The 45670-nt window shown below is 59.0% G+C and carries 53 protein-coding genes and 13 pseudogenes; 29 read left to right on the top strand and 37 right to left on the bottom strand.

Annotation, left to right across the window (positions count from 1 at the left end; translation table 11 throughout):
• From CPY51_RS23385 to CPY51_RS33565, 11 genes and pseudogenes are all read right to left on the bottom strand, one after another.
• On the bottom strand, positions 1–358 hold a 358-nt coding region (locus CPY51_RS23385; protein WP_195909611.1), incomplete at its 3' end, for a transposase.
• Between the two features lie 73 nt (positions 359–431).
• The gene (locus CPY51_RS23380) at positions 432–701 is read right to left on the bottom strand and encodes a hypothetical protein (RefSeq protein ID WP_111162625.1); all 270 of its coding nucleotides are present in this window, start codon (positions 699–701) and stop codon (positions 432–434) included.
• A gap of 153 nt (positions 702–854) precedes the next feature.
• A pseudogene (locus CPY51_RS23375) lies at positions 855–1486 on the bottom strand (class I SAM-dependent methyltransferase).
• 104 nt (positions 1487–1590) lie between these two features.
• On the bottom strand, positions 1591–2007 hold the full coding sequence (locus CPY51_RS23370) for a nuclear transport factor 2 family protein (RefSeq protein WP_111162623.1): 417 nt from the start codon (positions 2005–2007) through the stop codon (positions 1591–1593).
• A 105-nt stretch (positions 2008–2112) separates the two neighbouring features.
• The gene (locus tag CPY51_RS23365) at positions 2113–2865 is read right to left on the bottom strand and encodes an SDR family NAD(P)-dependent oxidoreductase (protein WP_111162622.1); all 753 of its coding nucleotides are present in this window, start codon (positions 2863–2865) and stop codon (positions 2113–2115) included.
• A 119-nt stretch (positions 2866–2984) separates the two neighbouring features.
• Positions 2985–3401, bottom strand: a complete 417-nt coding sequence (locus CPY51_RS23360; protein ID WP_111162621.1) for a nuclear transport factor 2 family protein — start codon at positions 3399–3401, stop codon at positions 2985–2987.
• A gap of 43 nt (positions 3402–3444) precedes the next feature.
• Complete coding sequence (locus tag CPY51_RS23355; RefSeq protein ID WP_111162620.1) at positions 3445–4038, bottom strand: malonic semialdehyde reductase; 594 nt, start codon at positions 4036–4038, stop codon at positions 3445–3447.
• A 62-nt stretch (positions 4039–4100) separates the two neighbouring features.
• Positions 4101–4703: an NADPH-dependent F420 reductase gene (locus CPY51_RS23350; RefSeq protein WP_111162619.1), complete on the bottom strand. Its 603-nt coding sequence runs from the start codon at positions 4701–4703 to the stop codon at positions 4101–4103.
• A gap of 93 nt (positions 4704–4796) precedes the next feature.
• Positions 4797–5210 (bottom strand): GFA family protein, encoded by a 414-nt coding sequence (locus CPY51_RS23345; protein ID WP_111162618.1) that lies wholly within the window; start codon positions 5208–5210, stop codon positions 4797–4799.
• A 117-nt stretch (positions 5211–5327) separates the two neighbouring features.
• Positions 5328–6062, bottom strand: a complete 735-nt coding sequence (locus tag CPY51_RS23340; protein ID WP_111162617.1) for an SDR family NAD(P)-dependent oxidoreductase — start codon at positions 6060–6062, stop codon at positions 5328–5330.
• Positions 6063–6573: 511 nt separating this feature from the next.
• Positions 6574–6723, bottom strand: a complete 150-nt coding sequence (locus CPY51_RS33565) for a pirin-like C-terminal cupin domain-containing protein (RefSeq protein ID WP_275540500.1) — start codon at positions 6721–6723, stop codon at positions 6574–6576.
• Between the two features lie 418 nt (positions 6724–7141).
• Here CPY51_RS33565 and CPY51_RS23330 point away from each other — a divergent pair, with 418 nt between their 5' ends.
• The gene (locus CPY51_RS23330) at positions 7142–8029 is read left to right on the top strand and encodes a helix-turn-helix transcriptional regulator (protein ID WP_111162615.1); all 888 of its coding nucleotides are present in this window, start codon (positions 7142–7144) and stop codon (positions 8027–8029) included.
• 341 nt (positions 8030–8370) lie between these two features.
• On the opposite strand, the gene CPY51_RS23320 is transcribed toward CPY51_RS23330, so the two are convergent.
• Together CPY51_RS23320 and CPY51_RS23315 are read right to left on the bottom strand one after the other, a co-directional pair.
• Positions 8371–9369: an IS5 family transposase gene (locus CPY51_RS23320; RefSeq protein WP_111162614.1), complete on the bottom strand. Its 999-nt coding sequence runs from the start codon at positions 9367–9369 to the stop codon at positions 8371–8373.
• A gap of 51 nt (positions 9370–9420) precedes the next feature.
• Positions 9421–9624 (bottom strand): annotated as a pseudogene (locus tag CPY51_RS23315) (hypothetical protein); the annotation flags it as partial.
• Between the two features lie 178 nt (positions 9625–9802).
• Here CPY51_RS23315 and CPY51_RS23310 point away from each other — a divergent pair.
• From CPY51_RS23310 to CPY51_RS23295, 3 genes and pseudogenes are all read left to right on the top strand, one after another.
• Complete coding sequence (locus tag CPY51_RS23310) at positions 9803–10096, top strand: type II toxin-antitoxin system Phd/YefM family antitoxin (protein ID WP_111162613.1); 294 nt, start codon at positions 9803–9805, stop codon at positions 10094–10096.
• On the top strand, positions 10093–10470 hold the full coding sequence (locus tag CPY51_RS23305; RefSeq protein ID WP_111162612.1) for a type II toxin-antitoxin system VapC family toxin: 378 nt from the start codon (positions 10093–10095) through the stop codon (positions 10468–10470). Before CPY51_RS23310 ends, CPY51_RS23305 begins: the two co-directional genes overlap by 4 nt.
• 258 nt (positions 10471–10728) lie before the next feature.
• A pseudogene (locus CPY51_RS23295) lies at positions 10729–11825 on the top strand (site-specific integrase).
• A 117-nt stretch (positions 11826–11942) separates the two neighbouring features.
• Here the strand turns inward: CPY51_RS23295 and CPY51_RS23290 are convergent.
• Positions 11943–12145: pseudogene (locus tag CPY51_RS23290) on the bottom strand (IS630 family transposase); the annotation flags it as partial.
• On the opposite strand from CPY51_RS23290, the pseudogene CPY51_RS23285 reads away from it, so the two are divergent.
• Positions 12141–12257: pseudogene (locus CPY51_RS23285) on the top strand (DUF3095 family protein); the annotation flags it as partial. The pseudogenes CPY51_RS23290 and CPY51_RS23285 sit on opposite strands and share 5 nt — an antisense overlap.
• Before the next feature lie 198 nt (positions 12258–12455).
• On the opposite strand, the gene CPY51_RS32580 reads toward CPY51_RS23285, so the two are convergent.
• Positions 12456–12596: a hypothetical protein gene (locus CPY51_RS32580; RefSeq protein ID WP_154677743.1), complete on the bottom strand. Its 141-nt coding sequence runs from the start codon at positions 12594–12596 to the stop codon at positions 12456–12458.
• A 522-nt stretch (positions 12597–13118) separates the two neighbouring features.
• Positions 13119–13316, bottom strand: a pseudogene (locus tag CPY51_RS33560) (hypothetical protein); the annotation flags it as partial.
• Positions 13317–13389: 73 nt separating this feature from the next.
• On the opposite strand from CPY51_RS33560, the gene CPY51_RS32890 reads away from it, so the two are divergent.
• The 4 genes and pseudogenes from CPY51_RS32890 to CPY51_RS23265 all read left to right on the top strand — a co-directional run bounded on the left by CPY51_RS32890 (position 13390) and on the right by CPY51_RS23265 (position 15405).
• Entirely contained in the window at positions 13390–13572 is a 183-nt protein-coding gene (locus CPY51_RS32890) for a hypothetical protein (protein WP_195909610.1), read from the top strand.
• Complete coding sequence (locus CPY51_RS23275) at positions 13560–13808, top strand: FitA-like ribbon-helix-helix domain-containing protein (RefSeq protein WP_111162611.1); 249 nt, start codon at positions 13560–13562, stop codon at positions 13806–13808. The genes CPY51_RS32890 and CPY51_RS23275 overlap by 13 nt, the downstream gene beginning before the upstream one ends.
• Positions 13805–14227 carry a type II toxin-antitoxin system VapC family toxin gene (locus CPY51_RS23270; protein ID WP_111162610.1) on the top strand — a complete coding sequence of 141 codons (423 nt, stop codon included), beginning with the start codon at positions 13805–13807 and terminating at the stop codon, positions 14225–14227. Before CPY51_RS23275 ends, CPY51_RS23270 begins: the two co-directional genes overlap by 4 nt.
• 4 nt (positions 14228–14231) lie before the next feature.
• Positions 14232–15405 (top strand): annotated as a pseudogene (locus tag CPY51_RS23265) (tyrosine-type recombinase/integrase).
• A 94-nt stretch (positions 15406–15499) separates the two neighbouring features.
• On the opposite strand, the gene CPY51_RS34140 reads toward CPY51_RS23265, so the two are convergent.
• The gene (locus CPY51_RS34140) at positions 15500–15871 is read right to left on the bottom strand and encodes a hypothetical protein (protein WP_111162629.1); all 372 of its coding nucleotides are present in this window, start codon (positions 15869–15871) and stop codon (positions 15500–15502) included.
• Between the two features lie 612 nt (positions 15872–16483).
• Between CPY51_RS34140 and CPY51_RS23255 the strand changes: the two are divergent.
• Positions 16484–17276 (top strand): annotated as a pseudogene (locus tag CPY51_RS23255) (recombinase family protein).
• 157 nt (positions 17277–17433) lie between these two features.
• Here CPY51_RS23255 and CPY51_RS23250 read toward each other — a convergent pair.
• A pseudogene (locus CPY51_RS23250) lies at positions 17434–17652 on the bottom strand (D-alanine--D-alanine ligase A); the annotation flags it as partial.
• 156 nt (positions 17653–17808) lie between these two features.
• Between CPY51_RS23250 and CPY51_RS23245 the strand changes: the two are divergent.
• Positions 17809–18048, top strand: a complete 240-nt coding sequence (locus tag CPY51_RS23245; protein ID WP_111162609.1) for a type II toxin-antitoxin system VapB family antitoxin — start codon at positions 17809–17811, stop codon at positions 18046–18048.
• Positions 18048–18443: a type II toxin-antitoxin system VapC family toxin gene (locus CPY51_RS23240; protein WP_111162608.1), complete on the top strand. Its 396-nt coding sequence runs from the start codon at positions 18048–18050 to the stop codon at positions 18441–18443. Before CPY51_RS23245 ends, CPY51_RS23240 begins: the two co-directional genes overlap by 1 nt.
• Here the strand turns inward: CPY51_RS23240 and CPY51_RS34135 are convergent.
• Positions 18380–19036: an ATP-dependent DNA ligase gene (locus tag CPY51_RS34135; RefSeq protein ID WP_420820730.1), complete on the bottom strand. Its 657-nt coding sequence runs from the start codon at positions 19034–19036 to the stop codon at positions 18380–18382. The genes CPY51_RS23240 and CPY51_RS34135 overlap by 64 nt on opposite strands.
• 421 nt (positions 19037–19457) lie before the next feature.
• On the opposite strand from CPY51_RS34135, the gene CPY51_RS23230 reads away from it, so the two are divergent.
• Positions 19458–19655 carry a type II toxin-antitoxin system TacA family antitoxin gene (locus CPY51_RS23230; RefSeq protein WP_420820729.1) on the top strand — a complete coding sequence of 66 codons (198 nt, stop codon included), beginning with the start codon at positions 19458–19460 and terminating at the stop codon, positions 19653–19655.
• Positions 19656–20288: 633 nt separating this feature from the next.
• Here the strand turns inward: CPY51_RS23230 and CPY51_RS23225 are convergent.
• Positions 20289–21230 carry a HEPN domain-containing protein gene (locus CPY51_RS23225; RefSeq protein WP_111162607.1) on the bottom strand — a complete coding sequence of 314 codons (942 nt, stop codon included), beginning with the start codon at positions 21228–21230 and terminating at the stop codon, positions 20289–20291.
• Between the two features lie 355 nt (positions 21231–21585).
• On the bottom strand, positions 21586–22497 hold the full coding sequence (locus CPY51_RS23220; RefSeq protein ID WP_111162606.1) for a LysR family transcriptional regulator: 912 nt from the start codon (positions 22495–22497) through the stop codon (positions 21586–21588).
• Between the two features lie 107 nt (positions 22498–22604).
• On the opposite strand from CPY51_RS23220, the gene CPY51_RS23215 reads away from it, so the two are divergent.
• Positions 22605–23633: a zinc-dependent alcohol dehydrogenase family protein gene (locus CPY51_RS23215; protein WP_111162605.1), complete on the top strand. Its 1029-nt coding sequence runs from the start codon at positions 22605–22607 to the stop codon at positions 23631–23633.
• Positions 23634–23662: 29 nt separating this feature from the next.
• Positions 23663–24268 carry a hypothetical protein gene (locus tag CPY51_RS23210; RefSeq protein WP_146260163.1) on the top strand — a complete coding sequence of 202 codons (606 nt, stop codon included), beginning with the start codon at positions 23663–23665 and terminating at the stop codon, positions 24266–24268.
• Positions 24269–24340: 72 nt separating this feature from the next.
• Here the strand turns inward: CPY51_RS23210 and CPY51_RS23205 are convergent.
• Positions 24341–24442 (bottom strand): annotated as a pseudogene (locus tag CPY51_RS23205) (SDR family oxidoreductase); the annotation flags it as partial.
• 7 nt (positions 24443–24449) lie between these two features.
• On the opposite strand from CPY51_RS23205, the pseudogene CPY51_RS33550 reads away from it, so the two are divergent.
• A pseudogene (locus tag CPY51_RS33550) lies at positions 24450–24782 on the top strand (LysR family transcriptional regulator); the annotation flags it as partial.
• Positions 24783–24880: 98 nt separating this feature from the next.
• Here CPY51_RS33550 and CPY51_RS23195 read toward each other — a convergent pair.
• The 4 genes from CPY51_RS23195 to CPY51_RS23180 all read right to left on the bottom strand — a co-directional run bounded on the left by CPY51_RS23195 (position 24881) and on the right by CPY51_RS23180 (position 27717).
• Positions 24881–25276 (bottom strand): nuclear transport factor 2 family protein, encoded by a 396-nt coding sequence (locus tag CPY51_RS23195; RefSeq protein ID WP_111162602.1) that lies wholly within the window; start codon positions 25274–25276, stop codon positions 24881–24883.
• An 87-nt stretch (positions 25277–25363) separates the two neighbouring features.
• Positions 25364–25984, bottom strand: a complete 621-nt coding sequence (locus tag CPY51_RS23190) for an NADPH-dependent F420 reductase (RefSeq protein WP_111162601.1) — start codon at positions 25982–25984, stop codon at positions 25364–25366.
• Between the two features lie 105 nt (positions 25985–26089).
• Positions 26090–27031: an SDR family oxidoreductase gene (locus CPY51_RS23185; protein WP_111162600.1), complete on the bottom strand. Its 942-nt coding sequence runs from the start codon at positions 27029–27031 to the stop codon at positions 26090–26092.
• A 50-nt stretch (positions 27032–27081) separates the two neighbouring features.
• The gene (locus CPY51_RS23180) at positions 27082–27717 is read right to left on the bottom strand and encodes an NADPH-dependent F420 reductase (protein ID WP_111162599.1); all 636 of its coding nucleotides are present in this window, start codon (positions 27715–27717) and stop codon (positions 27082–27084) included.
• Between the two features lie 139 nt (positions 27718–27856).
• Here CPY51_RS23180 and CPY51_RS23175 point away from each other — a divergent pair, with 139 nt between their 5' ends.
• Both CPY51_RS23175 and CPY51_RS33945 read left to right on the top strand, forming a co-directional pair.
• Positions 27857–28408 carry a TetR/AcrR family transcriptional regulator gene (locus CPY51_RS23175; protein WP_111162598.1) on the top strand — a complete coding sequence of 184 codons (552 nt, stop codon included), beginning with the start codon at positions 27857–27859 and terminating at the stop codon, positions 28406–28408.
• A 233-nt stretch (positions 28409–28641) separates the two neighbouring features.
• Positions 28642–28881, top strand: a complete 240-nt coding sequence (locus CPY51_RS33945; protein ID WP_338049442.1) for a nucleotidyltransferase family protein — start codon at positions 28642–28644, stop codon at positions 28879–28881.
• A gap of 90 nt (positions 28882–28971) precedes the next feature.
• Here the strand turns inward: CPY51_RS33945 and CPY51_RS23165 are convergent, their stop codons facing one another.
• Together CPY51_RS23165 and CPY51_RS23160 are read right to left on the bottom strand one after the other, a co-directional pair.
• The gene (locus tag CPY51_RS23165) at positions 28972–29187 is read right to left on the bottom strand and encodes a hypothetical protein (RefSeq protein WP_338049441.1); all 216 of its coding nucleotides are present in this window, start codon (positions 29185–29187) and stop codon (positions 28972–28974) included.
• A 61-nt stretch (positions 29188–29248) separates the two neighbouring features.
• Positions 29249–30268: a LacI family DNA-binding transcriptional regulator gene (locus tag CPY51_RS23160; protein WP_111162596.1), complete on the bottom strand. Its 1020-nt coding sequence runs from the start codon at positions 30266–30268 to the stop codon at positions 29249–29251.
• Between the two features lie 222 nt (positions 30269–30490).
• On the opposite strand from CPY51_RS23160, the gene CPY51_RS23155 reads away from it, so the two are divergent.
• From CPY51_RS23155 to CPY51_RS23135, 5 genes are read left to right on the top strand one after another with little or no spacing between them, the layout of a single operon-like run.
• A complete protein-coding gene (locus tag CPY51_RS23155; protein WP_244598763.1) occupies positions 30491–31534 on the top strand; it encodes an ABC transporter substrate-binding protein in 1044 nt (347 codons plus the stop codon).
• Between the two features lie 19 nt (positions 31535–31553).
• The gene (locus CPY51_RS23150; protein WP_111162595.1) at positions 31554–32603 is read left to right on the top strand and encodes an ABC transporter ATP-binding protein; all 1050 of its coding nucleotides are present in this window, start codon (positions 31554–31556) and stop codon (positions 32601–32603) included.
• The gene (locus CPY51_RS23145) at positions 32600–33469 is read left to right on the top strand and encodes an ABC transporter permease (RefSeq protein WP_111162594.1); all 870 of its coding nucleotides are present in this window, start codon (positions 32600–32602) and stop codon (positions 33467–33469) included. Before CPY51_RS23150 ends, CPY51_RS23145 begins: the two co-directional genes overlap by 4 nt.
• Positions 33462–34256: an ABC transporter permease gene (locus CPY51_RS23140; RefSeq protein ID WP_111162593.1), complete on the top strand. Its 795-nt coding sequence runs from the start codon at positions 33462–33464 to the stop codon at positions 34254–34256. Before CPY51_RS23145 ends, CPY51_RS23140 begins: the two co-directional genes overlap by 8 nt.
• A 14-nt stretch (positions 34257–34270) precedes the next feature.
• Positions 34271–35167 carry a phosphorylase family protein gene (locus tag CPY51_RS23135; RefSeq protein WP_111162592.1) on the top strand — a complete coding sequence of 299 codons (897 nt, stop codon included), beginning with the start codon at positions 34271–34273 and terminating at the stop codon, positions 35165–35167.
• A 256-nt stretch (positions 35168–35423) separates the two neighbouring features.
• Here CPY51_RS23135 and CPY51_RS23130 read toward each other — a convergent pair.
• Positions 35424–35567: pseudogene (locus CPY51_RS23130) on the bottom strand (SDR family oxidoreductase); the annotation flags it as partial.
• Between the two features lie 37 nt (positions 35568–35604).
• On the opposite strand from CPY51_RS23130, the gene CPY51_RS33860 reads away from it, so the two are divergent.
• On the top strand, positions 35605–35739 hold the full coding sequence (locus CPY51_RS33860; RefSeq protein ID WP_275540499.1) for a hypothetical protein: 135 nt from the start codon (positions 35605–35607) through the stop codon (positions 35737–35739).
• 76 nt (positions 35740–35815) lie between these two features.
• Here the strand turns inward: CPY51_RS33860 and CPY51_RS33855 are convergent, their stop codons facing one another.
• Both CPY51_RS33855 and CPY51_RS32565 read right to left on the bottom strand, forming a co-directional pair.
• On the bottom strand, positions 35816–35944 hold the full coding sequence (locus CPY51_RS33855) for a hypothetical protein (protein ID WP_275540498.1): 129 nt from the start codon (positions 35942–35944) through the stop codon (positions 35816–35818).
• 146 nt (positions 35945–36090) lie between these two features.
• On the bottom strand, positions 36091–36264 hold the full coding sequence (locus CPY51_RS32565; RefSeq protein ID WP_154677740.1) for a hypothetical protein: 174 nt from the start codon (positions 36262–36264) through the stop codon (positions 36091–36093).
• 173 nt (positions 36265–36437) lie between these two features.
• Between CPY51_RS32565 and CPY51_RS23125 the strand changes: the two genes are divergently transcribed.
• From CPY51_RS23125 to CPY51_RS32370, 3 genes are all read left to right on the top strand, one after another.
• The gene (locus CPY51_RS23125) at positions 36438–36644 is read left to right on the top strand and encodes a hypothetical protein (protein ID WP_111162591.1); all 207 of its coding nucleotides are present in this window, start codon (positions 36438–36440) and stop codon (positions 36642–36644) included.
• A 140-nt stretch (positions 36645–36784) separates the two neighbouring features.
• On the top strand, positions 36785–37030 hold the full coding sequence (locus CPY51_RS33850) for a BrnA antitoxin family protein (protein ID WP_111162590.1): 246 nt from the start codon (positions 36785–36787) through the stop codon (positions 37028–37030).
• Positions 37031–38388: 1358 nt separating this feature from the next.
• Positions 38389–38640, top strand: coding sequence for a hypothetical protein (locus CPY51_RS32370; RefSeq protein WP_146260162.1), 252 nt, complete (start codon positions 38389–38391; stop codon positions 38638–38640).
• Between the two features lie 994 nt (positions 38641–39634).
• On the opposite strand, the gene CPY51_RS23100 is transcribed toward CPY51_RS32370, so the two are convergent.
• From CPY51_RS23100 to CPY51_RS23090, 3 genes are all read right to left on the bottom strand, one after another.
• A complete protein-coding gene (locus tag CPY51_RS23100; protein ID WP_111162586.1) occupies positions 39635–40381 on the bottom strand; it encodes a GGDEF domain-containing protein in 747 nt (248 codons plus the stop codon).
• A 455-nt stretch (positions 40382–40836) separates the two neighbouring features.
• Complete coding sequence (locus CPY51_RS23095) at positions 40837–41121, bottom strand: hypothetical protein (protein ID WP_111162585.1); 285 nt, start codon at positions 41119–41121, stop codon at positions 40837–40839.
• Between the two features lie 130 nt (positions 41122–41251).
• Positions 41252–42331 carry an extracellular catalytic domain type 1 short-chain-length polyhydroxyalkanoate depolymerase gene (locus CPY51_RS23090; RefSeq protein WP_111162584.1) on the bottom strand — a complete coding sequence of 360 codons (1080 nt, stop codon included), beginning with the start codon at positions 42329–42331 and terminating at the stop codon, positions 41252–41254.
• A 705-nt stretch (positions 42332–43036) separates the two neighbouring features.
• Here CPY51_RS23090 and CPY51_RS23075 point away from each other — a divergent pair.
• On the top strand, positions 43037–44203 hold the full coding sequence (locus tag CPY51_RS23075; RefSeq protein WP_111162582.1) for an ATP-binding protein: 1167 nt from the start codon (positions 43037–43039) through the stop codon (positions 44201–44203).
• Here the strand turns inward: CPY51_RS23075 and CPY51_RS32365 are convergent.
• The 3 genes from CPY51_RS32365 to CPY51_RS23065 form a co-directional block, all read right to left on the bottom strand.
• Positions 44171–44353 (bottom strand): hypothetical protein, encoded by a 183-nt coding sequence (locus CPY51_RS32365; RefSeq protein ID WP_146260161.1) that lies wholly within the window; start codon positions 44351–44353, stop codon positions 44171–44173. The two genes, CPY51_RS23075 and CPY51_RS32365, sit on opposite strands and share 33 nt — an antisense overlap.
• A gap of 160 nt (positions 44354–44513) precedes the next feature.
• Entirely contained in the window at positions 44514–44726 is a 213-nt protein-coding gene (locus tag CPY51_RS23070) for a hypothetical protein (protein ID WP_111162581.1), read from the bottom strand.
• Between the two features lie 73 nt (positions 44727–44799).
• Positions 44800–45225: a hypothetical protein gene (locus tag CPY51_RS23065; RefSeq protein WP_111162580.1), complete on the bottom strand. Its 426-nt coding sequence runs from the start codon at positions 45223–45225 to the stop codon at positions 44800–44802.
• 245 nt (positions 45226–45470) lie between these two features.
• Between CPY51_RS23065 and CPY51_RS23060 the strand changes: the two are divergent.
• A pseudogene (locus CPY51_RS23060) lies at positions 45471–45670 on the top strand (PepSY domain-containing protein); the annotation flags it as partial.

Below are 45670 nucleotides of genomic sequence, written 5' to 3'. Positions count from 1 at the left end.
GTTTGCTGAGCGATTGCCACGTCCGTGCCCGACGGCTGAGCGTGGTATGATCGGGGACAGGGAGTGCCAACCCCATCAATTGCAGTATCGATTTCAGAAAGCCTTCGGCCTGCCGCAACCGCAGGCCTGACACCATGCCCAGGGACAAGGCTGTCTCGATCGCAAGATCAGAATAGCGAGGCTGGCCACCACGGGTCTTGCGTCTTGGAGCTGACCACATCGCAAGCGCCTCCGGTGTCAGCCACAAGGTCAAGCCTCCACGTCGCCGAAGCCCCGCCTCATATTCCGACCAGTTCGTCACCTTGAACTTCATCTTGCCGATGTGATGACGGCGGGCGGCATTGCGTTTGAAAGGCATGACTGCGACAGACCGGCTATTGAGATCCCCGCTCGAATAAATCACGACAACTGAATGATCCGTGCACCAAAGCCTAGAGGAACCGGAGGGTTCTCAGCGTGTATTCGGCCGCCTCTTCGCGGCTGACAACTGAGCGAGCGACGCCGATCGGCAGGGCGCTGAAACCCATGCCGGTTGCGGCGATCGAAGCCGGCGCACCCACGCGGTTGCGGTCGCGGACAAGGCCGTTCTGTGGATTGACGACCTCGATAAAGTATTTAAACGAGGCATCTTGCAGATCGGCCAACAAGGATTGGCTCGACCAGTCTGCCTGTTCATCCGGCTTGAGGCTATCTCTGGCCATATTCCACTACCTTACGCTTTATCGAGGCGCCGCCTTGGACCGCTGGCCCCCAGATGGACTCATCCAAAGCCGACTTCGTGGCGGCAAGCTGTATTTGTGGGGCTCATATTCACCCATTGGGGGAGGTCGACATGAAGTCGGCGCCTTGACCTGTCAGGGCTTCACGAACCGAAGGCAAAACGATCGGTCTCGCCCTTGATCGATGGATCGAACACCTTGATCGAGTGCGGATCGACCTTGTTCGCGAGCGTGGTGCTTTGCGCGTCCAGCACGAAGCCGGCCGCCTCCACCTCCTCGCGGACGGACGCAGGGTCGATCCGATGCAGCGATTGTGCGTCGCTCGTGCCCGCCCCGGCGGCGGCAGCGTGGTCGACGATGACGTAGGACCCGCCGGGCTTCAGCCGCTCGTAGACGGCCCGATTGAACTCGGCCGCCGTCGCACCCTTCTTCTGGATCAGCGCGGTGTGGAGATCGTGATAGAAAAGGTGCAGCCACACGACATCCGCTGGCTGCGTGGCCTTCGGCATTGCCAGAAGGTCCGACGAGACGGCTTCGACGTTCTCTCGGCCCGGCTCCTTCGCGAGCCTCCCCATGAGGCCGACTGGATCGTTCTTGAAGTGGGCGACTTCGGCCGGTACGAAGTTATAGACCCGTCCTTCGGGACCCACGACGTCGGAGAAGAGACGGGTCCAGTCGCCGTCGCCTGGGTAGATATCGATGACGGTGGAGCCCTTTTTGGCTCGTGCGAACCGGATCAACTCGGATAGCTTGGATTGGTCGTACATCGGGATCTCCTTTATGGTTGGGCATTCGATGAGCGCGGCTTGCGAGGGGCGATTCGGGACTGATCCACCGTTTACACCGACCCGATGGCCGCAGATGGCCAGCGCTACGCCAGCCCGGACGCCTCCATCTCGGAGGCCCGCGCCAGTGCTTGCGTGTCGACATACTCCCGGATGTTCGTCAGTTTGTCGTTTCGAACAGTCATGGCGAAGACCCAATCGTCCTCGAACGTTCTATTCGTGGCTTTGACTGTCCCCCTAGCGAAACCGATGACCAGAACCCGGTCTCCCTGCGCAACGAACTCCGGGGGCTCTGGGAATGAAGTTTCCACCGTTTCGTTAGCCTTCTGAAGCAAATCCGCCAATTCTGCGTGCCCGCGATGCGTGCCTGCCAGCGGCCAGTCCTCGCCCGGAATGATCCACTCGATATCTTCCGCGGATACCGCCAGAAGACCTTGCTTATCGCGGCGGCCGAGTGCCGCAAGAAAATCCTTTACAATCTGGACATTCTTTTCGATGCTCATCGAAATCTCTCCTTTTCCTTTACATGGATCGTCTAAGCTTCAGCGCGAAAGCTCTGACACCACTGCTATTTTTTCGATTTCTCTCACAACTTGATCTGCTGCGTATTAGACCTGCGCCAAGCCTCCATCGACGGGGAGATCTATACCGGTGATGAAAGAGCTTTCATCGGAGGCGAGGAATACGACGGCAGCTGCGATTTCCTCGGGCTTGCCCCTGCGACCCATTGGAATCTGCGAGGCGAACTGGACGGCCGCTTGCTTGGCCTGTTCGGCGGTAAGGCCCGTCGTCTTCTCTAAGGCCGGGGTATCGATTGGCCCGGGGCTCACACAATTTACGCGGATCTTGCGGTCTTTCAGCTCCATAGTCCAAGCACGCGCGAAGTTGCGCACAGCCGCCTTACTCGCGGCGTAGGCGCTAAACCCTGGGGACCCCAACACGTTCGTGACCGAAGAGGTCATGATAATCGAGCCGCCATCTTTGAATAGGGGAAGGGCCTTCTGCACCGTAAAGAACAGTCCCTTTACGTTCACGTCGAAGGTCTGGTCGAAATGTGCCTCGGTAGCCGCCTCAAGTGGTGCGATTGTACCGGCGCCCGCGTTGGCGAAGAGTACATCGATGTGACCATGCTTCTCTTTCACGACGGCATAGAGCCGGTCCAGATCTTCCAAGCGTGACACGTCGCCCACGACCGTCGTAAGGTTTCTCTTGATGATGGCTGCCGCCTCCTTCAGCTCTTTCTCTCGTCGCCCAGTGATCACGACGTGCGCACCTTCTTCCACGAAGCGCTTGGCTGTGGCCAAGCCAATACCGCTCGATCCCCCCGTGATGACTGCGACCTTACCGTCTAGCTTTCCCATGACTTTTCCTTTCATTGTTTTCTAATTATCTTCGGGAGGGCATTCATGCCCCGTTGCGATGCAAATCCCCCGATTCCCCGCGAACCCTACCCCGAACCGATGGCCGCAGACGGCCAACGCTACGCCGGCCCGGAGGCGTCCATCTCGGAGGCCCGCGCCAGCGCTTGGGTGTCGATGTACTCCCGGATCTTCGTCACCTTGCCGTTTTGAACGGTAATGGCGAAGACCCAGTCGTCCTTGAACGGCTTGTTCGTTGCTTTGATTTCCCCGGTAGCGACGCCGACGACCATTACTCGATCCCCCTGCGCCACGAATTCAGGGGGTTCTGGGTATGTCATTTCTATCTCTTCGGACGCCTTCTGAAGCACAACCGCCAATCCGGCATGCCCGCGGTGCGTACCGGCCAGCGGCCAGTACTCGCCCGGAATGATCCACTCAATATCTTCGGCGACCAAAGCGAGCAGACCTTGCTTGTCGCCGCTTCCCATTGCTGCAAAGAAATCCTTTACAATCTGGACGTTCTCTTCGATGCTCATAAAACTTCTCCATTCCTCGGATCGCGTCCGATCTACTCCATGGTTAGGCCCAACGACCGACCTCCTCAAAACTAAGGCGAGGATTGCGCGGAAACACGGAAGTTGGATCGCCGTAGCCAATGCTGCAGATAAAGTTCGACTGGATTCGCGTGCTGGAAAAAAAGACCCTATCCACGCCAGCATTGTCGAAGCCCGACATGGGGCCGCAGTCCAGTCCCAACGCCCGCGCCGCGATGATGAGGTAAGCGCCTTGCAGCGTTCCGTTCCGCACCGCCGTCACCTCGGCCAACCCCGGCGCCGCAAAGTACTGCTGCATGACCTCAGCAGCGTGAGGCAAAAGCTTTGGGAGCTCGGCGGCGAAATCCAAATCGTGGCCGATGATGACCGTGACCGGGGCCTGTAGAATTTTCGGCTTATTCGGTTCCGTAGCCAGTCCGGCGAGCGTTGCCTTTCCGTAGGCGCTACGCACCCAAACCAAACGCGCGGGGCTGCAGTTCGCAGAAGTCGGCCCCCATTTCATGAGGTCATAGATCTCGCGAACCGTAGCGTCTTCCACGGGACGGTCGGCCCAGCCGTTAAAGGTGCGAGCGGAACGAAAGATCTGATCGAGCGAGTGGTCCGGTAACGCGGCGGTCATGGATAGATCACTTTCTGATTAGATGCAGACTAGGTAATCGCGGCGACATCGGCGATCGCCATTCATGAGTGGAACTTGACCAGGTCCTTAAAGATCAGTTGACCCCAGCTCTTTCCGCGCGCCTGCACTAGCAGTCCACCTTCCGACAGCCCGCCAAGTTTGATCGGCGAGAAACCGAGATTTTCCGCAAGCGCACCAATCTCCGCTGCCGCAGCGTCATCGTCACTCGCCAGGAACACGACTCTCCTGCCGCCGTGTACGGCCGGATCCTGGGCAAGGACCGCGGCGCCCAAATGGTTGAAGCCCTTGACCAGTCTTGCACCAGAGAAAGCCCGCGCGATGAACTTCGAAGAAGGCTGTCCTCCCAGGTCCTCTGGGGGTACGCCGTAGGCATTCGTCACATCGACGATGGTCTTCCCCTGCCAGGTGGGAAGCGCCTTTGCCACATCCGGGTGCGCCTCGAAACGGACAGCCAGAAACACGATATCCGCCTTGACGGCTTCCGCCAGCGTTTTGGTAATGATCATTTTTCCGATCGCGGCTGCGGCGGATGCAAAGCTTTCCGGTTCGCGCGTGGTTGCGACGGAGACTTCGATGCCGTTGCGGGCGAACGCCTTGGCCAGGGCCTGGCCGATATTGCCGAAGCCGATAATTGCGTAGGTCATAATTACTTCTCCATTCCTCGGATCGGATCGGATCGTGTCCGATCATCACTTGCACTGTTGTTCTGCGCATCGTGTGGACGCGTTAAACCAAGTTCACAGGAGGCGCGTGTCGGCCGGCTCATGCTTAAGGTCGTCGTGACGACCGTCGTTATATTTCAACGACTTGACGAGTTGATCGGCGTCCAGCTCAATACCGTCCAGCGTGGCGATAGCCACAGCGTAGAACTTACCGCCGTTTCCCTCTGCGAAAGTGCGGACACCACAGGTCTTGCAGAAGCGATAGTGAAGGTGGGCCTCAGATTTGCCAGGCGGTATCCATGTGTAATCGGCCTGCTGGTCCTCGCCTCTTTCGACTTTAAAATCTTCAGGCTGCACGATCGCGAACCAAAAACGCGACTTGGTGCAAATCGAGCAGTTGCAGCGCGTCGTTCCTTTATCGAAGTCAATCTTGGCCTCGAAAGCGACTGCACCGCAGTGACACGAGCCGTGGTAAGTTTTCTTCGCCATCGTGTTTCCTTGATCGGCTTGAGTAGAGGGTGGGAAAGAGTGACAGTCTTTCCGCTTAGTTACAGAGCCCTACGGCGCTCCGAACGATCGAGCGGAGCGCCTGGTGGGCGTGGTGCGTTAGAGTTGCGCCAGGCCGCCGTCGACGGCGACTTCGCTGGCCGTCATGAAGCTGCTGTCATCTGACGCAAGAAAGGCGGCCACGGCCCCGATCTCCGCTGGATCGCCCATGCGCTGGAGCGGCGTCATCGCGCCGTAGGCCTTCTGACCCTCCTCGCCCAGCGCCTCCTTCGCGAGTTCGGTCGCCGTCGCCCCAGGCGACAGTACGTTGATCCGGATGCCGGTGCCCTTCAGGTCCTCCGCCCAGGTCCGCGCGAGGTTACGCACTGCCGCCTTGCTCGCGCTGTAGGCAGTGAAACCCGGAGCGCCCGTGGTGCCGGCGCTCGATCCGGTCAGGATGATCGAACCGCCATGGCCCATCAGTGGCAGCGCCTTCTGGACCGTGAAAATCGTGCCCTTCACATTGGTTTCGAAGGTTTCGTCGATGTGCCTGGCGGTGATTTGGCCGAGCGGAAGCGGGCTTCCGGCCCCGGCATTTGCGAAGACAATGTCGAGCGTTCCGCGCTCTGCCTTCACCGTCGCATAGAGGCGATCAAGGTCAGCCTCATCCGAGACCGAGCCCTTCACAGCGCGGGCATTGGGTCCCAGCTCGGCCACAGCGGCGTCGAGCGCTTCCTGCCGGCGGCCGTAGATGAAGACGAAGGCGCCTTCCTCGATGAAGCGCTTTGCCGCGGCGCGGCCGATGCCGGTAGCGCCGCCGGTGATCACGGCGGTCTTTCCATTCAATCTGGTCATGTCGTGCATCCTTCGTAGGTTGGAGTGTAGTTCGTCTTGATCGATAAACCCGAAGAAGGAAGACTTGGCGCTTGATCAAGTTCGGATTTCCATGTCCGCGAGCGGTGTTGAGCTGAGTGCTAGTCTCCAGCGGCCTGCGCCGTAGCGGGTTTACGGTCAGGAGCATGGGGAATCCTTAGCTGGTGCCAGATCCCCCGGCCTTCATGCGCTCGAACTAGAGCGCGGCGGTATCGCGAAATCCCCTTCTTGCGCGTGTTGGGGTGGCGCTCGGCCTGGGACGCGAGGATTTCGCGCCTGGGCTTGGAGGCCAGCGCGAGGAGGGGTTCGACAAATAGTCGATCATCCACTGTCCAGCGGAGCCTAACCGGCGATCGGCGAGGCAGACAATGCAAAAAGCCGCGTGTGTCGCGGCCGAGGCGAAGGCAACCAAGAGCGGTGGACGGCGCCGAGGCAGAGGAAACGACAGTGCAGCGCGAACGCGTCCCCTTCGTAACCGGGGCCAGCCTCATCCTCAGAACCGTCCGGCGCGGAAGTCGGCGAAGGCCTGTTGGACTTCATCCTGCGTGTTCATGACAAACGGCCCGCCGAATGCGACCGGCTCTTTCAAAGGCCGGCCCGAGAACACGAGAAGCCGGACCGGCGCGGCGTCAGCCCTCAGCACGAGCTCGGACGGTCCTGACTCATCCGATCGTGTCAGCCAGGTACCGTCACGCTGCGGCGCGCAGCTTCGTTTCAGCCGCCAACACCGCCTTGACCGTAGCTCGCGCCTCGACGCGCTGCTTGAGAATTTGAACCTTCGGCTACTTGCTAAGGTCAGCCACCCCCAGCGTCGTCACCCACGTCGTCATAGCGAAACTATAATCAAGGGGTGTTTTGCAATCCCGTGCAAGTTCCGAGCACATTCCGGTTCAGGTGTGAACACGGAATCTTGAGCGACCTGGAACAAGTAACAGTGCCACTTTGACGTTATTAGGGAACTAAGAGGATGCCCAGGCGTTTGCTGGAATCGAAGCAGTGCGTCTGGCGCAGGAATCCACTCATTGGAATTTGGCAATTTACACCTCATTTGGATCTGACGAATGAAACCCGCCCCGGAACAGATGAAACCGGTCGCGGAAACGATTGCTGCGTTCGGCGCGCCGGTTTTCATGCATGCCGTGGGTGACGGGCCGTCACCCACGGCTGTGATCGCGCGCTGGCGTCATCACGGTGCAGAATTCGACGTCACTGCGTCCGATGCCCTCTGCGTCGCGATCAGTATGCAAGATGTCAAGTACATCTGGCAGCAGACGGGCAAGGTTGCAGATCGTGCGGATATCGGGGTTGGTAGCCTCTCGGTGCTGCCGCCACACGAAGGCATCAGAGTGTCGGTCCAAGGCGAAGCCGATGTCTTGCGGATCTTTCTCCGCGAGACTTTTCTCGACGCTGCGGTCGATGGGCAGTTTGCCTGTTTAGCGTTGTTCAACTCGCATGACAGCGAATTGCTGGCTGCGGCAATGCAGCTTTTCGTCGCGGCAACACGAGGGGACCCGGACGATTCACTTCTCCTCGAATCCGGTGTCCATCGCCTGGCGGCCCGCCTGGTGGATCGGGATGGTCGCCAGGCGTCCGGGCCCGCGCGCGGCGGCCTTGCCCGCACGGCTCGCCGCCGGGTCGACGACATGGTCATCGCCGCGCTAGACGACACGACGAGCCAGTCGCTCACCCTCGGTGCACTGGCCAGCGCTGCATGCTTGAGTGTCAACCACTTCATCCGAGCTTTCCACCAACAGACGGGTGTGACGCCGCATCGCCACGTCGTCCTTCGCAGGCTCGAGCGAGCGATCGCATTATTGAAAAAGCCGGGCATTTCCGTCGGCGAGGTGGCGGATGGCGTGGGCTTCGCGACGCCAGCGCATTTCGTCGCCACGTTCAGGCGAACACTGGGCGTGACGCCTGGCGCATTCCGGGCCGCTCTCCTGCGTTGATCAGTCGTCCGGGCGCTGGAAGGCTGCGGCACACCCGCTGACCGCGGAGATGGCCTTCGCGGTCCTCCTCAGCCACTGCCGTGTCGGCAGGTCCAATCGCGCCTTGCCGGGGCGGTGTTGCACGGATCAAATTTGGGGTGAGATAACCCTACCCCCGGCGCATTTCATGCAACGGGCTTGAAATGGGGACGACCGAGTTCGGTCATCCGGTTGAGAACACGGACGCCGATCTTGGCTTCAGTCTTCTGATTGTCGAAGTGTCTCGCCTTGAGTTTCGGTCCGATCACGGCTTTGGTGCACGGCTCGGCAAGTGGCCGCAATTCAGTTTTTGATGGGGTTGGTCATTTCGATGTCGCCGTCATTGCCTTGCAACGAACGGATCTCGGGCGTGCGCATACGAGCATTCGGTTGAGAGCGGCAACACCCAGAGCAACCTCGGTCTGCTGAGCGGGGAATGAACGGGCACGCAAACGCCGACCGATGATTCCCTTGTAGCGACCCATCGCTGTTTCTACCAAAGCCCGCTTGCCGTAACCGGTGGTCGCCTGCCATTTCAGCCGACCACCGGCCTGGATTGATGCGACGTGACAATCCCGTTGGTTTGGCGGCTCAGCGTCCTGTCTTGCCACCGCCGTTGAGCGCGGTGGAATGACGATCTTTGCTTGCACGCTGTGGCGCAGGACCGCGTTGTAGGTTGGATCTCCATCATAGGCGCCATCACCAGTGAACTGGCCAATGTCATCTTCAATTTGGCCGAGCAACGGCTCCACCTGCGAGCCATCGCTCGTGTCCTGATCTGTCAGGCTATGAGCAATGACCTCGCCACTATCGGCATCAAGCGCCAGATGCAGTTTGCGCCAGCCACGGTGGGACTTGGCACCATGCTTTTCTTCCAGCCATTGGCCTGCGCCATAGATTTTCAACCCGGTACTATCGACCAGCACGTGAAGTGGACCATCCGGCAGAGGCTGACAATTGCTACGCCTGGCGGACGGGCTCCAGGTTCCTGCCCGACGGCTGAGTGTTGTGTGGTCAGGCGCCGGCAGATCCAACCCCATCAGCGCAAGCACGGAGCTCAAAAATCCTTCGCTCTGCCGCAGCCGCAGTCCGAATACCAGGCCCAGCGTCAGCGTCGTCTCGATGGCGAGATCCGAATAACGCGGCTGGCCTCCTCTTGTCTTGCGTCGTGGCGCAGCCCAACCGTCAACAGCCTCCGACGTCACCCAAAGGGTCAGACTGCCACGTTGGCGCAGACCCGCATCATACTCGGCCCAGTTCGTCACCTTGAACTTCATCTTGCCAACGTGATGACGGCGAGCGGCGTTATGTTTGTGTGGCATGGATGATCAATCACGGTGATTTCGATCGCAACCACATAAGCGGAAACCGTTTAAATTTGATCCGTGCACCAGCGCCCCGTCGATCCACAGCGAGGCGCAGGCGTCGGCGAAATGCGATCGTTCGATCCAGCCCGCGCCCACGGCTGAGCGGGCGATGCGCTCGTCGAGACGGGCGAGTGCGATGCCGGCGTCCGAAATCGGTCGCAGCAAGGTTTGGATGGGCAATTTGGCGAGATCGTAAGGCATTGAAATTATGGTAAATGATTTACTAAAGGAACTCTATCTGAATATTACAGTTCCTCACATGGTATGATCGGAGGTTACCGTCCTAACCATCGATAAGTATCGCTTATCGGAGGGGACGCGTACACGTAGCTTGTACGTTTTGTGATTCCATGATACGGTGCGCTTACGTCCAAATTCGGAGCTCGCAATGCCCCAGACCAGCTACAAGATCAGCGAAGCCCGCAAGAAGTTCGCAGAAGTGCTCGAGCGCGCCAACCGGGGCGAGGAAATCGTCATCATGCGCGGCAACGAGGTTTATGCCCGTATCGGCCCCGCAGCCGATGGCGGAAAGCGTCCTTTTGGCCTGCTGCGCCACCGTGGCCTGCCCGACGACCTGTTCGATATCAACGATGCCGAGCAGGCCGCGATCGACGCCGGCGACTGGAATGATGATACCGGCGTCTGGCAAGGCAAATCCAACGGTAACGAAAGCACGCAATGAAAGTCCTGCTCGACAGCCATGCCATCTACTGGTGGACGATTGGCAGCGATCGGCTCTCCATGAGGGCACGGACGTTCATCGAGGACAGAGCCAACTCTGTCCTCGTCAGCGCAGTGTCCTTTTATGAGCTGGACAACAAGATGCGCCTGAACAAGCTCGACCTCAAGCCACAGGAACTGCGGGCAGCCGTCACAGCCAGCGGCCTGCAGACGTTGGCCATCAGTGATCTGCATGCCGAACTGGCAGCAAGCTTCGATTGGGATCACCGCGATCCGTGGGACCGCATTCTTGCTGCCCAGGCGCGGCTGGAGCATTGCACTTTTGTCTCCACCGATGGGGCGTTCGACGCAATTCTGCATGAGCGGGTCTGGTAGAAGAAAGAGCTGATGAAGATCTTCGCGAGATCTGACGAGGCGACCGAACAGCTTGAGGAGCCCATCTCTATCGCCCAGAGCAACCATGAGGTGATCATTTGCCGAGGAGGCGTACCCGTTGCGGTGTTAACAGCCGGTGCGGGAGGATTTCGATCGTCGCAGCGACAGGTTCTGGGCTCTGATGGCTGAAGGACGACCTGCGGATGACAGACAAACGTCCAACCACGATGACTATTACGACGAGAACGGATTGCCAGAATGACAAGTTCCTCTTCACGTTCGATCGATAAACGCCTCGAGACGTTGGACACAATCGCCGCCGTCCTGTCGATCGACCGCCGCGACGAACTGGCAGAGCTGCTGACCGATCAGGATGTCGAAACGCTGCGCCATCTGGTCAACGCGGGCATGGGCGAGAACACGCTGCGCGCACTCACTTCGGACCTTGCCTATCTGCAAGCCTGGTCGCTGGCCGCGACCGATGCTTCCCTCCCCTGGCCAGCACCCGAGGCCATGCTGCTCAAATTTGTGGCCCACCACCTCTGGCAGCCCGAACAGCGCGACATCGATCCTCATCACGGAATGCCAGCCGATGTAGAGCAAAGCCTGCGGGACCAGCGGTTCCTTCGATCGTCCGGGCCGCATGCGCCCGACACGGTGCGCCGGCGGCTTGCCAGCTGGTCGACGCTGACGAAGTGGTGCGGCCTCGACGGCGCGTTTGGCTCGCCATCTGTGAAGTCGGCCATCCGCCTCGCCATCCGCGCCACGCCCCGTCCAAGGAAACGCAAAAGCGCAAAGGCGGTCACCGGCGACGTCCTGGCGAAATTGCTCTTGACCTGCAGTACCGATGGTCTTCGTGACATCCGCGACCGGGCAATTTTGATGGTCGCCTTTGCCTCTGGCGGGCGCCGGCGCAGCGAGATTGCCGGGCTGCGATGCGAACAGCTGACCGTCGAGCCACCGATCGAGATTCCGGATGGCCCTCCCCTCCCCTCTCTCGCCATCCATCTGGGCCGCACCAAGACCAGTGGCGCCGACGAGGACGAGCTCGTGTATCTGACCGGTCGGCCGGCGGAGGCGCTGAATGCCTGGCTTGCTGCGGGCAAGATCGATAGCGGCAGTGTGTTTCGAAAGGTCGATCGCTGGGGCAATGTTTCGAAGCGGGCACTGGAACCGAGTGCGGTTAACCAGATCGTCAAGCAGCGGGCGGCGATGGCGGGGCTGGAGTCTGGGGAGTTTTCGGCACACGGGTTGCGATCGGGCTATCTGACGGAAGCTGCCAACCGCGGCATTCCACTGGCTGAGCGATGCAACAGTCGCTGCATAAGTCTGTCACGCAAGCGGCAAGCTATTAAAACAACGCGGCGCGGCGGAGTGGCCGCGCTACGCGGATGCTTTGAGCACGGTGCCCCCTACTTTAGTGCTTGTGGCTATGAAGCTATTCGTCGCTAAAGACAATTTCCGAGGATTAGCTAGTCGATTGATTCCAACGTTTGGTGCCACGCTTGACGGCCGCAATGATCTCATCGGGGTCGGCTTTCCAGATGAATGGCGTTGGCTCCTGATTGTGCTCTTTGATGAAGCGGTTGATAGCTGCCTGCAGGTCGACGACGGAATGAAAGACGCCGTATTTCAACCGTCGACGCGTCAGTTTTGCAAAGAAGCCCTCAACTGAGGCGTTGATGACTTGCTTCGTTCCGACGATATCGGCGCGCGACCACGTGCATTTCATCGATGGAGCAAGTGGAGGCTACGCCATGGCTGCCACTCAACTGAAGACAGGCTGACGGCACGATCCAAGCTGCCAGCCTGGTTCGCTTGTCATCATCGCGAGCACAGAGGCGAAAGGTTGCGTTGTACTGCCTGCATTCTTGCCGTCGGAACTTGCGAGTATGGTGAAGCAACGGCCGGATTGAGGGCTCAACTGCTCGAGACACGTACCGCTCCAAGAGCCCGTTAAAAACGGGGGGATTACCCCGTGAGAATCAGTCGTCGACGAAATCGACGGTGTTTCTGCAATGAGTGATCCATTTCCCGACAAGGGTGATGAGGCGTGTCGACACACGGGCGAGAATAAAGCTCGCGTCGGCCGCGCTTTCGACGAGATCGTGGCGTGCGCATGCCATCTGTCACGTCTCCGCAGTTGCACTTAATTTGAGAATCTCGTCGCACCAAATCTCAGATTATCTGCCAAACGAGATCCAAACAGCCGCATTCTTGCGTTTAACTGCCAAACGACACGGCCCGCCGATTGTTCACCAGCAACAACCGTCCCGGAGATCGAGAATGAAATTGCGGCCGGTCGTCTCCACCATCTTCAATTCGATGAAGTGCCGCTCACGGGCATCATTCACGCTGTTCATCTCGGGAACCGGGGAATGCGGCCAGCCGTGCGCCAACTGCTGGATTGGCTAAAGAATGCCGCGCAAAAGCTAGCGCAGGTCTCACTTGCCAAGGTAAGCGATTGAATGGGGATGACCTGTTCACCCTGGTGTCGGCGCTCGGCTGGCTCGTCGACCTACCCTCGTTCGCGGCATTCCGATCGCCGCGAGGTGGGCGGAACATGTAGGGCTTGAAGTCAGCCGACAGTCGCAAGCCGGATCGCAATCGCCCTGACCCAACCGGGCGCCGTTAATCGGCCGCCTTGATCAAAGCCCCTGCACCCCCCGCGCAAGCGCCCTTGTCATGAGGAGCCCGGCCACGACCACCGGGATGACTGCCCAGTAGGCGAATCGAATGCCAATATGCTCGGCAATAAAACCCAGCAGCGGCGGGCCGGCGAATAACACGACGAACGTTGTCTGACCTAAAGCGGCAACGTTGACAGATGTCGGGCGATCCGTATCAAGTATCGATAGTGATGATTTGGCGGCACAGAGCGGGTGAAGTTGGGGGAAATCACAGCCCCACGAGCCATCGATGCGGAAGCAAAAAACCTTTCCCTCCCCCGCCGCCCGCCGCACCGAGGAAGGAGCCGATTCAGCGGCCGCCAAAAGCTCCTATGACAAAGTCCGCCTTGAACCCACCGCTGACGTTGAAAAGTGTGCAATCAATGATTACAATGCCATCATTGATGAATGGAGGACCTCGTGGCAAGCATGACCATCCGCAATATCGATGACGCGCTCAAGCAGCGTCTGCGCGTCCGCGCGGCCACGCATGGTCGCTCGATGGAGGACGAAGCGCGCGATATTCTCCGGGTCGCACTGGCTGCAAGCGAAAAGCCGGCTCGCAATCTCGCCGAGACCATCCGCGCGCGCCTGACGCCGGTCGGCGGCGTCGACCTCGATATTCCGGCCCGTGAGGCTATTCGCGACGCCCCGGATTTCGGGCAGTGATCATTCTCGACACCAACGTCATTTCGGAGCTGCTGACGCCGTCCCCAAACACGGCCGTCATCGAATGGTTGGCAGCGCTGCCGCCGCTGTCGGTGTTCACGACCGCAGTCACCGAGGCTGAAATCCTTTATGGACTGCGACTTCTGCCAGAAGGCCGCCGCCGCCGTGATCTGGAGGCGGCCATCTCGCCGATTTTTGGCGAGGATCTGTTTGGACGTGTGCTGCCGTTTGATCGTGACGCGGCGGATCTCTATGCCACCATCGCCACGGATCGTCGCAGCGCCGGCCGGCCCATCAGCCAGTTCGACGCGCAGATCGCGGCTATCGCGCTATCGCGCGGTGCCTCGGTAGCGACACGCAATGTCTCTGATTTCGAGGGCATCGGCTTGGTGATCGTCAATCCGTGGAAGGACCATTAAATAGATGGCAGCAGCAACGACATTTCCAGCTATTCAGCAGCCTGATGCGTTGCGACGGGCCGGAGAGCTGGACGCGCTCGACGCCATCCTGCCGTTCGATCGGCGCGAGCAGCTGGCCGAACTTCTCACTGACGACGACGTCGCGACCTTGAAGCATCTTGCCCGCGAAGGCATGGGCGACAACACCATGCGGGCGCTGGCCTCCGATCTGGCCTATCTCGAAGCCTGGTGCGGTGTTGCGACCGGCACTCCCCTTCCCTGGCCAGCGCCGGAAAGCCTGCTGCTGAAATTCGTGGCGCATCACCTCTGGGACAGGGCCGAGCGCGAAACCAATCCCGAGCACGGTATGCCGGAGGACGTGGCGATCGCCCTCAGGCTCAAAAGGCTACTGAGAAGCACCGGACCGCATGCGCCCGCCACCGTCCGTCGGCGGTTGCGAGCTGGTCGATCCTGACGCGCTGGCGGGGATCGACGGGCGCGTTCTCGGCGCCGTCGCTCAAAAGCGCGCTGCGGTTGGCCGTCAAGGCCAGCGATCGGCCGAGGCAGCGAAAAAGCAAGAAGGCGGTCACCGGCGATATTCTCACCAAGCTGCTGGCGACCTGCGCTAGTGACAGGCTGGTCGACCTGCGCGATCGCGCGCTGCTGCTGACGGCCTTTGCTTCCGGTGGCCGGCGGCGCTCGGAGGTGGCAAATCTGCGGTTCGAGGATCTGCTCGACGACGATCCGGTCCGGACCATCGCCAACGATGCCGCCTCCCCTCTCCCACCCTGCCTCACCATCTGTCTCGGTCGCACCAAGACCACGAAGGCCGACGACAACGAACATGTCGTGCTGATCGGCCGTCCGGTCACCGCCCTGAAACAATGGCATGCGGAAAGCAGCATCGACAGCGGACCGCTATTCAGGCGGATCGACCAGTGGGGCAATCTCGACCGACGGTCGCTGACGCCGCAATCGATCGACCTGATCCTCAAGACCCGGATATTGCGGGCGGGCTTCGACCCGTCGCAATTTTCCGCCCATGGCCTGCGTTCCGGTTATCTGACGGAGGCAGCCAATCGCGGCATTGCGCTTGCCGAGGCGATGCAGCAATCCTTGCACAAATCAGTCACCCAGGCGGCAAGCTACTATAACAACGCCGAACGCAAGATGGGCCGGCGGCGCGGCTGGTCATTTGACGGAACGGACCTCAAATCGCACGGTTGGCGCAAAAGTTCCACGGGGGCAATTCAGGTCGCCCTCATGGAACGCTGGAGGCCTACGTGGTCTGCATCAACGCCAGCCACTGTCGTAACGATAGCCCGAGCCATCGAAATCGCGATAGCCGGAGTCGTCCTCATAACGCGGACCCCTGCTGTACCGGTAGCCCGAGCTAGTATAGTCGCGATAACCGACACGACCTTCGTAACGCGGGCCGTTGCTGTAACCTCCTCCATCGTCGTACTGTGGACGATCCCTGTCGTTGATGAGAGCACCGGCAACCAGGCCACCAATGACCCCTGCTGCCAGCCCACCAACGATGGCAGCACCCCTGTCGCCGTGGCGGTGACTGCGATAGTCATGTGCGCTCGCGTCGCCATAGGACGCGAAGATGCTGCCGGTCGCGACCAATGTAGCAAGTGTCGAGAGAATGATCTTTTTCATCGGCTACTCCATCAAAGCCTGGGTTGGAAGGTAAGGCTCTTTCTGGTTACTTGATGACATTAGCGCGCTGAACAGGCTGTGAATGTTGCGTTTCGCTGCCGTTCATCGGCCGGTGGAGTTAAAGCCCCCACGCCATTGGCTGTGGTAGAAACCAATCGATCATCGGCCTTGGGGTAACCTCGATAGTCAAAGCTCTGGTTGGTCTTACTTAGCCAACAGAGAGATGCATATCGCCTAGAAAAGCCCGCTCAAGCATCTATCCCGGCATCAATGCGCGAGCAAAACCATGATACTTCCATTCGAACACAGAGTTTTGCAGCATTTCGACTGTGCAAGGCCACCGGCTGGCGTTCCGCAGCCAAAATGGGTCGCTGGGCTGTCCTCGACTAGAAAACGCGCTGTGCGACCTTCCTTTTTGGTCATAAAACACGTTTACAAAGGCCCCTTTTCTCACCCATTTCTTATCAGTACAAACACCTCTAAAAACGGGTCGAGAAATTAATGGCGAAAGCGATAAAGGCCAGTCCCCTCCCCTCGCCCAAAGACTGATCTGATACGCGCGCGTTTCGACATTCGACCGACGATCAGCTCCATGACGCGCAGGTTGACGAATTGCGGACAGCTGGCTGCCACCGCATCCGGTGCGTCACGCGCAAGACCGGTCCTTACCAAGCTGCTGAAGGACCTCAGCGCCGGCGACGTGCTCGTCGTCGTTCGCATCGATCGCCTCGCCCGATCGGTCAGCCATCTGCTCGACGTCATCGAAGATCTCAAGAAACGGGGCGTGCATTTCCGCTCCCTGCGCGATCCGATCGACACATCCACGCCGCAGGGTATGTTTTCCTGGCAGGTGCTCGGCGCCGTGGGCCAGCTCGAACGTGCCCTCATCGCGGAATGAACCAAGTCCGGCATGCAGGCCGCCAAGGCGCGCGGCAGGCTTGCTAGCAATCCCGAGCTTCAGGAACGCCGGCCATAGGCCGTGCGGACGGTCTCGGCCGCTCGCGGGCGCGCCTATCTGGACGAACTAATTGTGTCGGCGCAGACATGGCTGCCGACCGTGCGGCAGCTACGCCCACAGCATAGCTGGGACGATGTCGTCCGGATCCTCAATCGGAAAGGTCATGACTGGATGGTCGAACGCCTGCGTCGTGCAGCCCGCCGTATGGTGAGCCAGAAGCTCGCCGAGCCGGAATTGCTTGCCCGCTCTCCTCGGCGACCACCGGAGGACCATCTGATGCGGCTGGTTGCCGGGATCGCCATCGCCGATCTTGATCTGTCGCTGCGCATTGCCGCCCAATTGGATCAGACGCATGAGCGACCGCGACGTGGGGGACGAAAGTGGCAGCCGTCTTCCGTCAGGGCGCTGCTAGACGAGGCCCGTCGCTTCAGCCATGTCCGCCGTTAAGAGCCTGGTTCATGGCGCTGCGAAGAGCCTGTCGCGCGAGCGCGCCTTCGTGACAGTAATCTTCACCCGCTCGGTGCTTGCCATGATTTGTGTCGCCAAAACGGTGATATTCAATGTCCGTTCGTGGCCTGAGCTTTGAGCCGGTACCCTGCTATTTTCAGGCTACCCGTCCAGCCCGAGCCAAGCCATGTGCGGCAAGACGGTCAATGATTTCGGGATGGCTGACGCCGCTAGCTGCCGTCGCCTTGGAACACATGCTGATATTGGTGAAGCCCTGAATGGTGTTCGCCTCGTTCACAAGGAACTGCATGTCCGCCGTCAGAAAGAAGTCGACACGCGCCATGCCATCGCGGCCGAGATCCCTGAGTGCCTTCGCCACCTGCGAGGCGTGGCTGCGGCACGCTGGGTTCCTAGCCGACCCTTTGGCTCCGTTCCGACGGCGGAATTTTCCTTTCAGTGGGCTCTCGCAACAAGACAGAGACAGTGCTATCTATACGTGACTGTCTATACGTATAGAACAATGGAGATGGAAATGGCGTTTTCTGTCAAGGACGAAGCGACCGACACTGCGGTCCGCCGACTGGCCAAACTCAAGAGCAAGAGCCTGACCGACACTATCCGTGAAGCGGTCGAACACGAATATCAACGCGCTCGCGGCGAGGTTCCGCTCACCGAGCGACTAGAGCACCTGTCCGAGCGCTATCGTGCCTTTCCGGCAAGCGGAGTGCAAGCCGATAAGGCGTTTTTTGATGACTTGTCAGGAGATGCATAGTGTTTGTGGATGCATCCGCCATCATCGGTATTATCGGTGACGAGGACGACCGGCTTTCCCTCTCCGCCCGACTTGCCCAGGCCAGCAAGGTCTATGTGTCACCGATTGTCCTTTACGAGGCTACAGCCGGGCTTGCCCGGAAACCGGCTTGCCCGATCGAGCAGGCGGAAGAGCTAGTCGACCTCTTCGTCGAGGAAACATCCGCCCAGATAATCCAGATCAGCGTGGCCATCGGCCGCGAAGCCATCAAGGCCTTCCGGATTTACGGAAAGGGTCGTCACAAGGCCGACCTCAACATGGGCGACTGTTTTGCCTATGCCTGCGCGCGGGCCTATCGCATTCCACTGCTGTTCAAGGGCAACGACTTTGCGCACACCGACATTTTAGTCGGGTGATGGAGCGTGAAGATGAGGGACATGGAAGCCGGTGAAAACGGATCGTTGCCGATCACGCCATCATCTCCCCTGGCTGGCATTTCCTCGCAAAGCGAGCAGCGGGCATCCCGGAACATCTTGCCGAGCTCAGCGATAAGGCACGTGAGTAATGTGGCTATAGCGGGCCACCCTTCATAGCTCTGGATTCTGACGGCCTCTGTGTTTGGCGAGGATGCCTTCGATGCCGTGCTCGCAGGCACTCGCAAGACACCACCGCCTGCTTCAACGTGTTCGGAGAGGCGTATAATGCCGGCTTCCTCCTCCAAAAAATCCTCGAGCAAATGCCGACGTTCCGTCTGTTCCATTCCAGGCTGACCATGGCCATCGAAATACAAGAGATCAATAACGTAGAACACCGCCTCGTTGGACGGCTGCTTACCCCCTCGCCCACCCAGCGATAGCAAGGCGCTGAAATCCGACCTCGCCTCGTCGTCGAGAACGATAGCTTCTCCGTCGAGAATGGCGGTCGCGACCGCAAATGCCTTGGCGGCTTTGCGATCGAAATAATCCTGATTTGGACGGTCTATGCGCGTCACGGCGATGGTTATATTCATGTTGTTCACTACCCGCCAGACTTCATAGCGCCAAGCGTCCACGCCCCCAAACCAAAGTGCGCCTGCCGGCCCCTTCAAATGGTACGTCAGCCGGGAGGGACATGCCGAAGAAAGCGCCGACGTCCGTGAGATGATGTTGCATCCTGCCCCTACCTGCCCGCCCCACGACCAACGCCATTGATCGATGATCATTCCAGGTAACGAGAGCCACTGAACGCCTCATCTACGGCATTGGTTGCCCCACCAGATTGCTGGAGGCGTCTTCCCCTTCTCCCGATCTGATAGCATCTCCTAGACATGCAAGTTGCGTACGGAATAAATCCGTACCATATCAGCGTTGATGAAGGAGAAGTGTTATGGCCCGTCCACTGACCGAAACCAATGATCGCATCGAGCTTAGAATCCCGCCTGAGGAAAAGCGGTGATTGTGCGTGCCGCTGCACTCGAACACCTCAATGTGACGGGTTTTATCCTCCGCACGGTGCTGCCAAAGGCACGTGAACTCGTCGAAAAGGCCGAACATCTGAAACTCTCCGAGCGTGATACGAAGCGTGTTCTCGACCTTCTGGAAAACCCACCGACTCCAACTGAACGCCTCATCCGGGCTGCGCGTGCTTGACAAAACGTCGCGCGAGTTCCCATGACTGGCGAGATCTGCCGATTAGCAAGGCCCATGATCGCAATCGTTTCGATTGCGGGGACGTTGCCCTCAACACCTATCTGACCCGATATGCCCGGCAAAAACCACGAGAATGGCGGGGCTAAGACCTTCGTTGCGGTGACGGCAGAGCAGCCGACTGTCATCCTCGGCTTCTACACGCTCAGCCCGGCTTCCCTTGAATATGCACGCACGAGATTTTGGCTTCGATTTCGGCACTTAACTTGAGATTCCCCGCTGTGGACAAAATGGCTGCTTCGGGCAGGCTTGATCAGAAAAGGCAAATAACACAAAATCTTATTGCCGAATCTGAAGGCGTAAGACGCCGATATCGCACCGAAAAATCTCAGGTTATGTGCCGAGCCCTGCCGGAACGGACGCATTCTCACGGTTAAGTGGCAAGCGACATTATCGGTCGTTCATGGGTGAGGGCAAAAACGCCATGGCGAAATAGTCCAGGCCTAGATGGTCGGTGACGCGCTCGATGCTGACCAAGAGTTCAGGTTTGTTCTGCCGCCTTCTCACAGGATGTGAGAAATTCGCACAGAATATCCATCTACATTCGGCTCAAAACCAAACGGCCAGCAGTAATCGCTAGCCACCTACCTCCAGCCGCTCCCGGCAGATTTGGTCGACAAGATGTTGCAGGATCTTGGCCCGTTCGGTCAGCCATTCAAGCTCTTCGACCGTGATATTATACTGTGAGGAATAGCGCGCCTCGACATAGGCACGCGATAGCAGTTCAAATCGGCGGCGGACGATACGGGTGTCGCGCGGCCACGCGGCAATCAGGCGGTTATCGATGTCCTCCGCCTTGGATCGCAGGGTCTTTATGCGATGGAGTTTGGGGCTGTAAAGCGTCAATGTCAGCAAGAGGCAGTGGTAGAAGCGCTCGGTAGTTTGATGAAGAAGAAAAGCCGTTTCATTTGGAAAGGCTCGATCCATGGCGTCAGACGCAAGAGCTAACATACGGCTCGCGCCGTCAAACCACTGATCGAAGTTCGCCTGTGCCTCATTCCTAGAGGCCTCCGGTGTCAGCGGTTTCGGCTCGGCAAGCGGGTGCCCCGGCGCCTCATAGAGGATCTTACCGTCGCGGGCGATGTCGATGAAGAAAGGTCGGCCGCGTGCCAATTGATCGTTGACGTCTGCAAGGCTGTGAACGATCGGCACGACGGGGGTGTGGATATGGTGGGCGATCTGCGCCTGGATGAGCCGCTCGTCAAGAGCGAGCCAAAGATCTTCTTCCTGGGCAAAGCCTTCGCGATTGACGACGATCAGAAGATCATAGTCTGAACGATAGCCGCTGGCGCGATCCTCGACCCAATCGCCTCGGGCATAGGAGCCGTAAAGGATGACCTTCAGGATCTTGCCGCCGGTCTTGCGATCGGACTGCTTGTGCGCCTGGAAGGTCTGCACCTCGTCGAACAGGATTTCCAAGACGCGGGCGAGCTCACGTCTCTTGTTGGCGGGTAGATGGTCGAGCGTATCGGTCAATGTCAAAGCCGCATCAAAATCTTCATGGGGAATCGTATCCATCCTAGTGGCTCGCTGCTAACAAGGGACATAATCTTTTTACGTGCATATCTCCGCAAGAGCAACTAAAACAGAGAAGCGACCACGTTGTTAGTAGCATCTATTTGCGATCGTTGATCTCGAGACGCGTCAGCCGTGTGGTGGCAACTGGGGAAGACGTAGGTGCTGCGTTAAGATCGCTCCCGAAATCGATGGCATTCGGGTTAGGGTGAAAGCTATAATCTGAGCATATGCGTTCGCATGGAATGTGAACCGTTAAAACATTGGCGAACCGTTGCCAAAACTCGAAGATCTTGAACTGATCTGGACTAGCGGCCCATAATTAGCATTGGTGCCTGACATGGTGAGGGCGCGGGATTCACACGGCTATCGAAGAGCCAGGGTTCGGCAGTTTCAGCGCGATTTCATCTATGGCGGCCCGTACACGGGTGGGCAGGTGGGTTCCGTCAGGCCACACTGCCCAGACCTTGGACACATAAGGAGGCATCTCCCGCATCACCCCCACGAGTTCTCCCGCATCGACCCGTTTCCGAACGAGCCAAGACGGCAGCCAACTCAGTCCCAAGCCACTTGCCGCGGCGTCCGCTATGGCGTCAATGTCATCAAGCCGGAACCGAGAAACTGGAGTGAACTCGCGGATGGCACCCTCATGCTCTAGCATCCAGGATTGCACCCGCCCGCCTCGGGAGTAGGTGACAGTGTCGTGGTCGGTGAGGTCCAGGGCCGTCACCGGAATACCTCGTTTCTCGAGATAGGCCGGCGCGGCGTAGATCATCGTCTCCTCGTAGCCGACTCGACGAACTCGCATGCCCGCACCGTTGCCCGGCGAGCCATTGCGGATCGCGAGGTCGTACCCGTCTTCCAGCAGATCGACTTTACGGTCGCTGAAATTGAGTTCCAGTTCGAGGTCGACGTTGTCTCGCGCCAGTTGCGTCAGGATCGGAGCCACGCACATTCGGCCGAAAAGCGCCGGCATCGACACACGGAGCTTTCCGCGCGGGACGCTGAGGCCCGAATCCAGCGCTGCTTCTACGGAGCGAAGTTCCGCCATTGCCCTTTGACAATGCTCGTAGAAAAGCTGTCCTTCCGCAGTGACATTCTGATGGCGGGTCGTTCGGTCGAACAGCCTGACCTTCAGGCCGATTTCCAGACGGCTGACTGCTCTGCCCACCGAGGACCGCGACAGGTTCAGCTTCCGGCCAGCTTCTGAAAAGCCTCCGGTCTCGACCGCACACATGAAGACAGGAATATCGTTCATCGAAACTGCCATAGCGCCATTGTAGCGTTTCACGCACCATAGTCGAGCGCAAACGGCTCAACTGTCGCAATAATCGAGATGGTACCATCCTTTCATCGATTAAAGAAAGGATCACGATCATGCAGCAGCTTATGAACCGTTGGGAACTGTCGGCCATCGGCCAGGAAAACCTGAGCCTCAGGCAAGTGCCGTTCCCGGCGTTTGGTGAAGACGAGGTCCTCGTCAAGGTCAACGCGGTCGCGCTCAATTTCCGCGACCAGGACGTCATCGCTGGACGCATGGGCGAGTTCAACTGGCCTTTGACCATTGCCTCTGACATGTCGGGCACCGTCGTCGCAGTGGGGAAGTCCGTCACGCAGCTCGCCGTCGGGAACCGCGTCCTCTCGACATTCTTTCCGGATTGGAAGGATGGACCTCCCCTCGGTTCCGGTCACCATCCAAATTACGTGTCGCTTGGCGGCCACCATCCAGGCGTCCTGTCAGAATACGTCATGTTTCCGGCCGGTTGGCTGACCAGGGGGCCATCCTCGCTCGACGAGGCCGAAGCCAGCACCCTGCCGTGCGCCGGTCTCACCGCCTGGTACGCGCTTGTCGAACTCGGCCGCGTCGAGAAGGGCCAAACGGTCCTGATCGAAGGGACGGGCGGCGTCGCGATCTTCGGCGCGCAGATCGCCAAGGCGAAGGGCGCGACGGTGATCCTCGTTTCCGGCAGCGACGAGAAGCTCGAGAGGGCGAAGACGCTGGGGTTGGCTGATTTCGTAATTAACCGTACTCGCGAAGACTGGGTCGAGAAGGTCTACGACATCACTTCGGACCGCGGCGTCGATCACGTTCTCGAAATCGTTGGCGGACCTCACCTGGCGAAGGCTCTCTCAGCCGTGGCACCCGGTGGCCGTATATCGATGATCGGTGTCCTCGGAGGCGGCCAGTTGTCAGCGTCCGTTGGCCCGCTCCTCCTGAAGGGTCCCGTCATTCAGGGCATCGCCGTTGGTCATCAGCGTGCGCAGGAAAACCTCGTGAAGGCGGTCGATGAACTACAGATCAAGCCTGTCATCGACGCCCGATATGGCCTGTCGGACCTCTCGTCGGCTCTCGAACATCTCAATCGTGGTGCCTTCGGCAAGATCGTCATCGACTTCTCGCTTTGACCCAACCGTTCCCAAAACAGGGGGAACCCATGCATCGTCGAGATTTCATGAAGACCACGGCGCTCTTCGGCGCGGCAATGGCGGGTGCTAGCGCCATTGCCGCGAATACGGACGCCGCCAACCGGAGCGAGTTGAACGGGCTGGGAGCTGAAGGTGAACATTTTGCAAGCCGGACTGGCCTTTGGGATTTGACCGAGACCATCTGGCGCTCGGCAGGCGCGGAGCCGGAGACGTCGACCGACCTGGTGGCCGAACGCTTCATGATGGGTGCCGTCCTGCAGGAAATCATCCGGCCGGCGGACGACACCTCGAGACATGACGTCAAACGGACCGATCTGCTGACCTTCAATCGCGTCGAAGGGAGATGGCAGTATGTCTCGTTCGACACCCGTGATCCGGTCGGCCTGATGCCCGCCTGGAGCAGGAACGCCGGAGACGGGAAGTCGCTCGATCTCGACTTCTACCCGATCGCCGCCTGGAACGACGGAGGAAGCGGCGGCATTCTGATGCGGATGCGCCAGGTCACCTCCTTCGATGGTCCAGACTCCGATACCAAGGACCAGTATTTTACCTTGGCAGACGGAAACGGAAGGGAATGGCTGGGTCATCGGTACAGCTTCAAGCGCAGGAAATAGGCGAGGCCGCCGGACTTCGGTCCGGCGGTATGCCACGGTAGGCTTTCGTTACCAATGCGGATCGACCCGACGTTACAATCCCGGCCACATCCCGCCATCAAGTCTCAGGTTCGCGCCCGTGATGTGGCTGGCGCGCGGACTGACGAGGAAGGCGATGGCATCGGCTATCTCATCCGATGGCGCGAGGCGCGCGGGCGGGCCGGAGCCCAGGTGGATCGCGATCAGCGGCCACGGCGTACTGGACTAGGTCCGCGAGGGAGAAGTTCGCTCAAAGGGCACTCCGTTGAGGACCACGGACTTCGATGCGCAGATCTGCCGTGCTTCGTTTGGAGATGCCGATCCGCTTCTGGTAAGGGTGCCAGATACGAACCTGCACCTGTATGGAACGGTCTGGCTTCTCACCCAAAGGGAGACATGCAAGTCTAAACGCGTGCGGCTGTTCACGGAGTTCGTATTCGGAAGGCTCGCAGCCAACGCTCCGCTGCTCACGGGGCAGTCGTTATCGCCGAACTGACGGCGGTTGACGGTATTTTGACCTCAACGTTGGTGTGACAGACGCCAAAAGAACCGTGTAGTATTGGTCTCAAAGCTATTGCCTGTGGCTCGCGCCCACTACGGATGCTCGCGCCAGCGCGCCTGTGTATCGACATACTCCCGAATGTGCGTCAGCTTGCCGTTCCGGACAGTGATGGCAAAGACCCAGTTGTCCTCCCACGGCTTGTTTGTGGCTCTGACCTTCCCGGTGGCGACGCCAATGACCATAACCCTGTCTCCCTGCGCCACGAACTCGGAAGGCCTCGTGAACGACGTTTCCATCGCCTCCGAGGCCTTCCGAAGCAAATCTTCCAGTCCACCGTGTCCGCGGTGCGTGCCAGCAAGCGGCCAGTCCTCACCCGGAATCATCCACTCGATGTCTTCCGCAGACAAAGCCAGCAGACGCTCCCTGTCACCGCGGCCCATCGCTGCGAAAAAGTTCTTTACGGTCTGGATATTCTCTTCGATGCTCATCGAAATCTCTCCATCGTTTTTTGATCACAGCGTGTCCGAGCAGCCGGACATGCTGTGAATATTCTCTGGAAATGTGGCGTCAGCGGCTCACCCGATGTCCACCTTCAGCGCAAAGTCCCAGGTGCCAGCACCGTTTTTTGCTAGACCGATCATCATCAGGCCGAGCGACTCTAGGGTCTGGGCCATGTGCAGGCCGCCGACGTCGAGCGGACGCAGGTCGATGCTTTCGAGAAAGCTAGACACGCGTGCCTTCGCGTCCGCATCGTCGGCCGCGATGAACGCGTCGAGACGTCCGCCTTTCGCAAGAACATGGCCGAAGATGGTGTTAAAGGCCTTGACGACATGCGCATTGGCGGGGAGGCCCTTCGCCGTCTCCTGTGCGCCGGAACTGCCGCGAGGGGTAACGAGGCCCGAGAGGTCGGGAGCGACAGGGTTGGTAATATCGATGATCACCTTGCCGGAGAGCGCGTTCCCATAGTCGGCCACCGCGGCGGCTGCATGCTCATACGGAACGGCGAGGATGACGATGTCTCCAACTGGGACGGAGCTGTATGTCCCAGTGGTCGCTCCGGAGCCGAGCTGGTCGGCCAGCGCGCGTGCTTTGGCGGGGTTGCGGCTCGCCACCTCGACCGTATGTCCAGCCTTGGCGATACGGCCGGCGATGGCCGCTGCCATTTTTCCAGAGCCGATGATGCTGATAGTGCTCATATTCAGTCTCCTGTTGGGTCCGGTATTCCCGTTGGTCTAGCGGGGATCACTCCGGATAATGGCTTTGCGTGCGTCCATCCCGTTGGCTTGACGCACGCGATGGTCTCAGCTGGCGGGAAAGTATTGGCCGTTGTCGATGTCCTCGAGGAGGCCCGCCTGCACAGGCTGCCAGCCAAGGGTCTGCCGGGTGATGTGGCTGGTCGCCGGAAGGTCAAGCGTGACCAGGTTCGCGAGGAACCCGAAGTATCCCGGCAACATCAGGACATCCGCGGGTATGCTCACGACTGGCAGGCCGAGACGGCTGCCGATGGCCTCAGCAATCTGACGGAACGGAATACCTTCGTCGGCGATGCCGTGCCAGGATTTGCCCGCAGGTCCCTTCTCCAGTGCCAGGCGAAACAGGGAGGCAAGATCGCGGCTATGAATGGCCGGCCACACGTTCGTCCCGTCTCCTGGATAACCCATGACGCCCTTCTCCTTCGCGAGCCGGCTCAGCAGCGGGAAAAAGCCGGCACCATCGGTCGTGCTGTGCACGATGGTAGGAATCCGCACGACCGAAGAGCGTACACCTCGCTTTGCAAGGTCGATGACCGTGGTCTCCACGATGTTGCGAGCTCGGAGAGTGCCCTTGTACGCATCGCCACCAGGGAGGGCGGGGTCTTCCTCGGTTGCCGGACGGCCCAGTTTCTCCCAACCGGGCGAGCCGATGCTCCCGGATACGACCAGCGGATTTCCGGTGCCCGCTAGCGCCTCACCGTAGGCAAGCATGATCTGGACTTCTGCTGCGGCCACGGCGTCGATCCCGCCGGAGGGCAGCAGGTCCTGTCGGTGCGCGACGTGGATGACACCGTCGGCCTCGGCCGCTGCCGCCTTGAGACCGTCGAGGTCCTCGAGGTCGCCGCGTCGCGCCTTCGCGCCGAGCGCGGAGACTTCAGCCGCTGCCTTGTCAGACCGGGCCAGCGCCGTGACCTCGTGTCCGGCGGCGATGAGATCGGCTATGATGTACGGACCGATATGGCCGGTCCCGCCCGTTGCGAAAACATGCATCTCGTTTTTCCTTCTGTGTGTTGTTATGGAAGAACTCGGTTCGCGCGTGCTCAGCTGGGAAGGCTGACGCCGATCGCGAAGTTGGTGTGCTTGATGGAGTGGGCGACAAGGCCCAGCGAAAGAAGGCACATGTGCTCAAGCGTTCGCGCCATAGCCCGTTGCCCGACTACCAACGGGCGCAGTCCCAGGCTTTCGACAAATGCCGAGACGCGCGCCTTCGCCTGCACGTCGTCTCCGGCGATGAATACGTCCAGAGAGCGGCTTTCGATCGAACCGGCGGCCAGGACGTGCGAGAAGTGGGTGTTGAATGCCTTGACGATATGGGCATCGGCGGGAGCAGCCCTGGCGATCTCCTGCGCGCCGAAGCTGTCTTGCGGGGTCACGAGGCTCTTGAGGTCGGAGGCGACGGGGTTGGTGATGTCGATGAGGAGCTTGCCTGCCAGCCCTTCACCGTACTGTTTCACGACGTCGAGAACGACTGCGTAAGGCACCGCCAGGATAATGATTTCCCCAACGGGCGCGGTACCGAATGCCGCAGTCGTCACGCCATCGCCGATCCGGTCTGCCAAGACCTTCGCCTTGGCGGGATCGCGGCTCATCACCTCGACCATGTGTCCCGCTTTGGCCGCCAGGCCGCCGATTGCGGCGGCCATGCCGCCCGACCCGATGATGCTGATTATGCTCATGTGTGCGTTCCTTGCCGCTTTGCTCGGCAACTCTGTTGCCTTGCCCCGATACGCGCTCTATATACGGATCACCGATCCGAGTCTTAGTGGATCAGTGATCCGTATATATGGGTCGCTGATCCATTTATCAAGGTAACCTATGCGAGCAGACGCAAAAAAGAATTACGGCCACATCCTCGAGGTCGCGCGCGGTGTCGTCACCGAGCACGGTTCGGATGCGTCGATGCGCGATATCGCCCGCCGGGCCAACGTCGGGTTGGCGACGCTGCTCCGCCACTTCCCGACGCGGGAGGCATTGTTCGAAGGGCTGCTGTGCACGAACCTCGACGCACTGACGCAGAAATCGGCCGAACTCGAAACGTCGAATTCACCAGGGGAAGCTCTTGTGACCTGGGTACGCGATTGGGTTGCATTCGCGCAAAGCTACAAAGGCGTCGTTGGAATGATGGCGGCGGCTCACACGAACCCGGGCTCCGCTCTTTATGCTTCATGCGCGGCGGTACACTCGGCGAGCGCCCGGCTTCTAGACCGTGCTCAGGCCGCAGGTGCGGCGCGCGACGATATGAACGGGGATGACCTGTTTGCGCTGATGACGGCTCTCGGCTGGGCGGTGGACCAACCGTCGTTTGCACCGCGGGCGGATCATCTCGTTCGCCTCATGACGAGTGCCGTCCTGACAACACCGCGCTAGCCCTAAGTCGCCCAGATGGGTCGGAGCACTTGACGTCCCGCAATTGTTGAAGGTGCACCGGGCGACCGGACCGGTCCGCCGCGACGCCTGGGACTTCGCGGCGATCCGCGGCCGAAAGGCTGAGGAATGCGTCAGCCATGCGCCGCCTTTCCCACGCTGCGCGCGAGCTTTCCTCCTACCCATAGCGTCAATGACATCAATATCGTCTATTTCGACGAGGATCTTTCGGAGGCATCGGAGGCCGAGCACTCGGCCCTGATTCGAGAGGCATTCTCTGGGCTACCCGTTTCGATAGATGTCAAAATCAGGCCAGAGTACACTCTTGGTACGAGGCAAGATCAGGTACGCGATCGATCCGTACATCGACCGCTGAGGCCATCACGACTTTTCCCACGACCGCAGCCGCCATTGTTGCGTCCTCGCCGCGCCGGGTTGGAGCTGTGCGCTCCATACGGACTTTCGGACTTGCCTAGCGCCATCGTTCGCCCGAACAAAAAACAGATCACGCGCGAAATACGAGAATAAGGTCGATCGCGGGACCTCATTCTGGCCCGATCTCAAGTTCATTGCCTAGGATAGGTGCCGTCAGCCGCAGGTCCACCGAGACCTTCGGAAACCGCGCCCGGAATGCCGGCAATGCCGGCGCGATAATATGAAAGCGGATTGGTACAGGTGCGGTAACCCTGATGGTTCCGAAGGGCTCGGCCCGCGTCGCAAACGCCGTCTGCTCGATCCGCCTGCCGCAGCGGGCTCATGGCGTTCAGGTGTAGCTCGTGCACCAAAGCCCATCATAACGAGAATGAATTCGGGTTAATGCGGTTCGATTCCAAAACCCAGCAATTATTCGTCTCCGATCACGGACATTTCGCCCGCGAATATCTTTTGCGTCAGTGGGGCGTCAGGACGTTCGATCTGATGGACGAGCCCTTCGATCAAGGCGCGGCCGACGCTCACTATGTCCACTGAGTGCGTCACGAGCGGTGTTGACAGATAGCGTGCGATACGGGTGTTGTCGCGGGTCGCGATGCTAAAGTCTCGACCGGGCGCGATCCCCCGCTTGCGCAAGGCGCTCAGCGTCCCCAGCAACCCCAATTCGTTGGCGCAGACGAGCCCGGTCGGGGGATCGGCGCTATCGAGCAGTCGCTCGATCCACAGTTCGCTGGCCCCCATAGTAAAATCCTCGTGCCCAATCAGGTCGGGGTCGAGGGTTAGCCCGTGATCTTCGATCGCGGCACAATAGCCCGCCAATCGCATGGCGCTGTGCTGATCCTCTCGGGTCAGCAACTGCAGCGCGATGCGGTGGCGCCCTCGCTCGATTAGGAGAGACGTCGCTTCATAGGCGATGCGTTCGTTGTCGATGTCGATATAGGCGTAGTCTCGGTCGAGATTGCTGCGGCCGAACGCGATGAACGGAACGCGCCGCTTTAGCAAGAAGGGTATTCGGGGATCCTCGGCCAGCATGCGAGTAATGACCACTCCGTCGGCGGCGCCGGAATGGAGAACCGTGTCGAGGTTCTCCTGAGGACTCTCCTCAGGGGTGGTCGAAAAGATGGTCAGGCTGTAGCCGAGTTCCCTTGCCGCCAGCGTCATTCCCTCAATTAAGGGAAGCTTGATGATGTCGGATAGGTAGTCCCTCGTCTCCATCGGCAGGATCGCCGTCAGGTTACGAGTCAAGCCGGTACGAAGTGCCCGCCCATGCAGATTGGGCACGTACCCGGCCGCGTCCGCTGCGGCCTTCACGCGCCTGATCGTGTCGGGGTGAACATCTGACCGATCCCTGAGCGCCCGCGACACCGTGGTCATGGAGAGGCCAAGTTCGTCTGCTAGCCGTCGAAGGTTTGGCCGTCCCTTCGTCGTCATATCAACCTCCGATCATTCTGATTTCGCACGTTGTAAGTCGGCGTTTCGATTATGGCAAGCAAGACGTCAACTGAAAAACAAAACGCTTGACACAGTTTCCTTATAAGGCATCTTAACGTTAAGGTTCGAACTTTAACGTTAAGGTTCAGACTTTAACGGACGATCTAAGAAGCGGTTCCGTCAAGAGTCGTCATTCAGAGGTGAACTCAGGGAGATAAGTCAATGATGCACTTTATCCGTAATTCCGTCGCGACGATCGCGCTAGTCGCAGCCATTCCGGCGTTTGCCCAGGACGTGACTATTACCACGGCCGGCGGTGATTATGGCGACGCCATCAAGAAGGCAATGTGGAGCCCCGCGGCAACGGAGCTGGGATATACCGTTCGGGAGGAGACCCAGAGCGACAGCTTTGCCGCACTAAAGATGCAGGTCACTTCCGGCGCGGTGACCACCGACGTGATACATCTCGGCTCCCCTGAGGGAGCGCAAGCCGCTGAACAGGGCCTGTTGGAGCCGCTCGACTACACGATCATCGACCCCAAAACGCTGCCATCAGGCGCCGAGTCCAAATATTGCTATCCCTTCTCCTCCTACGGCACGGTAATGGCCTGGAATACCAAGGCGATTGGTAGCAATCCTCCAGCGAACTGGGCGGAATTCTGGAATGTCGAGAAATATTCCGGCAAGCGCGCGCTTCGTGCCAATGCCCAGGACCTTATCGAAATCGCGCTTCTTTCCGAGGGGGTGGCACCGGCGAACATTTACAAGGAGCTCAGCGCGCCTGGCGGTCTCGACCGCGCCATCGGCCAGATCGAGAAGCTCAAACCCAACGTAGCAGTCTGGTGGACGTCGGGCGCACAGTCGGCCCAAATCCTAAAGGATGGGGAAGCCGATCTCGTTGTTACATGGAATGGGCGTGCACAAAGCGTGAAAGATGATGGCGGGCCCGCGGAATTCAAGTTCCAGGGATCGGTGATCGGCACGGACTGTCTTGCAGTGCCCAAGGGCGCGGCAAATCGGGACGCCGCGATGAAGCTGATCGCAGCGATGACAAAGCCTGAACGGGAAGCCAAGCTGACCGACTACATCGCCTACGGGCCGGTAAATCAGAAGGCTTATGAACTCGGGCTCATCTCCGCTGCGAAGATGAAACTGCTCGCCACTGCACCGGGCAATGTCGATGGGTCTGTCTTCTCCAACGCCGAATGGTGGGTGAAGAATGGCGAAGCGGCTCAGCACGCCTTCGACGAGATGATGAGCCGTTGAGCCGGGATAGGCGTTAACGATGTCGGCCACCTCGCTCCCGATCTCCATCGCGGACCTCCGCAAGTCCTACGGGCTATATGTCGCTCTCGACGATGTTACGCTGGATATCGCTGCCGGAGAATTCCTTACGCTGCTGGGCCCCTCGGGGTCCGGCAAGACGACCCTGCTGATGGCGCTCGCGGGTTTCGTGCGGCCGGAAAGAGGCGGGCTGACGATCGGTGGGCAGGACGTGACCCGCCTGCCGCCCAACAAACGGAACATCGGCGTCGTCTTCCAAAACTACGCTCTGTTTCCGCATATGAGCGTCTCGGGGAACGTCGAGTACCCCCTGAGGCTGCGTGGCGTCGCGAAGGCGCAGGCGCGAGAACAGGCGGAGGCCGCTCTTGCCCGGGTGAAGCTCTCCGGCTTCGGCGCGCGCGACATAGCCGCGCTCTCCGGCGGTCAGCGCCAGCGCGTCGCACTGGCGCGCGCCATCGTCTTCGAACCACGCGTCATGCTGATGGACGAACCCCTTTCGGCGCTCGACAAGAACCTGCGCGAACACATGCAGTTCGAAATCCGCAAATTGCACGACGACCTCGGTGTCACGACGATCTATGTGACACACGATCAGCGCGAAGCTCTAACCATGTCCGATCGGGTCGCGGTAATGGACGCCGGGCGCATCCAGCAGATCGGCGCGCCGCAGGACATTTACCGCGAACCAAGAAACCGCTTCGTGGCGGAGTTCATGGGAGAAGCTAACATCGCTCTGTCAAGCCATCTCCAGGGGCCGGGCGCGGCGCGCATGCCACGCGAACGCCTCGCCATGATCCGGGCCGAGAATTTCGAGCTCGACCCGGCCGGTTTCGGCGATGACCGGGTCGAGGTGATCGGGCGCCTCGCCTCGAAAGCGTTCCGAGGTGAGAATTGGCTGCTGAATCTGGAGACCGCCGCCGGAGATCAGTTCATGCTGAGCATAGCGGCGAACCAGGGCGCCACCTGCGGCGAACTTAAGATTGGGACTGAGCTTCGCGCTTATACAGAACTCGGCCAAGTCCACTTCCTTGAGGAGGCGCGCATCAAATGAACAATTCGGGGCTCTTGCGCGAACATAGGCGCGAACGCTTCTTGTTCCTCGGTCTCGCCGGGCCGGCGATCGTCTTGGTCGGCGTGTCGGCCATGGCGCCGGTGCTTTGGATACTCAGCCAGTCGTTCCTGACCCTGGCGGGCAAGGCGACGCTTGGCAACTACGAAAAGGTGCTGTCGAGCGGCCTCACTTGGTCGTCTCTCGGCGTCACCATGACACTGTCGCTGTCCACCCTCATCATCTGCATAGTTCTGGGCGTTCCGCTCTCGCTCGCGCTCGCCAGCGCCAATCGACGCGTCGCAAACCGCGCGCTCATTCTGATCATGCTGCCGCTCTGGACCTCGATCCTCGTGCGAACCTACGGATGGCTCGTGCTGCTGCGGCGGGAGGGCCTGATCAACACGACCCTGGCTTCGCTTGGGGTGATCGATCAGCCCTTGCCGCTCGTCTACAATTTCACCGGCACGCTGATCGGCATGGTGCACTACATGCTGCCGCTCTTCGTGCTGCCGGTTTATGCCGCGATGCGCGACATCGATGGTAATGTCGTCCGCGCTGCGGCAAGCCTGGGCGCGGGCTTCTGGCGTTGCGTGGCGACAGTCATATTGCCTCTTTCGTCAAGTGGCATGGCGTCGGGCTCCATGATCGTCTTCATCTACACGCTCGGCTTCTTCATCACACCTGCGGTCCTCGGCGGCGGCAAGGTCAACCCAATTGCCATCCGCATCGAGCGGACGTTGTCAACATTTCAGGACTGGGGAAGTGCCAGCGCACTTGGCGTGCTGCTTCTACTGCTTGTTCTCATCGCCGGCTGCCTGTTCGTCGCGGTCCGCCGGCTGGCGGGCGATAGGATGCACCATGCTTGACGCCTATCAAGACAGCCGGCTCTCACGCGGCCTGATCTGGACGGTCGCGAGCCTTGTGCTCCTATTCCTCATACTGCCGACGTTGATCGTCGTACCGCTGTCCTTTTCCGCGTCCGACCTGCTCGAATTCCCGCCGAAGCAATGGTCGCTGCGCTGGTACGAGACCTTCTTCGCTTCGACGGCCTGGATGGCGGCCCTGAAGACCAGTCTCATGCTTGGCACCCTCACCGCTGCGATCGCCGTTCCGGTCGCCTTCCTGGCCTCGATCGCCATCAACCGGCTGGGTCGTCCGCTGGCAGGAGGCGTCTATGGCTTTCTCCTCATCCCCTCGGTAACACCAGGCATCCTGCTGGCCATCGGCCTGTTCATCGTGCTGGCAAAAATCGGCCTGCTCGGATCGTTCGCCGGCGTGCTCACGGGACACGTGACGCTCGCCATTCCGGTGGCCGTCGTCGTCCTCCAGCCTGCGGTAAACCGTTTCGACTGGCAGCAGGCGCAGGCGGCCCGAAGCTTGGGTGCGGACTGGCCGAGGGTAATCGGCGGGATCATTGCGCCACAGCTCGCCCTGAGCCTCGTCGCTGCGGGATTGATGGCCTTCCTCACCTCCCTCGACGAAGCGGTGATCTCCATCTTTATCGCTAATGGACCGAACACGACGCTGCCCAAGCTTATGTTTATCTCTCTGCGGGATCAGATTGATCCTACTATCGCTGCCATTTCGACACTGTGGACGGTCTTCGTCGGGGTCGTCATTTTGGTCCTCAATGCGCGTTCCAACAACGCCTGAAGTGAAAGCTGACCATGACCGACAAACAGATATCCGCTTCCATCCCTTCCGTCAGAACCGCGGTGATCACCGGGTCGGCCAATTGGGGCATCGCTTTTCCGGAGGATGTGGGCGTGGCCGGCGTCCGCGTTCTGGCGCGTGACCTCGCCTTCGAAACACCCTATGGCCTGACGGAGAACTGGAAGCTCCTCGAGTTCGACGCCTCGCTCACGGTGGAGGGGCGCGCGAAACAGGTCCTCTGCATGTATTCGCATGGCAATCCGCGTGACCACATCGATCATTCTTGCCACCGGCCCGCTTTTTGGGTGCTCATGCAGGCTGGAGTGCGGCGCGTCCTCGCTTGCTCGACGATGGGCGCCGTTAACAAGGCCATTCAGCCTGGCGACATGGTGATCAATGCCGACCTCATCGAACTCACCCAGACGCCCTATTCGCTGCTTGAGGGCAGACAGCGGTTCGACTGCTCCGGAAAGCAGCTCGTCTGCCCGCATTGCGCCTCGCTCCTGGCTCAAACCGCGCGTCGGCACTGGCCGGCCTCACGCCGCATCCACGGCGTAGAGCAGGGCCTCGTTGCCGCCCACGCCTACGGACCGCGGCTGACCAGCCCAGCCGAAGCCATGGCGTTCCGCTCCATGGGCGCCGACGTGATCAACCATTCGATCGCACCCGAGGCGACCTTGTCACGCGAGATCGGCGCTTGCTTTACGCCCTGCGCCTTCGTCACGGCCGGTTTCAACGACTACATGGATCGCAATCGCGGCCAGCTTCTGCAGGACGATGTCCTGCCGAGCCTGTCGATGATCGCTTCGCGCGTAGCGCTCGAGACCATCGCCCGCTTTCCTGAAGACGAAGACTGTACGTGCCACTCGCTCAAGTCGCCCCAGCCCGAGGAGCGTTACGCTCGATTCTAGGGCAGCGGCCGTGGCGGGGCTCCGGCGCCTGAAATGCATATGGTAATGATCCCCTCACGCTGTTGGCATCGACCAGATCGGTCCGCTTGGTCACTGCCTTGCAGAACGATATGCACGCATTAGTGAAGCGCGCACGTACGCGGCCGGGAAAAGCAAATCAAGTTCACGGGGCACTGATTGCGCCATGAGACGTTGAGCAAAACCTGGACAGGGGCCTTGGGTTTCGCAAAGCGCGGCGGCGACTTTCCGAAGAACTTCAGCAAGGCGGCCAGTTCGCCTGTGAGAATACGCCACCGTCCACCCAAATCGTCTGCCCCGTGATGAACGAGGCGGCGTCAGTCATCAAGAAGATGACCGGACCAGCAATGTCTTCCGGGGTTCCAACCCGCTGCAAGGGCGTGAAGCAGGGATCTTGGAATCTTGATGGAGACGCTGGCATGGCAGATCCATCTTTCCAGTATAATCCGCTGACGACGGCGGTGGAATCGAAAATCGCCGGGCCGCCAAGTCGCGATCGCGACCGTCGTCGAGACGTGGGAGATCCGCCCCTTGCGCGCACGGCAGCCATCTAGTGATCGATCGGTTACTGAAACTAAGGGTTTATAGGTTGGTCCACCCCCAACGGCATAGCGGTACGCCGGTAGCGACTCACCGATAGCCGACGAGGTAAAGGTTGTTGACGTAATTCGGGTCGTTCTCCATCAGGAGCTTGTCGTCTTCGATCCGACTTGGAATGAAGATGTAGCGGTGCTCCTTATCGTTAGGCAGCAACCGCACCGGTGGCGTCGTGCCTTGCGGCGCAGGATCAATCTAGCGGGCCTTGATCCAGATGCCGCCAGCGCCGCCAGGACTCCCGGTCAGCAGCAATTGCGTCGGGACGCCCTTGGCGGAGCGCAGCACGGCGAACAGCCTGTCGATCGGCTTCAGGCGTCACTGACGTTCTGCCCCTGATACTTGTCGGCATCGTGAACGCGCTCGAGCGGGCGGAACCGAAGCCGGCCACCACCGGGGAATGTCCATGTCTTTCTCTGGTCGTTCGAGCCCGCACCGATCTTGCCGTATGTCTCTCGGCTGCGCTCTATCGCGTCGCCGAGCATTGGCAGATCGCGACGGCAGAACTGAAGCCAGAGCCGTATACCGACGCCTTGACCGCATACTACCGAGAAGTTGGTCTAGCCATTGGTCCGCTTTCATTTCCGATGGATTAAATTTGGGCCGCTTTCGTCTCATGGATGTCGTCGTCGTAGGCTAACCAAAGAAGGAAATGATCATGCGTCTCGCAGTCTTCACCCGCAACCATGCCAGCAGTGCTCGGCTTTTAATCAACCCATCTCAAGTCCTTGCGGTTATATCCCTCGGCAATACGACCAATATTCATGTCGCCGTCCCTAGTCAGGCAGGCCATCCGTTCGTGTACGTAGTGCCGGAAAGCCTTCAGGCCGTGGGCCATGAGTTAAACCTGGCCATGGCGGACTGATCACGTCTGGTGGGCTGGGACGTGAACTTCCGGTCGCTAGTTGGGCCGGCAGGAAGGACCGCCGCAGAGTGTATCGTTACATATCGCACCGAACGCTTCGATCTGGTATGATTGCGTAGTTACACATATCCGAGACCGCGATGATCAAAGTCAAAAATGATGAGCCGATTGGATCCAAACCTGTCGACCTCGTTCAAGAGGTACTGGACCACAATGCCACCAAGGCGAAGCGCCGGCCCAACGGTAATCCCAAGACGCTTGTCACGCTTCGTATCGACCCGGAGGTCATCAATTTTTTCAAGGCGTCGGGCGATGGTTGGCAGGGACGAATAAATGAGGCTTTGCGATTAGCCTCAGGCTTTCAACCGAAGGATCAAGGCAAATGACCGAACTTCAATCGACATCGATCTATACCGTCTCGCTTCTGGCAAAACCCGGTAGGGCTGAATTCTGGCCAGATGCCAATCGGCCAGCCGCATGATGACGCCTTCCGATGCTATGCAATTTCTCTCCAGTCTTTGTCACGCGGGAGCTTTGGATGAATGCGGGCCGTCACACAAGCCCGAACTGTTGGACAGTATCGCGCATGAACTCTATGCAGAATGCATCGCTCGTGGGTTCAACGCAGTCCCTGTTCGCACGCAGCCATTGGGTTCAACTCATCACAAAATAGCCTGCTAAAACGCGCTCGCCGCGGCGAAGCCCTCTGGGGCGCCTGCCATCTCCCATCACCGCGGCAGATACCACTCTGACCGCCTGATCTGGGTGGGGCGCACCTCTCAGTTGCCGGCAGCCCATGCTAATCAAATCATTGCCCGTGGCAGCGTTCATCGGTCTCAGCAGCTTGTCTCTGACGAGCTGCGACGTTGAAAGCGGCCCCAAACGGCTATGGCGGATACAGCGGACGGCGGCGGCTATTATCCGGGCTACGATCCCGTTTCCTACTATGGCGGTGGATACTACGGTGGCGGACCGGCAGTCTACGGCAGCCGTGATCGATATCACCCACGCTATCGTCCAAATTATTACCCGTACCGGCGATCCCGGCCATTACGACCGATCGCGCTGGTCGCATCGTTCAGACTACCGCCGCAATGCCCGATCGTATGGCCAAGGTAACCGCATGTTCTATCCAGACAAAAACTTGCGGCACTAAGACAAAAAATAGCGTCTTGGGCTGGCGCTCACATTAACGTGAACGTCACCTTTCGTTCATTTTTTAGCGACTATTCTCCGACCTGCGTCCTTAACGACGTTATAAAGATGCACATCTAATCGAGGAATCCATGAACAAATTCTTTGTCGCTTCCGCAATCGCGCTCGCTTCGCTGGCAGCAACCAGCCTTCCATCTCAGGCCGCTACGGTAGTCATCGCGAACGGCGCCCCTAACTACCATCACCGTCATCATGACTGCTTTACAAAAAGGGTAGTCGGCTGGCACCACGGCCATAGGGTTGTCACCGAACAGCGCGTTTGCCGATAGTCGTTTCAAGGGAGGGCCCGGTAATCCGCCGGGCCTTTCGCGAGGTGTCTGGGTCTTTACCCTTCGCAAGTCAGGGGCTTTTGCATCAGGGGTCATCCACGAAATTCACCTCGCCTTTATCGAAGGCGAACGGCTGCGTCCTTTTCTGGATGAAGCCTGGATTAACGAGCCCGTCAGGCTTTGTTCATTTCCCAAGACTAAGCTTCGATCCACGCTCATAACGGCGTTCTGAAAAAGCATAAGGTCATTGGAGGATACCCATGAACAAGTTCTTTATCGCGTCAGCAATTGCCTTGGCATCACTAGCCGCAAGTGCCCTTCCCTCGAATGCAACCACGATTGTCATTGGCGACAACGGCTCGAACTACCATCGCCACTATGATAATGGCCGTCATTACGACGACCGCCGCGATTGGGACCATCATCGCCACCATCGCGACTGCTACACCAAGCGGTATACCGGATGGCATCATGGTCATAAGGTTTATCGGGAAGAACGGGTTTGCCGATAACTGTTTCCAACAAAGGCCCGGCAGATAACCGGGCCTTCTCGTAAGCCCACTGTCGAAGATTCTAGGATGCCGAGTTCGAGCAAGGCTTACTCGCGGCGGCGACATGCCGAATGTCCGCAGAGGTTGTTTCGTCAATAGTCATTTCCGGGTCCCCGACGGAGGAGAACTCATCCTGACGGCGCCAACCTTGCACGGATTGGGATGCGAGGACATTCAGATTTTCGGGCCGTGGAAAGCCCTTAGAGGCAACGGCTCCATCTGCCGGCAGGTGGGAAACTATGCAACAACGGGGCAATTGTCCCCATCGATCTTACTGGATTGGTCCGTGGCGGGAGAGGAAGCGTTGCTGAGCTTGCTCGATGTCATCCACGGGAATGCAGCGAGCCCACCACAAATAGTTGATTGCTGCACCGGAAAACACGGCCTTCCCCGATCCCACATCGGACCTGAGCACTGTCCATTGGAGGAGAGAACCAAGTCCCATACTCCGCTTCTGGCAGCCAAATCGCACACATTCGAATGTAACGGATTTAGAGCCCGGAGTGCAGCTAAATCCCAACGAGCGGAGTTTCGTGGCCATCGCGGCTTCGTTTCCGTCCACTTCATCCGCCAATTTCTGCACGAACGCTTCGTAGTCTTTGAGGACGAGTGGCAACGGAACGCGTGCGTCGTTACGAACGTCTTTCGCTCGAGTACCGCTCCAGCTTCCGAGGCAGGTTAAAAGGACAAGTGCCAGGCCGCTAGCTCTTCTGAGTCTCGACGTATCGGTCACCACATTGCCTCACCATCCCAATTGCCTTCACAAGTTGATTGGCTTCGCCGCTGATAATCCTGTCGGGGGCCAAAGCGGGTCTTGCCACTGATCCACCTGTTTGCAACGTTTATTACCGCAGAAAGTTTAGTTGTAGTGGGAATGGCCTTGAGCCGGCCCCTGCTTGGCGCGAACCGGAAGGTATTTCCCTCAGTTGGCTCATTGGGACCCCGCGGCCCTCGCTCACAGGTAAACTAGGTCGACCCTGTTCCTGCCCTTCTCTTTTGCGGCGTAGAGGCAACTGTCCGCCCGGGAAAATAGCTCATCGTATGATGCTTGGCGATTGAAACTGACGCCGCCTACGCTAACAGAAAGCCGACAGAGATTGCTTTTCAACGGAAATACGGTTTTGCAGATTACGTCCCGAATGCGCTCGGCAATCTCGGACGCTTCGGCTGCCGCCGCTCCGGGGAGGAATACCCCAAATTCTTCGCCGCCAATTCGTCCGACGATATCCGCCTGCCTGAGACTGCGCTTGATGGTTTCGGCAATGATTTTCAACGCTTCGTCGCCTTGCTGATGGCCAAGACTATCGTTAATTTCTTTAAAATGGTCTGCGTCAATGACGAGAAGGGAGCCTGATCGAAGCGCGGCATGCTCCTCGGCTCTCGCAAGATAGCTCTCCACCAGTAACGTAAACGCGCCCCGATTCAGCACGGCGGTTAGGCTGTCGGTAGAGGCGATGATGCTCAGCTCGCGGTGCGAGATCGCGAGCTGCTGGACTTTGCGCAGCAGGACAAACAGTAGAGGCCCGGCCAGAAAGGTGGGCAAGAATATGTCCACCAAGAGCGACCTTCGGATTGCGTCTTCAGTCAAGTTGGTGAAATTGAAGGAGTCGACGAATACAGCAATCGCAACACAGATAAGTGTGATCGAAATGGTTCCGGCGATGACCCGGAATGAGCCCGTTGGGGAGGTGTCTACTTTCATGACGGCGACCAGTTTTGCATGCAGTTCATCCAGTCATTCGGGAACCTGTGCTGAAATTTCCCTACCCTCGTGGTCGCGCGGGCTGCCATTGCGTCACCAAAGACATAGCGCAGCACCTTTTAAGCGAGTCTTAAATTTGCAGCGCCAATTGAACCGAGGTCAACCAACTCGGTCCGGATCGTATCGGAAAGGCGGCGGCGGAGGGTTTGTCGATAGTAGCCTCCTCGAAACCGTTGATTTAAGTCTGGCGCCCAGCGGAGTTTAGGCCGGTGCGCCAAGCCGAAGCAATCCTCAAGCGCTCTAACTTCCGGGCGCACGCCGCAGCGCTTGCGCCGCAGGCTGGATGAAGTTCAAGGGCACCCTTGATCCTTACGATGCTGGTCAGGTCGCTCAGGAGCGTGACCGGTATCGCCAACCAGGCGTCTAATCGGCCCTGCTCCGATGGTGTGGGGCCATCATACACCGATCCCTGGGTGCGGCTTCCATTGAAACAAGGCTGCTCTGAGCACGCCGCGCGGCGCCTCACCCCACCGATTGAATTTCACTCTCAACGCGTTCAGGACGAAGGCAACTTCGAGTTCTCCGAGGTCTTGGTCGGGTAGACGGGACACCTCCGACGACCGCGCGTCTAGCCGTTTTGAAGCGTCCAAAAGCGGAGCCCGTCCGTCGTCGATCCGATCACGTCCCTCAATCTCGAACAGAGCGTAAACTTCATAGGCAGCGCGACCGACCAAGGTCAAATAAGCATTCCGTTCCGACTTTGTTGGATCAAAGACGGCGTTATTCACATCTCTAATTAATTCTGAAATCAAAACTCACTCGATCGAATACTTCGTCAAATTCTTTGTTGCATACCTTGCGATAGACGATTTACTTCATTAGGCCGGCGGACCGTAGTGCGCTTTCGATTGTGTTTTGAATGTCGGAATTCAAATGACCAAGATTTGGCGTCTCCGGCCCCGCGCGATTAGTTGCGGCGAGAGGGACTTCACGCCGATCGAAAGATGGGGTCAAACCCCATTCATAGCCGATCTGCCGGGTCGAGGAGATGCCGATATCAAGCATAAAAGGCGACGGCTTCTCATCCCCGTTCGAAGCATCGAGAGGCGTGCCGTGTCCCATCCCGGAAATCGAGTGATAGGACAGCAAAGCTTGGCCAAAACGATCCATCCAAACAGCCGCCTTGTCCTTACCCACCGTTGCTTGGGTCGTCGGCGCTTTTTCGAGGCCAAGAACACCTCGCCATTGCTCAACCAGAGCAACGGCATTCAGGTTGGAGACTGTCCGGTCATCGGTGCCATGCCAGACAGAAATTGTCGGTGGATTGGAGAAAGCTGGCGCTGCGGCCCGCAACAACAGCCTCAAGCGATCCGGATCGGGTAAGCCATGACCGCGCATCCTATCGAAGGCTTCGGGGACCGATGAGGCAACGCCATAGGGCAACCCGGCAATAATAGCTCCTCCCGCAAAGACGTCAGGATAAGTTGCGAGCATGACGTTTGCCATTGCGCCTCCAGCAGAAAGCCCGGTGACAAAAATCCGTTTGCGATCGACGTTGTAATTGACCGCCGCCGCCTCAACGAATTGACGGATAGAGTGAGCCTCGCCGCTTTCGCGCATGATGTCGTCTGGCACGAACCAGTTGAAGCACAGGTTCGCGTTATTTTCTCGCTTCTGCTCAGGATAGAGCACCAAAAACCCATAGGTATCAGCAAGGCGCGACCATCCCGCACTGTCGTCATACCCACCCGCGCTCTGCATGCAGCCGTGCAGGATAACGACGAGAGCCGGATGCTCGGCGACACCTGCTGGCACATAGATTTTAGCTGATAGGTTTCCCGGATTTGTCGTGGGCGGCTCAAACGGCACCAAACGGGACGACGGAATGTCCATGGCTCCGAGTTTCTTGAAGCGGGCAAGCCGTTCCAGGGTGTCAGATAGGGATCGCATGCAGCCTCCTGTACTTACACGGCCAGAATGGCGATGATGAGACCGAACGGTCACGAGCCAATAAGGTTGCTGCGCTGCACAATATTATTTTGAGGGTAGATAGTCCTTGGCAGTCTCGACGGTTCGAAAGCCGCTCGATCGCATCTTTAAGCGATCGCTCATCATCAGGATGTCAGCGATGATTTTCGCCACCTCGCCCAACTTCGAAGCGGTCATGAGGAGCTTGAAGCCACTGTCAACTCGACGACATAGCTCTGCGTCGCGGCTGTGGCGCCGATGGGCAGGCAATCGCGTTATAAAAGCCCGCAGCAGAGTCCAGTGACTGGGTTCGATCATAACTATTCGGGGATCGGCCGTCTCGGGCCGCATGGCGCGGAGTACCACGCCCGCTTTTGCATGGATAATAGGACAGAATTCGTCTGCCTATGCCTTCTTGATCTTGCTTGAGGAAAGCGTCCTGTTGCGACCCTCGGCTTTCGCCTGCATGAGCGCGGCGTCGGCCCGCGTGACAAGCGTTCCAATTGACCCTCCTTCTGGGGATCCCGCGACCCCGATAGAGAAAGATCACAAGCCATGTACCGCTGACGCGTTCGCGGCGAGCCGTTAGGCGCACGGCAATGTGAACGCCCCGCGACGCCAGCTAATGCAGCCGGGTAGCAGCATATCATCCTTGCAATTGCGGAATTATACTCCATAAATGCAAGGATGATTGAACGTCGAATATCTATAAAACTGACTGAGTTGATCGATTCGAGTCCCGCCGTTGCGCTCATTGGCCCGCGTCAGGTCGGCAAGACGACGCTAGCACAAGCTATAGCCGAACAGCGCCCATCAATCTATCTCGACCTGGAATCGGATGCCGACCGCGCCAAACTCACCGAGCCGGAACTATATCTCAGCCAGCATAGCGACAAGCTCGTTATCCTGGATGAGGTTCACCGGCTACCAAATCTTTTTCAGAATTTGCGTGGGCTTATCGATCGGGGTCGGCGAAATGGGAGGAAGGCTGGCCATTTCCTGCTGCTCGGGTCCGCATCCATCGATCTATTGAAACAGTCGGGTGAGACGCTGGCCGGTCGCATCGCCTACCTTGAAATGGGTCCGATCGACGGCCTGGAAGCACCAGTTGATGATCTGGATAAGCTATGGGTGCGAGGCGGCTTCCCGGATAGTTTCCTTGCGGTAAATGATCGTGCAAGCCAGCGCTGGCGGCAGGACTTCATACGAACCTATCTGGAACGAGATATTCCCGTGCTTGGTCCTCGTATTCCTGCCGAGACATTGCGGCGCTTCTGGATTATGCTCGCACATCGCCAATCCGGACTTCTGAATGCCGCAGAATTTGCGCGTTCGCTCGGCGTCGATGGCAAGACGGTCGCCTCCTATCTCGATCTCCTGGTTGATCTACTCCTCGTGCGACGCCTTGAGCCTTGGCACGCGAACGTTGGCAAACGCCTGGTCAAATCACCGCGGGTCTATGTTCGCGATAGCGGCATCACCCACACCCTTTTGGGACTGACCACTCAGGAGGACCTGCTCGGACACCCAGTCGCCGGAGCAAGCTGGGAAGGGCTCGTGATCGAGACGTTGATTGCAGCAGCGCCGCCCGGAACTCAGAGCAATTTTTATCGGACGTCGGCTGGTGCGGAGATCGACCTTCTTCTAACGCCCCCGGGCGAGCGCCCTTGGGCTATCGAAATCAAGCGGAGCCTGACACCGAAACTCGAGAAAGGCTTCTATCTCGCATGCGAAGATCTCGACCCGGCGCGACGCATCGTCGTTTACCCTGGGCAGGACGCTTTCCCCCTGAAGCACGATGTGGAAGCAATGCCCCTAGCCTCAATAGGCAAAGCTCTGGTTGACCTTACTTAGCGAATAGATAGACGCATATCGCCTAGAGAAGCCGGCTCGAGCATCGCTCTCGGCATTGGCCCTGGTCATCGCCCGGATCGTCGTCTCCGACTGCTTGATGCGCTCGTTGATGTCGCCGATGCTGTCCCGTTTCCGCAAAGAGAAAGCCATCGACAATACCAGATCAGAGCGATGCGGGCACTGGCCAAGCCGGTGACACAGGCTGCGGTTAGCGAAGCTTCCGTATGAGGAATTCTCGAGCCGCCCTGATATAGTGCGGGTGACTTTTCTTCTGCGTTGCCTGACGCGTGACGCGGTGCTCAACCGCTTGTTAGATCGCGTTTATAGACGGAAGGTAGGACAGTACTTCCCGTCGACGCGCATCCGGAAGCGAATGGATGTTTTGCGTCCAAAATGCTTCGGCCTCGGAGGTATCTTTATCCCAAGTGCGTGTGGTGAGGTCGTTGTCGTCCATAACGAGTTGGCGTTTGCCGCCCAAACACAGATATGCCTCTGCGAGGGCTTTCGCAGTGTTTTCTTCCATCGACTTTGCTCCTATGGCTCCGGTAGAAACCAAATCGCTGCCGATGTCCGATGTTCCGCAGTCGCCTCAGGGATTATGTTCGATCGACATCGGTACGGCCGGTTGGAATCGAACTGACTGTGACGGATACGGGATCGCTTGCCGGAAACGATGCCTTTAGTCCTTCTTCGAGTTTTTCTTCCGCCGTACTTTCCCTGGTGTCGCGCTCAGCTTGGAGCAACGAAATATCGGCAGGCGATTCCACGACGGGTGCGTCATCAAAGTCCCCGTTGCTTTGCGCCTCGTATTCGTCGGCATATTCGGATTGCTCTGTCCCGATCTCAAAGCGAGCAAGCTGGATCATAACGGCCCCCGCCTTCTCGACAGCGTTCTGAGTATTGAGACCGTCGCCGGCGCGGAGCTTCACTGAGACGGCTTCGCCACCCTCGCCCTGAAACTCGACCGTAAATCCCGGCGTTTCTCCGACCTCTTCATGTATCTGCGTGCCAACCAATTGCATCTGAAACTCTCTTTCCTTGGACTGGACCTGTGCTCCGACGTCAGGTCGAAGACAGGCAACGATGATGATTCGACAACCGGGCTATTGGCCAAGTCTCCCGTCAGGCGACCTCTCGCGTCTGTTGCGATGCCCCTCAACTTGGCCCGTCACAAATGGTTCCACGCGACTTGAACGGAACCAAACACCGACGTCTGGGTTGTAGGCTCACGGGCCCGTTTAGACGGTCCATCAACAGAGGAAACACAATGAAAACAATGATATTTGCCGCCGCGCTCCTCGGAGCGTCAACCCTTGCGGCTGCCGCGCAGACATCCACGTCGACGACCAACCCCGACACCCCGGCCGTCGCGACCCCCGACACGAAGAACCCGACAGCACCCGTCGCTGGCCACAACAGCTTTACAGAAGCGCAGGCCAAAGAGCGGATCGAGAAAGCTGGGTATAG

The sequence above is a fragment of the Arminella tubonensis genome (genome assembly GCF_003240585.1).
Lineage (GTDB): Bacteria > Pseudomonadota > Alphaproteobacteria > Rhizobiales > Rhizobiaceae > Rhizobium > Rhizobium tubonense.
Note: the sequence above shows the minus strand (reverse complement) of the source record. Positions and strands in the feature narration are given on the sequence as shown.

What these genes read in the sequence shown, in the direction of transcription:
- CPY51_RS23380 (WP_111162625.1), bottom strand. Translation starts at nt 701, where the DNA reads ATGGCCAGAGATAGCCTCAAGCCGGATGAACAGGCAGACTGGTCGAGC.
- CPY51_RS32890 (WP_195909610.1), top strand. Translation starts at nt 13,390, where the DNA reads ATGCGGAAGCAAAAAACCTTTCCCTCCCCCGCCGCCCGCCGCACCGAG.
- CPY51_RS34135 (WP_420820730.1), bottom strand. Translation starts at nt 19,036, where the DNA reads ATGAATATAACCATCGCCGTGACGCGCATAGACCGTCCAAATCAGGAT.
- CPY51_RS34140 (WP_111162629.1), bottom strand. Translation starts at nt 15,871, where the DNA reads ATGAAAAAGATCATTCTCTCGACACTTGCTACATTGGTCGCGACCGGC.
- CPY51_RS23360 (WP_111162621.1), bottom strand. Translation starts at nt 3,401, where the DNA reads ATGAGCATCGAAGAGAACGTCCAGATTGTAAAGGATTTCTTTGCAGCA.
- CPY51_RS32565 (WP_154677740.1), bottom strand. Translation starts at nt 36,264, where the DNA reads ATGCTCGGCGACGCGATAGAGCGCAGCCGAGAGACATACGGCAAGATC.
- CPY51_RS23135 (WP_111162592.1), top strand. Translation starts at nt 34,271, where the DNA reads ATGACCGACAAACAGATATCCGCTTCCATCCCTTCCGTCAGAACCGCG.
- CPY51_RS23195 (WP_111162602.1), bottom strand. Translation starts at nt 25,276, where the DNA reads ATGAGCATCGAAGAGAATATCCAGACCGTAAAGAACTTTTTCGCAGCG.
- CPY51_RS23090 (WP_111162584.1), bottom strand. Translation starts at nt 42,331, where the DNA reads ATGCGATCCCTATCTGACACCCTGGAACGGCTTGCCCGCTTCAAGAAA.
- CPY51_RS23355 (WP_111162620.1), bottom strand. Translation starts at nt 4,038, where the DNA reads ATGACCGCCGCGTTACCGGACCACTCGCTCGATCAGATCTTTCGTTCC.
- CPY51_RS23065 (WP_111162580.1), bottom strand. Translation starts at nt 45,225, where the DNA reads ATGCAATTGGTTGGCACGCAGATACATGAAGAGGTCGGAGAAACGCCG.
- CPY51_RS32365 (WP_146260161.1), bottom strand. Translation starts at nt 44,353, where the DNA reads ATGGCTTTCTCTTTGCGGAAACGGGACAGCATCGGCGACATCAACGAG.
- CPY51_RS23370 (WP_111162623.1), bottom strand. Translation starts at nt 2,007, where the DNA reads ATGAGCATCGAAAAGAATGTCCAGATTGTAAAGGATTTTCTTGCGGCA.
- CPY51_RS23100 (WP_111162586.1), bottom strand. Translation starts at nt 40,381, where the DNA reads ATGAAAGTAGACACCTCCCCAACGGGCTCATTCCGGGTCATCGCCGGA.
- CPY51_RS23175 (WP_111162598.1), top strand. Translation starts at nt 27,857, where the DNA reads ATGCGAGCAGACGCAAAAAAGAATTACGGCCACATCCTCGAGGTCGCG.
- CPY51_RS23145 (WP_111162594.1), top strand. Translation starts at nt 32,600, where the DNA reads ATGAACAATTCGGGGCTCTTGCGCGAACATAGGCGCGAACGCTTCTTG.
- CPY51_RS23320 (WP_111162614.1), bottom strand. Translation starts at nt 9,369, where the DNA reads ATGCCACACAAACATAACGCCGCTCGCCGTCATCACGTTGGCAAGATG.
- CPY51_RS23075 (WP_111162582.1), top strand. Translation starts at nt 43,037, where the DNA reads ATGATTGAACGTCGAATATCTATAAAACTGACTGAGTTGATCGATTCG.
- CPY51_RS33860 (WP_275540499.1), top strand. Translation starts at nt 35,605, where the DNA reads ATGGCAGATCCATCTTTCCAGTATAATCCGCTGACGACGGCGGTGGAA.
- CPY51_RS23340 (WP_111162617.1), bottom strand. Translation starts at nt 6,062, where the DNA reads ATGACCAGATTGAATGGAAAGACCGCCGTGATCACCGGCGGCGCTACC.
- CPY51_RS23185 (WP_111162600.1), bottom strand. Translation starts at nt 27,031, where the DNA reads ATGCATGTTTTCGCAACGGGCGGGACCGGCCATATCGGTCCGTACATC.
- CPY51_RS23140 (WP_111162593.1), top strand. Translation starts at nt 33,462, where the DNA reads ATGCTTGACGCCTATCAAGACAGCCGGCTCTCACGCGGCCTGATCTGG.
- CPY51_RS23365 (WP_111162622.1), bottom strand. Translation starts at nt 2,865, where the DNA reads ATGGGAAAGCTAGACGGTAAGGTCGCAGTCATCACGGGGGGATCGAGC.
- CPY51_RS23310 (WP_111162613.1), top strand. Translation starts at nt 9,803, where the DNA reads ATGCCCCAGACCAGCTACAAGATCAGCGAAGCCCGCAAGAAGTTCGCA.
- CPY51_RS33850 (WP_111162590.1), top strand. Translation starts at nt 36,785, where the DNA reads ATGATCAAAGTCAAAAATGATGAGCCGATTGGATCCAAACCTGTCGAC.
- CPY51_RS23125 (WP_111162591.1), top strand. Translation starts at nt 36,438, where the DNA reads ATGCGTCTCGCAGTCTTCACCCGCAACCATGCCAGCAGTGCTCGGCTT.
- CPY51_RS23225 (WP_111162607.1), bottom strand. Translation starts at nt 21,230, where the DNA reads ATGGATACGATTCCCCATGAAGATTTTGATGCGGCTTTGACATTGACC.
- CPY51_RS32370 (WP_146260162.1), top strand. Translation starts at nt 38,389, where the DNA reads ATGAACAAGTTCTTTATCGCGTCAGCAATTGCCTTGGCATCACTAGCC.
- CPY51_RS23155 (WP_244598763.1), top strand. Translation starts at nt 30,491, where the DNA reads ATGATGCACTTTATCCGTAATTCCGTCGCGACGATCGCGCTAGTCGCA.
- CPY51_RS23350 (WP_111162619.1), bottom strand. Translation starts at nt 4,703, where the DNA reads ATGACCTACGCAATTATCGGCTTCGGCAATATCGGCCAGGCCCTGGCC.
- CPY51_RS23160 (WP_111162596.1), bottom strand. Translation starts at nt 30,268, where the DNA reads ATGACGACGAAGGGACGGCCAAACCTTCGACGGCTAGCAGACGAACTT.
- CPY51_RS23215 (WP_111162605.1), top strand. Translation starts at nt 22,605, where the DNA reads ATGCAGCAGCTTATGAACCGTTGGGAACTGTCGGCCATCGGCCAGGAA.
- CPY51_RS23180 (WP_111162599.1), bottom strand. Translation starts at nt 27,717, where the DNA reads ATGAGCATAATCAGCATCATCGGGTCGGGCGGCATGGCCGCCGCAATC.
- CPY51_RS23190 (WP_111162601.1), bottom strand. Translation starts at nt 25,984, where the DNA reads ATGAGCACTATCAGCATCATCGGCTCTGGAAAAATGGCAGCGGCCATC.
- CPY51_RS23150 (WP_111162595.1), top strand. Translation starts at nt 31,554, where the DNA reads ATGTCGGCCACCTCGCTCCCGATCTCCATCGCGGACCTCCGCAAGTCC.
- CPY51_RS23345 (WP_111162618.1), bottom strand. Translation starts at nt 5,210, where the DNA reads ATGGCGAAGAAAACTTACCACGGCTCGTGTCACTGCGGTGCAGTCGCT.
- CPY51_RS32580 (WP_154677743.1), bottom strand. Translation starts at nt 12,596, where the DNA reads ATGGCATGCGCACGCCACGATCTCGTCGAAAGCGCGGCCGACGCGAGC.
- CPY51_RS23305 (WP_111162612.1), top strand. Translation starts at nt 10,093, where the DNA reads ATGAAAGTCCTGCTCGACAGCCATGCCATCTACTGGTGGACGATTGGC.
- CPY51_RS23220 (WP_111162606.1), bottom strand. Translation starts at nt 22,497, where the DNA reads ATGGCAGTTTCGATGAACGATATTCCTGTCTTCATGTGTGCGGTCGAG.
- CPY51_RS23330 (WP_111162615.1), top strand. Translation starts at nt 7,142, where the DNA reads ATGAAACCCGCCCCGGAACAGATGAAACCGGTCGCGGAAACGATTGCT.
- CPY51_RS23210 (WP_146260163.1), top strand. Translation starts at nt 23,663, where the DNA reads ATGCATCGTCGAGATTTCATGAAGACCACGGCGCTCTTCGGCGCGGCA.
- CPY51_RS23245 (WP_111162609.1), top strand. Translation starts at nt 17,809, where the DNA reads ATGGCGTTTTCTGTCAAGGACGAAGCGACCGACACTGCGGTCCGCCGA.
- CPY51_RS23070 (WP_111162581.1), bottom strand. Translation starts at nt 44,726, where the DNA reads ATGGAAGAAAACACTGCGAAAGCCCTCGCAGAGGCATATCTGTGTTTG.